The 57671-nt window shown below is 32.4% G+C and carries 53 protein-coding genes and 1 tRNA gene (1 of these 54 only partly in view); 17 read left to right on the top strand and 37 right to left on the bottom strand.

All coding sequences use genetic code 11. The features are described from left to right. The 6 genes in view from ABDH49_00325 to cdd are tightly spaced (at most 45 nt apart) and all read right to left on the bottom strand, a layout consistent with a single transcriptional unit that may run on beyond the window. Positions 1-310, bottom strand: the 5' portion of a protein-coding gene (locus ABDH49_00325) for an MgtC/SapB family protein (protein MEN3045423.1). It extends 113 nt beyond the left edge of the window; only the first 310 of its 423 coding nucleotides appear in the window; the start codon lies at positions 308-310; its stop codon lies beyond the left edge, outside the window. Positions 311-355: 45 nt separating this feature from the next. Next, positions 356-1345: a UDP-3-O-(3-hydroxymyristoyl)glucosamine N-acyltransferase gene (gene lpxD, locus ABDH49_00320; GenBank protein ID MEN3045422.1), complete on the bottom strand. Its 990-nt coding sequence runs from the start codon at positions 1343-1345 to the stop codon at positions 356-358. Between the two features lie 29 nt (positions 1346-1374). After that, positions 1375-3867, bottom strand: coding sequence for a DNA mismatch repair protein MutS (gene mutS, locus ABDH49_00315; protein ID MEN3045421.1), 2493 nt, complete (start codon positions 3865-3867; stop codon positions 1375-1377). 19 nt (positions 3868-3886) lie between these two features. Then, complete coding sequence (locus tag ABDH49_00310) at positions 3887-4891, bottom strand: hypothetical protein (protein MEN3045420.1); 1005 nt, start codon at positions 4889-4891, stop codon at positions 3887-3889. A 2-nt stretch (positions 4892-4893) separates the two neighbouring features. Continuing rightward, positions 4894-5250, bottom strand: coding sequence for a LapA family protein (locus tag ABDH49_00305; GenBank protein MEN3045419.1), 357 nt, complete (start codon positions 5248-5250; stop codon positions 4894-4896). Positions 5251-5256: 6 nt separating this feature from the next. Then, positions 5257-5655: a cytidine deaminase gene (cdd, locus tag ABDH49_00300; protein MEN3045418.1), complete on the bottom strand. Its 399-nt coding sequence runs from the start codon at positions 5653-5655 to the stop codon at positions 5257-5259. A 24-nt stretch (positions 5656-5679) separates the two neighbouring features. Between cdd and ABDH49_00295 the strand changes: the two genes are divergently transcribed. The 6 genes from ABDH49_00295 (at position 5680) to ABDH49_00270 (ending at position 9471) form a co-directional block, all read left to right on the top strand. Next, a tRNA-Lys gene (locus ABDH49_00295) sits at positions 5680-5755 on the top strand. A gap of 11 nt (positions 5756-5766) precedes the next feature. Further along, positions 5767-5982, top strand: coding sequence for a hypothetical protein (locus ABDH49_00290; GenBank protein ID MEN3045417.1), 216 nt, complete (start codon positions 5767-5769; stop codon positions 5980-5982). Then, complete coding sequence (gene coaBC, locus ABDH49_00285; GenBank protein ID MEN3045416.1) at positions 5979-7151, top strand: bifunctional phosphopantothenoylcysteine decarboxylase/phosphopantothenate--cysteine ligase CoaBC; 1173 nt, start codon at positions 5979-5981, stop codon at positions 7149-7151. Before ABDH49_00290 ends, coaBC begins: the two co-directional genes overlap by 4 nt. Next, positions 7148-7795, top strand: coding sequence for a uracil-DNA glycosylase (locus tag ABDH49_00280; protein MEN3045415.1), 648 nt, complete (start codon positions 7148-7150; stop codon positions 7793-7795). Before coaBC ends, ABDH49_00280 begins: the two co-directional genes overlap by 4 nt. Next, complete coding sequence (locus ABDH49_00275) at positions 7782-8648, top strand: TIGR00282 family metallophosphoesterase (GenBank protein ID MEN3045414.1); 867 nt, start codon at positions 7782-7784, stop codon at positions 8646-8648. The genes ABDH49_00280 and ABDH49_00275 overlap by 14 nt, the downstream gene beginning before the upstream one ends. Further along, a complete protein-coding gene (locus ABDH49_00270; GenBank protein MEN3045413.1) occupies positions 8629-9471 on the top strand; it encodes a fumarate hydratase in 843 nt (280 codons plus the stop codon). Before ABDH49_00275 ends, ABDH49_00270 begins: the two co-directional genes overlap by 20 nt. A 10-nt stretch (positions 9472-9481) precedes the next feature. Here the strand turns inward: ABDH49_00270 and nadA are convergent, their stop codons facing one another. The 3 genes from nadA to uvrA are packed head-to-tail and all read right to left on the bottom strand — an operon-like array spanning position 9482 to position 14063. Beyond that, positions 9482-10423 carry a quinolinate synthase NadA gene (gene nadA, locus ABDH49_00265; GenBank protein ID MEN3045412.1) on the bottom strand — a complete coding sequence of 314 codons (942 nt, stop codon included), beginning with the start codon at positions 10421-10423 and terminating at the stop codon, positions 9482-9484. Then, the gene (gene nadC / locus ABDH49_00260) at positions 10420-11271 is read right to left on the bottom strand and encodes a carboxylating nicotinate-nucleotide diphosphorylase (GenBank protein MEN3045411.1); all 852 of its coding nucleotides are present in this window, start codon (positions 11269-11271) and stop codon (positions 10420-10422) included. Before nadC ends, nadA begins: the two co-directional genes overlap by 4 nt. After that, positions 11268-14063 (bottom strand): excinuclease ABC subunit UvrA, encoded by a 2796-nt coding sequence (gene uvrA / locus ABDH49_00255; protein MEN3045410.1) that lies wholly within the window; start codon positions 14061-14063, stop codon positions 11268-11270. The genes nadC and uvrA overlap by 4 nt, the downstream gene beginning before the upstream one ends. 54 nt (positions 14064-14117) lie before the next feature. On the opposite strand from uvrA, the gene ABDH49_00250 reads away from it, so the two are divergent. Beyond that, positions 14118-14705: a YqaA family protein gene (locus ABDH49_00250; protein MEN3045409.1), complete on the top strand. Its 588-nt coding sequence runs from the start codon at positions 14118-14120 to the stop codon at positions 14703-14705. A gap of 18 nt (positions 14706-14723) precedes the next feature. Here ABDH49_00250 and ABDH49_00245 read toward each other — a convergent pair whose 3' ends face one another. The 10 genes from ABDH49_00245 to mtnA are packed head-to-tail and all read right to left on the bottom strand — an operon-like array spanning position 14724 to position 25251. Continuing rightward, positions 14724-15587 carry a hypothetical protein gene (locus ABDH49_00245; GenBank protein ID MEN3045408.1) on the bottom strand — a complete coding sequence of 288 codons (864 nt, stop codon included), beginning with the start codon at positions 15585-15587 and terminating at the stop codon, positions 14724-14726. A gap of 8 nt (positions 15588-15595) precedes the next feature. After that, complete coding sequence (locus ABDH49_00240) at positions 15596-16657, bottom strand: energy transducer TonB (GenBank protein MEN3045407.1); 1062 nt, start codon at positions 16655-16657, stop codon at positions 15596-15598. Continuing rightward, a complete protein-coding gene (locus tag ABDH49_00235; protein ID MEN3045406.1) occupies positions 16654-17088 on the bottom strand; it encodes a biopolymer transporter ExbD in 435 nt (144 codons plus the stop codon). Before ABDH49_00235 ends, ABDH49_00240 begins: the two co-directional genes overlap by 4 nt. Beyond that, positions 17089-17511, bottom strand: coding sequence for a biopolymer transporter ExbD (locus tag ABDH49_00230; protein ID MEN3045405.1), 423 nt, complete (start codon positions 17509-17511; stop codon positions 17089-17091). It lies immediately after the preceding gene. Continuing rightward, positions 17508-18152, bottom strand: coding sequence for a MotA/TolQ/ExbB proton channel family protein (locus tag ABDH49_00225; GenBank protein ID MEN3045404.1), 645 nt, complete (start codon positions 18150-18152; stop codon positions 17508-17510). The genes ABDH49_00230 and ABDH49_00225 overlap by 4 nt, the downstream gene beginning before the upstream one ends. Positions 18153-18183: 31 nt before the next feature. Then, positions 18184-20970: a tetratricopeptide repeat protein gene (locus ABDH49_00220; GenBank protein MEN3045403.1), complete on the bottom strand. Its 2787-nt coding sequence runs from the start codon at positions 20968-20970 to the stop codon at positions 18184-18186. Beyond that, positions 20967-22247 (bottom strand): PorV/PorQ family protein, encoded by a 1281-nt coding sequence (locus ABDH49_00215; GenBank protein MEN3045402.1) that lies wholly within the window; start codon positions 22245-22247, stop codon positions 20967-20969. Before ABDH49_00215 ends, ABDH49_00220 begins: the two co-directional genes overlap by 4 nt. Then, positions 22241-23971 carry a FlgD immunoglobulin-like domain containing protein gene (locus tag ABDH49_00210; GenBank protein MEN3045401.1) on the bottom strand — a complete coding sequence of 577 codons (1731 nt, stop codon included), beginning with the start codon at positions 23969-23971 and terminating at the stop codon, positions 22241-22243. Before ABDH49_00210 ends, ABDH49_00215 begins: the two co-directional genes overlap by 7 nt. Further along, positions 23968-24228 (bottom strand): Lrp/AsnC ligand binding domain-containing protein, encoded by a 261-nt coding sequence (locus ABDH49_00205; GenBank protein ID MEN3045400.1) that lies wholly within the window; start codon positions 24226-24228, stop codon positions 23968-23970. The genes ABDH49_00210 and ABDH49_00205 overlap by 4 nt, the downstream gene beginning before the upstream one ends. Next, the gene (gene mtnA / locus ABDH49_00200; GenBank protein MEN3045399.1) at positions 24229-25251 is read right to left on the bottom strand and encodes an S-methyl-5-thioribose-1-phosphate isomerase; all 1023 of its coding nucleotides are present in this window, start codon (positions 25249-25251) and stop codon (positions 24229-24231) included. A gap of 48 nt (positions 25252-25299) precedes the next feature. On the opposite strand from mtnA, the gene ABDH49_00195 reads away from it, so the two are divergent. Next, a complete protein-coding gene (locus ABDH49_00195; GenBank protein ID MEN3045398.1) occupies positions 25300-25944 on the top strand; it encodes a hypothetical protein in 645 nt (214 codons plus the stop codon). Further along, on the top strand, positions 25929-27110 hold the full coding sequence (locus ABDH49_00190) for a hypothetical protein (GenBank protein ID MEN3045397.1): 1182 nt from the start codon (positions 25929-25931) through the stop codon (positions 27108-27110). The genes ABDH49_00195 and ABDH49_00190 overlap by 16 nt, the downstream gene beginning before the upstream one ends. On the opposite strand, the gene ABDH49_00185 is transcribed toward ABDH49_00190, so the two are convergent. Further along, positions 27107-30121 (bottom strand): translocation/assembly module TamB domain-containing protein, encoded by a 3015-nt coding sequence (locus tag ABDH49_00185; protein MEN3045396.1) that lies wholly within the window; start codon positions 30119-30121, stop codon positions 27107-27109. The genes ABDH49_00190 and ABDH49_00185 overlap by 4 nt on opposite strands. A 24-nt stretch (positions 30122-30145) precedes the next feature. Between ABDH49_00185 and guaB the strand changes: the two genes are divergently transcribed. After that, positions 30146-31603 (top strand): IMP dehydrogenase, encoded by a 1458-nt coding sequence (gene guaB, locus ABDH49_00180; GenBank protein ID MEN3045395.1) that lies wholly within the window; start codon positions 30146-30148, stop codon positions 31601-31603. On the opposite strand, the gene ABDH49_00175 is transcribed toward guaB, so the two are convergent. The 5 genes from ABDH49_00175 to ABDH49_00155 all read right to left on the bottom strand — a co-directional run bounded on the left by ABDH49_00175 (position 31590) and on the right by ABDH49_00155 (position 36387). Further along, on the bottom strand, positions 31590-32900 hold the full coding sequence (locus ABDH49_00175) for a hypothetical protein (protein ID MEN3045394.1): 1311 nt from the start codon (positions 32898-32900) through the stop codon (positions 31590-31592). The genes guaB and ABDH49_00175 overlap by 14 nt on opposite strands. A gap of 95 nt (positions 32901-32995) precedes the next feature. Continuing rightward, positions 32996-33664 (bottom strand): hypothetical protein, encoded by a 669-nt coding sequence (locus ABDH49_00170; protein MEN3045393.1) that lies wholly within the window; start codon positions 33662-33664, stop codon positions 32996-32998. Next, a complete protein-coding gene (locus ABDH49_00165) occupies positions 33661-34482 on the bottom strand; it encodes a hypothetical protein (protein ID MEN3045392.1) in 822 nt (273 codons plus the stop codon). Before ABDH49_00165 ends, ABDH49_00170 begins: the two co-directional genes overlap by 4 nt. After that, a complete protein-coding gene (locus tag ABDH49_00160; protein MEN3045391.1) occupies positions 34479-35264 on the bottom strand; it encodes a hypothetical protein in 786 nt (261 codons plus the stop codon). Before ABDH49_00160 ends, ABDH49_00165 begins: the two co-directional genes overlap by 4 nt. Before the next feature lies 1 nt (position 35265). Next, positions 35266-36387, bottom strand: a complete 1122-nt coding sequence (locus ABDH49_00155) for a fibronectin type III domain-containing protein (protein MEN3045390.1) — start codon at positions 36385-36387, stop codon at positions 35266-35268. A gap of 59 nt (positions 36388-36446) precedes the next feature. Between ABDH49_00155 and lon the strand changes: the two genes are divergently transcribed. Genes lon through ABDH49_00140 form a run of 3 tightly spaced genes read left to right on the top strand, consistent with a single transcriptional unit; the run spans position 36447 to position 40532 of the window. Further along, the gene (lon, locus tag ABDH49_00150) at positions 36447-38753 is read left to right on the top strand and encodes an endopeptidase La (GenBank protein ID MEN3045389.1); all 2307 of its coding nucleotides are present in this window, start codon (positions 36447-36449) and stop codon (positions 38751-38753) included. After that, positions 38750-39853, top strand: coding sequence for a GTPase HflX (gene hflX, locus ABDH49_00145; protein ID MEN3045388.1), 1104 nt, complete (start codon positions 38750-38752; stop codon positions 39851-39853). The genes lon and hflX overlap by 4 nt, the downstream gene beginning before the upstream one ends. Further along, positions 39834-40532: a hypothetical protein gene (locus ABDH49_00140; protein ID MEN3045387.1), complete on the top strand. Its 699-nt coding sequence runs from the start codon at positions 39834-39836 to the stop codon at positions 40530-40532. Before hflX ends, ABDH49_00140 begins: the two co-directional genes overlap by 20 nt. A gap of 6 nt (positions 40533-40538) precedes the next feature. On the opposite strand, the gene ABDH49_00135 is transcribed toward ABDH49_00140, so the two are convergent. Genes ABDH49_00135 through hutI form a run of 10 tightly spaced genes read right to left on the bottom strand, consistent with a single transcriptional unit; the run spans position 40539 to position 52544 of the window. After that, positions 40539-41291 carry a diadenylate cyclase gene (locus ABDH49_00135; GenBank protein ID MEN3045386.1) on the bottom strand — a complete coding sequence of 251 codons (753 nt, stop codon included), beginning with the start codon at positions 41289-41291 and terminating at the stop codon, positions 40539-40541. A gap of 1 nt (position 41292) precedes the next feature. Continuing rightward, on the bottom strand, positions 41293-42201 hold the full coding sequence (locus ABDH49_00130) for a DUF6569 family protein (protein MEN3045385.1): 909 nt from the start codon (positions 42199-42201) through the stop codon (positions 41293-41295). A gap of 31 nt (positions 42202-42232) precedes the next feature. After that, positions 42233-43696 (bottom strand): biotin carboxylase N-terminal domain-containing protein, encoded by a 1464-nt coding sequence (locus ABDH49_00125; protein ID MEN3045384.1) that lies wholly within the window; start codon positions 43694-43696, stop codon positions 42233-42235. After that, entirely contained in the window at positions 43677-44504 is an 828-nt protein-coding gene (locus tag ABDH49_00120) for a PHP domain-containing protein (GenBank protein ID MEN3045383.1), read from the bottom strand. The genes ABDH49_00125 and ABDH49_00120 overlap by 20 nt, the downstream gene beginning before the upstream one ends. After that, positions 44501-45322, bottom strand: coding sequence for an AAA family ATPase (locus ABDH49_00115; GenBank protein ID MEN3045382.1), 822 nt, complete (start codon positions 45320-45322; stop codon positions 44501-44503). The genes ABDH49_00120 and ABDH49_00115 overlap by 4 nt, the downstream gene beginning before the upstream one ends. Before the next feature lie 12 nt (positions 45323-45334). Further along, positions 45335-47212 (bottom strand): tetratricopeptide repeat protein, encoded by a 1878-nt coding sequence (locus ABDH49_00110; protein ID MEN3045381.1) that lies wholly within the window; start codon positions 47210-47212, stop codon positions 45335-45337. Next, positions 47209-48018, bottom strand: a complete 810-nt coding sequence (locus ABDH49_00105; protein MEN3045380.1) for an AAA family ATPase — start codon at positions 48016-48018, stop codon at positions 47209-47211. Before ABDH49_00105 ends, ABDH49_00110 begins: the two co-directional genes overlap by 4 nt. Before the next feature lie 11 nt (positions 48019-48029). Further along, positions 48030-49535, bottom strand: coding sequence for a hypothetical protein (locus ABDH49_00100; GenBank protein MEN3045379.1), 1506 nt, complete (start codon positions 49533-49535; stop codon positions 48030-48032). Then, entirely contained in the window at positions 49532-51340 is a 1809-nt protein-coding gene (gene ftcD, locus ABDH49_00095) for a glutamate formimidoyltransferase (GenBank protein ID MEN3045378.1), read from the bottom strand. Before ftcD ends, ABDH49_00100 begins: the two co-directional genes overlap by 4 nt. Next, a complete protein-coding gene (gene hutI / locus ABDH49_00090; GenBank protein MEN3045377.1) occupies positions 51327-52544 on the bottom strand; it encodes an imidazolonepropionase in 1218 nt (405 codons plus the stop codon). The genes ftcD and hutI overlap by 14 nt, the downstream gene beginning before the upstream one ends. A 93-nt stretch (positions 52545-52637) precedes the next feature. Between hutI and ABDH49_00085 the strand changes: the two genes are divergently transcribed. The 4 genes from ABDH49_00085 to ABDH49_00070 are packed head-to-tail and all read left to right on the top strand — an operon-like array spanning position 52638 to position 56244. Continuing rightward, positions 52638-53948 carry a UDP-glucose/GDP-mannose dehydrogenase family protein gene (locus ABDH49_00085; GenBank protein ID MEN3045376.1) on the top strand — a complete coding sequence of 437 codons (1311 nt, stop codon included), beginning with the start codon at positions 52638-52640 and terminating at the stop codon, positions 53946-53948. Further along, a complete protein-coding gene (locus tag ABDH49_00080; protein ID MEN3045375.1) occupies positions 53933-54880 on the top strand; it encodes a UDP-glucuronic acid decarboxylase family protein in 948 nt (315 codons plus the stop codon). Before ABDH49_00085 ends, ABDH49_00080 begins: the two co-directional genes overlap by 16 nt. After that, positions 54867-55571 (top strand): glycosyltransferase family 2 protein, encoded by a 705-nt coding sequence (locus tag ABDH49_00075; GenBank protein ID MEN3045374.1) that lies wholly within the window; start codon positions 54867-54869, stop codon positions 55569-55571. The genes ABDH49_00080 and ABDH49_00075 overlap by 14 nt, the downstream gene beginning before the upstream one ends. Positions 55572-55584: 13 nt before the next feature. Next, the gene (locus ABDH49_00070) at positions 55585-56244 is read left to right on the top strand and encodes a hypothetical protein (GenBank protein MEN3045373.1); all 660 of its coding nucleotides are present in this window, start codon (positions 55585-55587) and stop codon (positions 56242-56244) included. A gap of 199 nt (positions 56245-56443) precedes the next feature. On the opposite strand, the gene ABDH49_00065 is transcribed toward ABDH49_00070, so the two are convergent. Further along, on the bottom strand, positions 56444-57079 hold the full coding sequence (locus ABDH49_00065) for a hypothetical protein (GenBank protein ID MEN3045372.1): 636 nt from the start codon (positions 57077-57079) through the stop codon (positions 56444-56446). A gap of 61 nt (positions 57080-57140) precedes the next feature. Continuing rightward, positions 57141-57671 (bottom strand): FlgD immunoglobulin-like domain containing protein (locus tag ABDH49_00060; protein MEN3045371.1); only part of this gene is annotated, 531 nt, incomplete at its 5' end.

Genomic DNA, 57671 nt, shown 5'->3' with positions numbered 1-57671 from the left:
CTATTGCTCCCATAACCCATATATCTGACGCGGTAGTTAACCCCCTTATTCTATCCTCATCTCTAAAAATTGCACCTGCTCCAATAAATCCTATCCCTGAGACAACCTGGGCTGCTACTCTCGAAGGATCAACCACACCTTTTTCAGAATGAACCATAATTGATACTATTGCATAAACCGTTGAACCTAAACCAACAAGCATATGTGTCCTTAAACCCGCAGCCTTACCAGAAAGCTCCCTTTCTATCCCTATTATCCCGGCCAAAATAAAAGACAAAAAAAGTCTTAACAAAATCTGTAATTCATCCATTAGTAAAATTATAAAATTTATAAATTTTTTCTTTCAAAAGTTAGATTATTTTTCAATAACCTTTTTTATTTTTTCCCAGTAAAAAGGAAGTTCGTATAAAATGTTTGTTGCTCTAAGAACTATACTGTGGTCTCTGGCAAAGTATCCCGAATAAATTTTCCCAGGAGGAACATCCTTTGAAACTCCTGCTTGAGCCGTTAAAATTACTCCATCTCCAACATTTACATGATCTTTAATACCTACTTGACCTGCAATTAAACAGTCTTTTCCTACTTTCGAACTCCCAGCGATACCTGTTTGAGAGGCAATAAGGGTTCTCTCCCCTATTTTAACGTTATGTGCAATCTGAACTAAATTATCAATCTTTACCTCTTTTTCAACTTTTGTCTCTCCTATTACCGCTCTATCAATACAAACATTTGCACCTATTTCTACATCATCCCCTATATTGACCCATCCAATTTGCGGAACCTTTACTACTTTACCCTCTCTTTTTTCATAACCAAATCCATCAGAACCTATCACAGTCCCTGAATGTATAACACATCTTTTTCCAATTTTTACATTCTTTTCAATAGAAACAAAGGGAAAAATTATAGTATCTTCATCTATAAAGGAGTTTTTACCTACATATACAAAGGCTAAAAGTTTGACTCCTTTTTTTATTTTAACATTTTTTTCTATAACACAGTATGGTCCAATATAAGCTCCATCTTCAATTTCTGCCTCTTTTGAAACTATAGCAGTCTCATGTATTTTCCTTTTTATCTCCTCCTTTTCCTCGAACAAACTTAAAAGTTCTATCATTTTTTCCTTAGGTTTTTCAACGACAATTGCACTTTTAAAACTCATGTGCTTTAAAAACTCTCTTGATGTTAAAACAGCAAAATAATTACCCCTTTCATATTTTTTTTCAAATATAACAGATATGTATCCTTCAGTATTTTCATCAGGTGGTAAAACTCCAACAATATCTAATTCTTCATTTCCTAAGATTTCACCACCTAAAATTTTAGCTATATCTTTTATTTTCATAGACTTTTAAAAATTTGAGGAATCGAACCCTACTTTAACTTCTTTAACTTGTATATCAACTCAAGAGCATCCTTAGGTGTTAACTCATCAGGATTTATCTTCTCTATAATCTCTCTTAAAGGATCGGGTTTTTCAAAAAGTTCAAGTTGTTTTTTGTTAAATTTTAGCACTTTTTTATTACTTTCAAAATTTATTAAAATTTCTTTTGCTCTCTCTATAACGTGTTTCGGAATACCAGCAAGCTTTGCAACGTGTATACCATAACTTCTATCCATAGATCCCTCAGCTATTTTTCTTAAAAAAATTACTTCTCCCTTCCATTCCTTAACTAAAGTGAATAAGTTCTTTACATCAGCATAATTTTCTTTTAGATTTGTAAGTTCATGATAATGTGTTGCAAATAGTGTCCTTGCCTTAATTCTTTTTATTATATCTTCAGAAACAGCCCAAGCTATAGATAGACCATCATAAGTTGAAGTTCCCCGTCCTATTTCATCAAGTAAAATTAGGCTCTTTTCTGTAGCGTTATTCAATATCTGAGACACTTCAAGCATTTCAGCATAAAAAGTAGATATACCCCTTGCTAAATCATCAGATGACCCTATTCTTGTAAATACTCTATCTACAATTCCTATTTTAGCCTCATCAGCTGGAACGAAAGATCCAATATGTGCAAGTATAGCACATAAGGCAACTTGTCTTATGTAAGTTGATTTTCCTCCCATATTAGGACCTGTTATAATTTGAAAGAAATTGTTTGGAGTTATAAAAACATCATTTGGCACAAACTCTTTAACTCTTTGCTCTACTACAGGATGTCTTGAATTTTTCATAATAATTTCTTTTTCTTCTGTCATCTGTGGCTTTACATACTTAAAATTTATAGCTGATTCAGAAAAACTTAAGAGAAGATCTAAAAGTGCCACATTTTCTGCTATATCTAAAATTTTTTCCCTTTCCTCCATTATCTTTTTAAGAAGCTCCTCATAAAGAAAAGTCTCTAACTCTTTTATTCTACTTTCTGCAGATAGAATTTTATTTTCTAAATTTTTAAGCTCCTCTGTAACATATCTTTCAGCGTTTATTAGAGTTTGTTTTCTTTTATAATATTCTGGCACACGATCAATAAAGGACTTAGTAACTTCAATAAAAAAGCCAAAAACTTGATTATACTTTATTCTTAAATTTGGAATTCCCGTCGCTTTTTTCTCTTTTTCCTCTAATTCTTTAAGTTTTTGAGACGAATTAATTTTTATCTCAACGTATTCATCAAGCTCCGGATTAACTCCCCTTTTTATACAGTTTCCCTCACCAGGACTAGATGGATTTTCCCTTAAATAACTAAAAATTAACTGTGCAAGACTTGTTAAGTCATGTAAATTTAAAGATATTTTTCTTAAAATCTTACTCTCTGCTGTAATTAGAGTATCTTTTAATTTAAAAAGATCCATAAAGTTTTGAGCCAACTTATAAACCTCAGATGGTGATGCCTTAAGTCTTGCAATTCTTGAGAGAACTCTTTCAAAATCTAAGAAATTTTCTAATATCTCTGAGATAGTTTTTCTAAGATAGGGTTTTTCAATTATTTCTTCTACCGCTTCATGTCTTTCTCTAATCTTATTTATATCCTTCAGAGGAAAAAGTAAACTTTTTTTAAACAGTCTAGCTCCAGGTGCTGTCTTTGTAAAGTTTAAGGTTTCATAGAGAGATTGACTTTCAGGATGAATCTTATCTACAAGTTCAAGATTCTTTACCGTTGTAGCGTCTAAAATTAAAAACTCACTCTCCTCAAGCGGTCTTAATCTTAAATTTTCAAGTCCTTCTTTCTTTTTTAAAGTAAGATAATCAAGCAGATGAGAAAGCGCGATAAGGTTAACATCTTTTTTAATTCCAAAACCATCTAGACTCTCTACACCAAAAAATTTCTTTATCCTTTCTTCAGCAGTTTCTATGCTATAAAGATTTTTATCGTAGCTACTTATAAAAAAGCCATCTAAATTAAACTCATAGGGAGCAAGAACTTCCTTAGGTTTTAAACTAAAAAGGAAATTATGTAAATTTTTTTCTTCTAAAACTCCTGATTTTAGTTCAAAAGTAGTTATATCAGCATAGGCAATACCAAAGTTTCCCTTTTCAGATGGATAAATAGATAAGATATAAATGTTTTGATCAGGTGATAAAAGGGATGGGAGTGTTACCGTACCAGGGGTTAAGACTTCAACAACTTCTCTTAACATTAAGTCCTTTCCTTCTTCTACTTGTTCACATATTGCTACCGAGTAGCCCTTTTTAAGTAACTCTTTTATATAGCCTTCAGCTGCTTTAACAGGGACTCCGGCAAGTGGTACTCTTAAGTTTTTACCAAATGGTTTAGAGGTAAGAGTTATTCCAAGCTCTTTTGCAGCAATTTTTGCATCTTCATAAAAAAGTTCATAAAAATCTCCCATTCTAAAGAAAAGTAAATCTTTAGAGTACTTCTTTTTGATTTCTTGATATTGTTTTAAAAGTGGAGTAAGCTCCATTAAAATTATTAAAGTAACATTAAATATTTATCTTCAAAACCAATTTTCTTGTTTTTCCACAATTTTCGCATCTAAATCTATACTCTTTATATTCTTTTTTACATGATGTGCATACAAAAGTTAACTCTTTAAGCTCTCTCTCTACTCTTCTTATTAATTTAAGAGTCTCCTCCTCTGAGTTTAACTCTACTGATTGAATTAGGAGAAATAGGTTCAGAAAAGTCTCATCATTTTCTGAAACTAAACTTTTTAAAATAGCTTTTGCCTTTTCATAATCTCCCTTTTGAATTAAAAGTGAAGTTAAAAAGGCTTTTAAATAGGTGCTCTCGGTTCTCTCTAAAAAATTAATAAGCTCTACCATCTTCCCTTGCTCAAAAAACTTTTCTTTTAACTTAATTAATTTTCTATAAACCAAATAAGGAAACTTATCAGCAATTTTTTCGTAATATTCAAGTTTTTTTATAAGATTTTCTTCAATCTCAGCTAAAAAGTAGTAAGTTTCACTTAAGTTTTCTGCTAATCTTAGCGCCTCCTTTAAAAATTTCTTCGCCTTTTTGTAATTTTCCCTTTTTATAAGGTCTTCAGCAGCATAAAGATAATACCTTGCCATTTTTTCATCAGAATAAATTTTGTTTGAAATTAAAATTTCTTTTTTCAGTTCACAGGCTGAGTCCCAATCACCTGAAAACTCATAAGCCCTAAGAAGCCCCTCTCTTGTTTCCTCATCCTCACCTTTAAAGTAACTATCAGCTTTTATAAAACGATCTATTGCCTCTTTATACTGATATAAGCATAAGTAATCAAGACCAAGTGATTTATTCAGTCTTGCTCTCTGTGAATCTGTAAGATCTTTTTTTATATCCAAACTAAGATGCACTCTCAAAGCTTTAGCATAAAAACCGTTTTCTCTATAGTAGTTACCTAATTTGAGATATTCTTCAAAGTCTAAATCTTTTCCCTTTGTAAATTTTTTTATAAGTCTCTCAATAGCATAATTTTTTTTTAAAAAATTAAAAAACTTCATAGTTATTCCTCTTCCTTTTCCTTTATTTCTTGCTTTTGAGTTTCCCTTTGACTCTGAACCTCAAAACTTGTTTCTTCAGCTAACATTCTTCTAAGCTCATTTATTTCTCTTCTTAGATTATTTATCTCTACATTTTTCTTCAAAATTTTATACCTAAGCCTTATTTCTTGATAGATTGCAAGAAGTATTACAAATAAAGATCCGGCAAGAAAGGAGAAAAAAATGACCCAAAAAAGTGGTAAATCAGTAAAAGAATAATTTAAGAAGTTAAAGTTAACTCGTTCTTCAGCATTTTGAAGAAAGACAAAAAGTAGAAAGAAAAATACGATAACACCAAATACAAGTCTTATGATTGTCATGCTTAATTATAAGAGAAAGTCCTTATTAAAACCAAAGGGTAAAAGTTCTTTTAAATTAAAAATCTTTAAATTTCTACCAATTTTAAGAAGAATTTTTAAATCAGGTGAAAATTCATTCATAACTTGTAAGCAAGCGCCACAGGGATAGACTTCTTTGTCAGCACATATAGCCATAATTTTAAAATCTCTATAACCATCGTTTACTGCCTTAAAAATAGCTATTCTTTCAGCACAAACTGTTAATCCAAAAGAGGAATTTTCTACATTAGAGGCAGTGTAAATCTTACCTGATTTTGTTTTCAATGCTGCTCCAACTTTAAAATTTGAGTAGGGAGCATAGGCTTTCTTTTTTGCCTTTTGGGCTAATTCATAAATTTCTATAAGTTCCTCTTGAATTTTCCTCATATTAAATATTATAATAAAAAGATTGGGCCGTTAGCTCAGGAGGAAGAGCACTGGATTTTTAATCCAGGGGTCCCGGGTTCGAATCCCGGACGGCCCACCATAAAAATCTAAATGGAAAAACTTAATCTCAGAGATTACGGAGTAGAAGAAATTCTAAAAGGTGAAAAAAATAAATTTAAATCTTTAGTAGTAATAATGAAAGAAACAAGAAGAATACTTAAAGAAATTTTTGAAACTGGAGCTGAGTCTCCTGGTAAAAAAGCAATCATTGAGGCCCTCTCAAATTTTGAAAAGAACGAGATTGAGACAAGGAAGGTCGGACTTTGAATATACTACTCGGAATAACAGGAAGTATAGCTGCCTTTAAATCTATTGAATTAGCTAGACTCTTACTAAAAAGGGGCCACAGAGTTATCCCAGTTCTAACCAAAAACGCCCTTAAATTTGTTACCCCCCTTTCTCTTACATCTCTTCTTAATGAAAAAGTCTACTATGATATGTTTGAAGAAAGCGAAAATAAAGCACCACTACATATTAGATTAGTAAGAGAAAGTGACTTAATCGCTGTAATTCCTGCTACCTTTAATTTTATTACAAAAGTTTCAATCGGAATTGCCGATGATCTTTTATCGCTTATATTTCACTCAGCTAATCTTCCAAAAATAATAGCACCCTGCATGCATCCTACTCTCTATCACAACGAATTGTTGCAAAATCATCTTCTCAATCTTGAAAAAATGGGGGTTTATATAATAGAACCTACAGAAGGAGAAATGTCTGACCTTACAGTAGGTAAAGGACGACTTAAAGAACCTATAGAGTTACTCAAAGAAATTGAGTTTTACATAGAAATTGTAAATAGTTTAAAAAATAAAAAGATTTTATTAACTTTTGGTAGAACTGAAGAGGAGATAGATGATGTAAGAGTAATTACAAATAGATCTTCGGGAAGAATGGGGCTAGCGCTTTATAAGGTTTTAAAAGCTGCTGGAGCTAAATTAAAGGTATTTGCTGGAAAAACAGACTTTGAAGTTCCTAAGGATGTAATTAGATTAAACTCTACTTCAGATTTTTTAGAAAAGTTAAAGGAGGAGTTAACTAAAGAGGAGTATGATGCTTTAATTATGTGTGCTGCCTTATCCGACTTTAGACCTAAGGAAAAAGTTGAGGGAAAAATTAAAAAAGATGGAAGATCTTTAAAGCTGGAACTCGAGGAAAATCCAGATGTTTTAAAAAGTCTAACAGACCTTAAAAAGAAAACAAAATTTATTGGATTTGCTCTTGAAGAAAAACCTGATATTGAAACTGCCTATAAAAAACTAAAAGAAAAAAATCTTGATTTAATAATATTAAACAGCATAAAAACTATTTCTTCGGACTACATAGATTTCAAAATTATAAATAAAAATAAAGAAGTTATAGATGAGGGGGAGCTGCCTAAGATCAAAGCAGCATATAGAATTATAAAGAAAATTTCAGAACTTTTATCTCAATGAGTTTAAGTGCCTATGATGTTATTTTTTATCTAAAAGAATTAACAGGAGAAAAAATCTTAATCTTAGAGAGAACAGGGTTAAAGGTCACTGAAGCACTGGAGAGATTAGAAAGATTTGTTTCTAAATGTAAAAAGTGTCCCCTTAGTAAAACAAGAACTAATGTCGTTTTTGGTAGTGGTAATCCTTTAACAGGTTTTTTGATTGTCGGAGAGGCACCAGGACAGGAAGAAGATAAAAGAGGGCTTCCCTTTGTTGGGAGAGCAGGAAAAAAACTTGATGAGATTATGCGAAGAGCAGGTATAAGAAGAGAGGGGGTGTATATTACAAATACTATAAAGTGTAGACCACCAATGAATAGAGATCCTGAAGAAAACGAATTGAAATCTTGTTTTCCCTACTTGGAAAAACAGATTGAAATCCTTAAACCAAGAGTAATTGTAGCTTTGGGAAGATATGCTTCCTATGTTTTAACTGGAAAGAAAATTTCTGTGAAAAGAGAAAGAGGTATAGTCTATGAATATGGAAATAGTAAAGTAGTTATAACGATACACCCATCAAGAGTATTAAAAAATCCTGAGGAGGAAGAAAATTTATATAATGATCTTGTTTTAGCAAAAAAAGTATATCTTAGTGGACACCCTTAATATACTTTTTATAGGTGATGTAGTCGGCAAACCGGGAAGAGTTGCTTTAAAAAAATTTATACCTCTCTTAAAGAGGTACTTTAAAATCAATTTTATTATTGCAAACATCGAGAATGCGGCTCATGGAAGTGGATTAACTGAAAAAATTTTTAATGAAATTATAGACTGTGGAGTGAATTGTCTTACAAGTGGAAACCATATTTGGAATAAAAAAGAGATTTTAAAATGGATAGACACAAAGGAAAACCTGTTAAGACCTTTAAATTATCCGGAGTCAGCACCCGGAAGGGGATATGCAAAATTTAATATACAAGGAATAGAACTTTATGTATTAAATTTAATGGGAAGAGTTTTTATGAACCAAGTAGATTGCCCCTTTAGAAAACTTGATGAAATTTTGAAAAAAATAAAACTCCCAATAATTGTTGATTTCCATGCTGAGGCTACATCAGAGAAAGTTGCCTTTGCCTTATATGCAGATGGAAGAGTTTCTGCAGTTATCGGAACACACACCCATATTCAAACTTCTGACAACATAATCCTCCCAAATGGCACTGGATACATAACCGATGTGGGAATGACAGGAGGCTTTGACTCAGTAATTGGAGGAGAAAAAGAACCTATTATAAAAAGATTCATAACAGGTATACCCTACCCATTTACCCCCTCTAACTCAAAAATAGGACTTGACGGCTGCTTAATAGAAATAAAAAAGGATAACTTTATGTGCGAAAGAATCACACGAATCCAGATAAGAAATCAAATTAATAACGAGTATTTAATAAGAATTGAAAGCTCTGACTATAATTATAAAATTATAAAGGAGGTCATAGATGAAAGTGATAAAATATGAAACGATTGTTGAGGAAGTAAAAAAAATGTGTATAAAGGCTGCACATGAATTAAAACCTGATGTAGTAGAGGCCCTCAAAAAGGCTTATGAAAAAGAAGAATCTGACTTTGGTAAAGCTATTCTGTCACAACTTTTAGAAAACATCGAAATAGCGAAAAGAGAATCAATTCCACTTTGCCAAGATACTGGATTTGCGGTGCTATTTGTTGAAGTGGGAGAAGATGTAAAAATTGAGGGTGGTTCACTAAAAGAGGCTCTGATCGAGGGAGTAAGGAGAGGTTACACCGAGGGTTACCTTAGAAAATCTGTAGTTGCTGACCCTATCAGGAGGAAAAACACCGGAGATAATACTCCACCTGTAATTTACTTTGATATAGTAAAAGGGGATAAATTAAGGATAATATTTGAGCCAAAGGGAGGTGGAAGTGAAAACATGAGTGCGTTCAAAATGCTTCTTCCTGGAGAGGGAAAAGAGGGGATAAAAAAGTTTGTAATAGAAACTGTAAAGAAAGCTGGAGCAAACCCATGTCCACCTATTGTAGTTGGTGTTGGTATAGGTGGAACCTTTGAATATTCTGCCTTTTTAGCAAAAAAGGCAACTGTAAGACCATTAGGACAAAGACACCCTGATCCCTTTTACGCAGAATTTGAAGAGGAACTCCTTGAAGAGATCAACAAATTAGGAATAGGACCTATGGGATTAGGCGGTAGAATAACGGCCCTTGATGTTCATATTGAAGTTTATCCTTGCCACATAACCTCTTTACCTGTATCAGTTAATATTCAGTGCCACTCCGACCGAAGAGAGGAAATAGTTCTGTAGAACTTTAACCCTAACTAATTGAAAGCATACGATCGAGGGCTACTCTTGCTTTTTTTATAATTTCTTCATCCAAGTTTATTTCATAAATTTCTTCTTCTATACTTTTTAGTAACTTATCAAGTGTTATTTTTTTCATATATTCACATACAGCATTTTCGTTAACAGGATAAAATTTTTTGTTAGGAACAGTTTTCCTTAGTGGATGTAAAATTCCTGTTTCTGTAGCAACAATGAACTCTTGAGAGTTAGATTTTTTAGCATAGGAAATCATACCGCTTGTAGAAAGTATCTCTCCTTTTAATATTCCATCTTGTACAAGGTACATACAAGAGGAGGAGCAACCACATTCTGGATGAATAAGTAGTTCAGCATCCTTATGTTCAAGATTTGCCCTTTTTATATCCTCGACTCTTATTGAGGCATGTACATGACACTCACCTGGCCATATGTACATATTTTTCCTGTCTGTTTTTGCTTTAACATATAGACCTAAAAACATGTCAGGTAAAAAAAGAATTTCTTTATCTTCCGGTATTGATTCAACTACCTTCACAGCATTACTTGAAGTACAGATATAGTCACATTCAGCTTTAATTTCAGCTGAAGTATTTATATAGCCTACAACTATGGCTTTTGGGTGTTTTTCTTTCCATTTTAGTAAATCTTGTAATGTTATGCTGTTAACCAGGGAACAGCCTGCATCAAGGTCAGGAATAAGAACCTTTTTTTCAGGATTTAAAATTTTTGCTGTCTCAGCCATAAATAGAACTCCACAAAAAACTATTATTGACCTGTTTGCTTCTTTCGCTTTCTGAGATAAGGCAAGAGAGTCACCAACAAAATCAGCTAAATCTTGAATCTCTGGAATCTGATAGTTATGAGCTAAAATTAAAACATCCTTTTTTTCCTTTAAATATAAAATTTTCTCTATTATTTTTTCTTTTTCACTCATAACACAACCTCCTCGGCTTCAAGGGAAAAATCAAAACTTTTAACAGAATGAGTTAAAAAGCCACATGAAACTGCGTTTATTCCCGTATCTTTATACTTTTCAATATTTTCAAAATTTATGTTGCCACTTGCCTCAGTAAAAACTTTATCTTTTCCCATCTCTACTGCTTTTTTTATGTCTTCAATACTCATATTATCTAACATTACGTACTTTATGTTGTACTTAAGCGCCAATTTAAATTCCTCCAAATTTTCCACTTCTAAAATAACCTTTTCTTCTAACTTTTTCTTTTTTATTATGTTTAATATTTCCTCTAAACCTCTTAATTTTTTGTGGTTATCTTTTATCATAATACCATCTGAAAGAGTCATCCTATGGTTTACTCCACCACCTACAAAATGAGCATATTTTTGTAATTTTCTTATCAAGGGTATTGTTTTCCTTGTGTCTTTTATTATTAAATTTCCTGCCTTACTTTTTAGCTTATAAACTTGGGTAGAAATACCTGAAAGATGCGAAAGAAAATTCAGGGCCACTCTCTCACCCATTAAAATTTTCCTAATTTTTCCCTCTAACACAGCAACTTTTTCATTTCTATAAATAATATCTCCCTCATTTTTAAACCATTTTATAGAAGTATTTTTATCTAAAACTTTAAAAACTAAATTAAAAACTTCTGTACCACAAAGAATTCCTTCATTTTTTGAAATCAATGAAAATCTTGCCTTCTCGTGATCCTTAAAAATTAACTCACTAGTTAAATCTTTTTTTCCAATATCCTCTTTTAAGGCCATTTTTATAGTTTTTATAAGTTCTCCTTTTTTTATGAAATCATAAATAGTTTTCATACTTTTATTTTTTCTCCAAGCCTTAAAACCCTTCTTAAAAATTTACCTGTATATGATCTTGAGCAATTTGCAATTTTCTCTGGAGGCCCCTCTTCAACAATATAACCTCCTTTATCTCCTCCCTCAGGTCCTAAATCTATAACCCAATCAGCAGATTTTATAACATCAAGTTGATGTTCAATAACTATGACTGTATTTCCCTTATCAACAAGAAGCTGCAGAACATTTAAAAGTTTTTTTATATCATCTAAATGAAGTCCTGTTGTCGGTTCATCAAGAATATAAAGAGTCTTACCTGTAGCTACCTTAGAAAGTTCTTTTGAAAGTTTTATACGCTGCGCTTCACCACCAGAAAGCGTTGTTGCCGGTTGTCCAAGTTTTATATAGGAAAGTCCCACATTCATTAAAAGTTCCAACTTCCTTTTAATTACTGGAATATCCTCAAAAAACTCATAAGCCTCCTTTACAGACATATCTAAAACATCAGCAATATTTTTACCCTTATATCTTATTTCCAAAGTTTCTCTATTATACCTTTTTCCCTTACAAACTTCACAGGGAATATGAACACTTGGTAAAAAGAGCATGTCAATTACGTTATAGCCCTGTCCTTCACAGGCTTCGCATCTACCACCTTTAACATTAAAGGAAAACCTCCCTGGTTTATATCCTCTCATTTTACTTTCAGGAAGTGAGGCAAAAAGATCCCTAATTGGTGAAAATACCCCAGTATAGGTAGCTGGATTTGACCTGGGAGTCCTTCCTATAGGTGATTGGTCAATGTTAATAACTTTATCTATATTTTCTATTCCTATAATCTCATCGTAAGGTGCGGGAAGTTCAGAGGAGTTATAGAGAATTCTCTTTAAGGCCTTATATAAAGTTTCTATAATTAAGGTACTTTTTCCAGAACCGGATACTCCGGTAACGCAAACAAAAAGTCCAAGGGGAATCTTAAGAGTAACGTTTTTTAAGTTATTTCCCCTTGCATTTTTGAGGATAAGCCATTTATCCTTTGGTTTCCTTCTTTTCTCCGGAATTTCTATTTTTAGCTCTCCCTTTAGATATTTACCGGTAATTGATTCAGGAGAGTTCATAACATCTTGAATTGTACCTTGAGCCACCACATAGCCGCCCTCTTGGCCTGCTCCTGGTCCAAGATCTATTATGTAGTCGGCACTTCTTATGGTAGACTCATCGTGCTCTACTACAATTACTGTGTTACCCAAATCTCTTAGTTTAAGTAGGGTTTTAATGAGCTTTTCGTTGTCTCTAGCATGAAGTCCAATTGAGGGTTCATCTAAAACATAAAGAACACCAGTTAAACCGCTTCCAATTTGTGTCGCAAGTCTTACCCTCTGTTCTTCACCACTTGACAGAGTTTCCATTGTCCTATCGAGTGTTAAATAATAAAGACCTACATTATCAAGAAAATTAAGCCTGTCGTATATTTCTTTTATTATTCTTTCAGCAATAGCTTTTTCTCTTTCTCCTAGCTCTAAATTCTCAAAAAATTTCTTTGCAGAGGAGACATCTAATTTAGTTAAATCGTAAATATTTTTATCTTTTATTTTTACAGAAAGGGCACTCCTGTTTAGTCTTGCACCTTTGCATTCAGGACAGTTTTTCCTTACAACATATTTTTCGATTTCTTGAACAACATAGCCAGATTCGGTTTCTTCATACTTTTTTAACAAAAAAGGTATGATTCCTTCAAAATAAAAATCATCGTAATATTCATCATTTTTATCACCAAAAAGGACAATCTCTTTAAATTCTGCTGGTAGGTCCTTCCATGGTTTATCAGGGGATACATTAAATTTTCTTGCCAATCTTGAAATCTTGTAATAAAGGGAACCATATAATTTTCCAATTGGTTTTATTGCTCCTTCAAGAACAGAAAGGTGTGGGTTTATTAAAAGCTCAGGATCAATTTCATTTTTAAAACCTAGACCATGACATACTTTGCAAGCACCATAAGGAGAGTTGAAAGAAAAAAGACGTGGCTCAAGCTCAGGGAGTGAAAAATCGCATTTAGGGCACTTCAAAGATTCTGAAAATATCTCTTCTCTTTCATCTTTTAAATATAAAACTATAACATTTCCTTCTCCATACTTTAAAGCAGTTTCTACAGATTCAGCTATTCGAGATCTGGACTCTTTTTTAATTACAACTCTGTCAACAACAAGATCTATGTTGTGTTTTTTATTTTTATCTAAATTTGGTAAATCGTCAATTTCATAGACTAATCCATTAATCCTTAATCTTGACCAACCTTGTTTTTTTATTCTTTCAAACAAACTCTTATATTCTCCTTTTCTTCCCTTAACTAAGGGAGCCAGAATCATTGCTCTTTCATTTTCCCTTTTAAGTAATATATCTACAATTTCGTCAACCGTGCTTTTTGTAAGTTTAATTTCACAATTAGGGCAAAAAGGTGTACCTATTCTTGCAAAGAGAAGTCTCAAATAATCATAAATTTCTGTAACTGTTGCTACAGTTGATCGTGGATTTTTTTGAATTTTTCTCTGTTCGATTGCTATTGCTGGAGAAAGCCCCTCTATAAGTTCTACATCTGGTTTTTCTATTTTTCCTATGAATTGTCTTGCGTAAGATGAAAGTGATTCTAAGTATCTTCTCTGTCCCTCGGCGTATAAGGTATCAAAGGCAAGAGATGATTTTCCTGATCCTGAAATGCCTGTTATTACTACAAGCTTATTTTTAGGTATTAATACGTTAATATTTTTTAAGTTATGTTCCCTGGCACCGTAAACCTTTATGTATTGATCCATTAAAATTTTGTCTTTATTTTAAAAAATTCATTATATAAGTTATAATACTTTCTAATGTTTAGATTATCAAAGAGGTTATATGATTGGGTTTTAAGTTGGGCATACAAAAAGGAGGGAGCCTTTGCGCTTTGCTTTTTTTCATCTATTGAATCCATCTTTTTTCCAGTTCCACCTGATCCCCTACTTATGGCTTTAAGCCTTGGTAATAGGGAGAAAGCCCTATATTTTGCCTTTCTATGTTCTATATGTTCAGTTCTTGGGGGATTAATCGGTTATATAATTGGTTTTTACTTTTGGGAATTGACAAAAGAATTCTTCTTTAATTATGTTTTTTCTGTTAGTGCTTTTGAGAGGGTCTCGGATCTTTACCATAGAAATTCTTTTTTTGCGATTTTTACAGCAGGTTTTACACCTATTCCGTACAAGGTTTTTACAATTTCTGCCGGTGTCTTCAAAATTAACATATTTATATTTCTTATAGCCTCTTTAATTTCAAGGAGCTCCAGATTCTTCATTATAGCGTTGCTCATTAAAATTTTCGGAGAAAAAATTAAAAATTTCATAGATAAATACTTCAACCTTTTAACTATCTTATTTATTATTCTTCTTGTAGGAGGCTTTATTATTTTAAAAAGGGTTTAGCAGCAGAAGCCCTTAATTTTACAAGATTTTGAAATCTACTCTTGAGGTTTCGTAACCAGTTCTCTTAAAAAAGCCCTCCACGTATATTACTTTTCCTTTCGGTATCTTTAAATTTTCTCTTAGGTATTTTACAAGATTCTCATATCTTTTCTTCGTAAGTTCTGGATTTTGACCGTAAACAATTACTTCCACCTTAACTTTTGCCTTCTCTTTTATTATACTTAGCGACTCTTCAAGTAGCTCAGCCTTTTTTATTTTATCTGATTTTTCTTCAAAAATTTCGTTTCCATCAACAGATATTATGAAGTTAACACCATCTTGCCAAAGTATACCTGATAGCTTTATCGGCTTTTCTGGTGTCCTTGAAATATTCCCGGCTTCATCCTCTGCTTCTGCTGTATAAAAATATGGCAGACTCACATCAAGAACTTCGCCCTTTTCATTCCTTCCATCCCATACTATCTTTGAGGGCGGTTCATCTTCCCCAGAAAAAACTCTAAAAATTTTGCCTTTTCCATCTAATATTGTTAGCTTCCATTTCTTTAAATCTCGACCATAAAAGGGATAAAATATGCCAACTTCACCCAATACAATACTTCTAAGCCAGGGTTTCCTAAGCTCTTCAGATGATAGTGAAGGTAAGGGTGGTTTTATTTTCCCTTTTCCAAATCTTTGATCAAAAATATAACCCTTACTTTTAAATTGCTCGTAAGCAGCATCTAAAAGATCAAAGTTAAGCTTCCATATCGGTTTTCTTTCTTCGATTTTTCCTTTATACTTAGCCTTAATTTCAACTTCCTGCTGAGGTGGTTGGGACTCCTGTGCCGACAAATATAAATTTAAAAGAAATAAAAGAAAACTAAAACTTATTAAATTCTTCATATTCTCAATCATTCAAGAATAAATCTAAAAGTTATGTAACCTGATTGTATCGTCTTGTTATCACCAGGTAATGCCTCAAATTTCCAAGCAAGGACAGAATTTTTTACAATATTGTCCCAGTTTGGATAACCACTTGTTCCCACAACAAGTACATTTTTTCTCACAGTTCCATCCGGTTCTACTTCTATTTTTACTGTAATAACAGCCTCAACTCCTCTTTCTGCTGCCCAAGATGGATAAAAAGGCAAAACTTTTGTAATTATTTTCCTCCCAGCTATGGAACCTGAAATTTCAACCTCTATTTTTTTCTCTCTTTTTTTAGTTTCAGGCCTAACTGTAACAGAAGGAGAAGATAAGGTAGTTGGAGGCGGGGGCGGTGGTTCCTCCATTTTAACTTTTAATTCTACTCTTTGGCTACCAGAGGCACCACTACCACCTCCAGGACCCCATGGAGCAAGACCACCTTGCCCAAGGCCACTTTCTGCAACCTGTCTAGAAATATCGACAGTTGGTTTATAAGCTGGTCTTTTAAGAATTTCTGATGTAGGAACTCCTTGTCCGACAACTATATCTACTCCTATTCCCGTTTCTTCAAAGCTTAGAGATTTTATATCAATCCTTGCTTGAGGACCTATATCTTCAGTAACAGATTTAATTTCGATGTTTTTCAGAGGAACAATTGGTGCAGGTTCGATAGGTAAATTCTTTGATATTTCTATTTTCGGTATGTCAATTTTTTGTTTTATATTTATATTTGTTATAGGTGGCGGTTTTTCTATTGTTCTCTGAATTGCTGCAAAGAGATTAGGCTTATGCCTAACTTCCGGACCTGGTCTTTTTTCCTCCTCTTTTTTTACGGTTTCTCTTTTTTCTTCTAACTTTTTCCTTCTAACTTCTTCTTCTAATAGTGTTACTGAAAGTGATGAAGTTTCTGTGTAGATACCTTGTCTCAAAAGTAGAAGTAATAAAATTAGTGCATGAACTACCAAAGAAGTAATAAGTCCTGTATGATTCGAATATTTAGGAGTTTTATATACATACTTATAAGCTTTTGATGTCGAAAATTTCATCTTTTTTTTCTTGTCCCAAATGCAATTTTTGAGAAACCTTCTTTATCTTCTAAAATTAACTCTGAATTCATTTTTTTTATATCAGAAAGAACTCTCATCACAATACCATGTGGTGTTTCTTTGTCTGCCCTTATAAGAAGCATCCTGTATGGGTCTTTTATTGCTTCCTCCTTTAAAGCCTTTATATATTGATCCCATTTTATAATATACCCGTTTATTGCAAGATTTTCACCTTTTTCATCTATGTCAAGAGTAACAACATCTGCTCCCCTTGGCTCAACTGTTTCTACGTCTGGCAAAATTACCCTGAAAGGCGGCTGTTTTATTGCAAGATACGATGTAACAAGCATAAGTGTAATGAGTAAAGTAAAAGCAACGTCTGTCAAGGGCGTTACGTTAACCTTTGCGAATTCACCTCTATCATCGCTCATTTACTTTACCCTCCTTAATAAAGCAACCTCTCTTGCCCCTTTTTGTTTTGCGAGATCTATTATTTCAACAACCTTCCCATGCTCCACTTCAGAATCTGCACTGACTAAAACAAGTCCTGTAGCACTTCTTAACATTAGCTCAGGTAGTAGTGAATCAAGTTTTTTTTGATCAACTAACTCTTCATTTAATAGGATTTGTCCGTTTGATAAAAGATGAATGTTAACTTTAAATTCTGTCTTTTGTTCCTCGCCAACTACTTGAGGTGCCTTTTTAACTCTTGGGGAAGTAACAGTTAACCAGGTCTGAAAAATTTGTGTTGCTCCAGTTACAAATATTAAAACAAGAATAAGAGCAACACTTATAGCTGGAGTTAAATCAACTTCAAACCCTGTATCCCTTAATATTCTTCTTTTTTTCCTCATGGAACCTTTTCTTTTTGTTCTTTAACATATACCATAAAATTCATGATTTCCTCAGCTGAAACTTCTATTCTAGCCATAAGATGGTCTATCTTGTTTCTAAAATAGTTATACATTATTGCGCAGGGAACTGCAATCATAATTCCAAGAGCCGTTGTTAAAAGGGCAATTGCCACACCTTCCATCATTGCCTCAGGGCCAACTGCAGCTCCCTTTTGTGCAACTGCATAAAAAGCCTGAATTATACCCACAACTGTTCCTAAAAGTCCAAGTAAAGGAGCAATATAACTTATTGTTCCAAGAACATTCAATTTTTTTCCAAGTTCAAGCCTCGTCAGCATTAAAGCACTCTCAAGAATAGATTCTAAAACCTCTTTTGGATAGTGAATATTCTCTGCAAGTAAATTTACGATTTTGGCAAAAGGTCTATTTAAAGCAGAAGAAAAGGCCTTTAATTCTTCGAACCTTCCCTTTTCTATAAGAATCTTCGTTCTCTCAATTATCTTTCGCTCTTCTTTTTCAGATATTTTCATATAGGCAATGAGTCTATCGATAATTGCCCATAACGCAAAAATCGAGGAAATCTCAAGCACAAGCATGAAAGGATTTAAAGCTAATTTTAAAATTGGTTGTCCCAATATCATATTTAAACGTCAGATTTTTAGAGATTAGAACTCATTTACCCTTCAAAATACTTGCCCTTGAAAGGGCATCATTTTTTATATTTTGATCAGTTGTTATCTGAGCAATAGCTTCATAAATAGCCGCAGCACTTTTATTATCACCCTTTAACTGATAAAGATTTGCAAGAGTATATAGTCCCCTTATTCTATAAGGATCATCTATATCTCCAAATTTTAAAAGGGATAAATAATAGTTTATTGCCCTATCTGGTTGACCTAACTTATTATACGCTTCACCTAAAAGATAATAATATCTTGTGGCATACTCTTCTGTTGGTGAAGTCTCCTCTAAAATCTTAATGCTTTCTCTTAGTTTCCCTAAATTTAACAAAACCTCAGCCTTAAGAATTATTCCTTCTTTAGCTTGTGGACTTGAAGAATAATTTGAGATTAGTCTATCTAGTACTTCGTTTGCTTTAGCGTATTCCTCTATTTGTATTAAACCTTGTGCTTCAGCTTTTAACATAACAGGTACTTCCTCATGTTTAGGAAAGTATTGAACAAACTTTTCTGCCTCTTCAGCCATTGCCTTAAAGTTGTTTAACGCACCATATGAAGCGACAACAACCTTTTGTGCCTCTGGTGCATTTATAGAAGAGGGAAAAAGAAGTATTACCTTTTTCGCCTTTTCAATTGCTTCATCGTATTTTTTTTCGTTATAAAGTTTTACTGCTTCTCTATAGAGCTGCTGTGCAAGAAGTTCACTTTCTGGAAACTCCTTTGCAAACTCCTCTAGCCTTTCCGGCTCCTTTTCAAGTTTAAAATAGTAAACCTGCTCTAAGAGAGATTTCGCATCTTTTACAAGGGTGTCTTCAGGAAATAAATACAAAAACTTCTTTATAATATCCCTCGCATTATCATAGTCTTTCATAGTGTAATAGGTTGACGCTAACCTTAGATACCCTTCTTTTACAAACTTATTTTCTGGATACTGTTCAAGCAAAATTTTAAAATAAGATACGGCTTTATCTAGTTCTCCTGCCCTAAAGTAAGTATCACCTAGCCAGTAAGCTGCGTAACCTGCATAATCTGTGGCAGGGTATTCTGATAAAACAGCTTCCCATTCTTGGACTGCGTTACCATAAAGATTTGCCTTTGCAAAAGCATCTCCAGCATAAAACAAAGCAGCAGGTGCAAGTTCACTATAAGGATAAAGCCTCACTACTTCTTTGAAAGTAAAGGCAGCATTTTTGAATCTTTCCTCTTTTTGAGATTGATCTGCTATAAAAGCACAAGAGTTGTATATTGCAACTGCTTTACCAAAGATCGAAGATATAAGAGCAAATGTATCCCTTTGATAGGAACTAATTACTACATCAAATTTCTGAATGGCACTCTCAAATCTTTCGCTTTCAAGATAGCTCCATCCAAGACCGTTGAAGACCTCCGGCATAATATCAGAGTCTCCACTCTCGATCAACTCTTCGTAATATTTTATAGCATTTTGCAAGTCTCCCTCTTGATAATAAGCCTCTGCTAACATTAATTTTATTCTGTTTATCCACTTTTCTCTGTAACTTTGAGACAGGTCATTCTCGGTTGCCCTATAGGAGCTATTAATTTCTCTTTTGAGAAATTCTTCACCCCTTAGTATTGCCTCTTTTGTTTGTCTTGTATCAATCATACATTTTAAAAGTAAAACGTATGCTGCAAAGATTATATGAGATTTAGGATAATATTTTATGAGGTTCTCCAGTTGAAACTGTGCCTCTAATGTTCTCTTATTTTTATAGAGAATACTTGCGGCAAGATAATCACCTATCCCTGCAAATTCACCAGTTACATAGGTATTTGAAAGTTGCTTAAAAACTATTAAAGCTCCTTCCTGATCTCCAGTTAAAATGTATGTTTTTCCAAGTTCTATATGAGCCAAAGGAGCAGAACCTACGTGAGGAAAATCAAAAGCTGATTTTAAAAGAAATTTAATTGATTTTTCATAGTCCCCCATTTCTCTTAATGCTATCCCACCCATCAAATATGAATGAGAAACTAAGATTTCATCGGGATGTCCAAGTAGAGCGTTAAAATATGTTAGTGCCTGAGATGGTAAGCCAAGGTGAAGATAGCAAACTCCTATTTTGTATTTCGCATAATCAACAAGGGAGGAAGTACCAAATTGTTCTATGAATTTCTGGTATAAACTTAAAGCTCCAGTAAAGTCGTTATTAATAAAAAGAGCTTCTGCTGATTCATAAGCTGCATACTCTGCAAGGGGTGTAAGAGGATAAAGCATCTGAACTCTTTTAAATTCTCTTAAAGCCTCAACTGGTCTTTTAAGCCTTGCAAGAGCCAAAGCCTTATAAAAAATACCAACCCCTGAAATTGCATTTTTTAATTTTTCATAACTACTCTCATATATTGTCTGAGTAAAATAATAAATCCCCTGACCCTCATTTATCCTTATATCATTTGCATAAGAGGGAAACTCTTTTATTTTTTCAACTAAATAGAATTTAGCTTTATCATGGTGATTAAGGGCTAAGTGAACCACACCTAATGCATAAAGAACTTCTGGATAAAGGTAAGTTTTATGAGTCTTAGACTCTAAATCCTCAAAAACTTTTAAAGCCTTTTCATACTCTCCCATGTTAAAGTAACACTCCCCTATCCTATAGAGAATTTCGTTTTTCATCTCTTTGCTTAAATTTGTTTTAAGCGCCCTATTGTAAAGACTAATAGCCTCTTCGTAAAGTCCCTCACGGAATACAAGTTCTGCATCCTCGATCAATTTAATTTCTTGCGGTGAAAATAAAATACCTATAAAAAAGAGATAAATCATTTTACTTCTTCCTCCTTTTTTTCTTCCTCAACTTCTTCTTTTTCCACCTTTTCTCTATAGAAAATCTCGCCTTTTGGTCCTATGGTCCTTACTTCAGCAAGAAAACCCGTATCTATTAGTACACTACCATCTTTTTGAACAACTCGAAATTCATAATAATAAAGGCCATCTTGAACTAGTATACCAAGGTCGTCTCTTCCGTCCCATAAAATTTCTCTAGGTGTCTCCCCAAAATCCTTATAAACCTTTTTAACTTCACCTTTATAGTCCTTTATTAAAAATTGCCATCTTTCAACTTCTTTTTTTGCCTGAGTAAAAAGATCAATCCTTAGTATGTTATTCTCTGGGGATCTTGGAGAAAAAACTCTTGTGTGGGGGGTCACTTCTACTCTAAATCCGGCAAATTGGAAATATAAAGTAATAAAACCAGTAAAGGGAAATAAATTATTGCTCTCATAGTGATAAGAACCTCCCACATCAATTCCTATTTTTTTACCCGGAAGTTTAAGGTAAACTCCGGATCCAGCTGTGAAACTGTATTTAGTTATCCCTATTCTTACAGAGAAAACATCAATTGGAGTATACTCAACTCCTAAAGAGTAATGGTTTTCATTCCATTCGTTTACACTGTAAAAATCTAAGAGTAAATTGAATTTTCCCTCAAAAAAGCTTGATAGTGCTCCTGCTCTTATTGTCAATGGAATTTTTTCTGATTCTTCTATTAATTTATAAGGGACATTAAGTAAATTTAAGAAGGATACCCCTATTTTTAATACATTTTGTGGAAGGAAAATAAAACCTAGATCAAATGCATGACCCACTGAAGAAAATCTTGATATTGATTTATAAAGTAACTTGTAAGAAAATCCAAAATCAAAATAATTTGAAAATTCTCTCGCATAAGTTAAAAAAAGTGCTGATTCAAAATGCACAAAATTTCCTCCAAACTTATTCTCAGGATCAGTGATTTTTGTTTTACCTGAATTCATGAATAAAAAACCACAACCAAAGTTACCTATTTTTTTCGTTGGTCTTACATATCCTATCCATCCGTAATTACCTCCTAAGGGTAAAAAACTTTGAGAAAATTGAATTTCCTGTGGATTTGATTCAGCAATTCCTGAGGGATTGAAGTATATAGAGGCAGGGTCGCCAACAAAGGCTGTATATGCTGAACCTAAGGCAAAGGATTTAGCAGAGGGCGAATATAACATAAAAGAGCCTGGCATACCCCAGGCTCCTAATATTAAAAATTTTAATAAAGTTAAAATTACCATATTACTGAAATATTTTTTGTTTTCTTATAAATTGTTCTTGCACCCTTTACAGCATTAAAAATCAAAATGTAAGAACCGCTTGAAACCTTCTTTCCTGAATCATTTCTTCCATCCCACGCTATTTTATGTTTTCCGGTAGATAGTAAGGGAAACTTAAATTTCCTGACAGGGTGTCCAAAAGGATCGTAAATAAAGATCTCTACATCAGATGGCTCAGGTAGATAAAATTCAATGTAAAGCATATCATACTTTACACCAGTATATTTTACGTTTCCAAAGGGATTCGGATAGACTAAAAGAGTTTCGCCAGCTGAAAAACTATTTACAAATATCGGTTCCGAAAAGAAAGGAGCCGTTCCTATTTCATCGATAACTTTGATTGAAATTTCCTCTACAGGAATAGTTGTACAGTACCTTAAATAGACATCTAAAATTCCTTGAGTTAAATTAAAAACTGTATCAGATAGAAAACCCTTAGATCTCTGATTTCTATTGGATGCTAAAACTGGAATTAAAAAAACCCTGTGATTTGAATTAGCTTGTAATCCTGAAGCATCGTAGTACCTTAAAATAAATCTAAAAAGTTGAGTACAAGAAAGAATTGTATCTGGATCTATTGTAATATTATAGAAGTTACCCCTTATATCCACAAGTTCTCTGCTACTTTCGATATAAAAGTCTTTATCACTTAGGTAACACGAATAAAGTCCAGAAGAGGTTATATTAACGATAATAGTATCTCTTCCGTCTTTTAAGCTTACGGTTTCAGGTATAACACTACTTCCTTGAGGAAGAGGGGTTTCAAAATTTAGAGATACTCTTAGGTTATTTCCGGCTACCCTATTATAGTATCTATCGCAAGCAAGAGCTTCAAGCCAAAAACTTAATCCCGAAGGATGCGGTTTAAATTTTGAAATTTTTCCGACTATTTCATTTCCAGGATCAAAAATCTCTCCTTGTATTATACCTAAAGAATCCCAATACTCAAGAATTAAGAGCTTGGAATAGTCACCAGCCCTTACATGAAAAAAGGGGGAATTTACGTTATATCTTGCAGTATCTCCCTTAAAATTTGAATTAGAGGGGATACCATACAAAACTCTTTTGTCATTTGGTGATAATTGGTAAGGAATTGTTGCTCTTTTGAAGATAACCTCTATGTCTTTTGAAGTTTCACCTGGAAGAAAATAAATTGGATTTTGAACTATAGCATAAGGATCATCTGTTTTCACGTTTACGCTTAAAGTATCTGAATAGGGACTTTCGTTATAAAAGATATCAGTTAATTTAATGTTAAATTTTATACGCTCTCCTACAGGAAAAATTGGAAGTGAAATAGAACTTCTTCCCCTATTTATGCTATCACCAGCTAAATGAATCTGAGTATTAAATAGGATAAGAATTCTACTTGGCGATTTTGGATTAGCAGTAAAAGCATTACTATAGGCATTTCCAGGAGTTCCTGCAACGTAAATTGAATCTCTACCAGCTTTCAAAATTCTATGTAAACCTTGATAAACGCCTCCTATTATATTACCAGTGTTAGGATGAACCAGATTTGCACTGTTAGCTAAAAAGAAAGATATGGGCCCGTCCCTATCAGCTGTAATTGAAATAGTCACATAGTCACCAACTGTAAAAGTAGAGGGAGTAACCTTAAAACTTGTAATTGCTGCTAAAAGATAAATATTAAAAGACGCTAAAATTAAAAGAAATTTTTTCATTTTTCTAAATATTTATAGGTTCTAAAGGCCATTAGTGTTTGAGTTTCAACTATTCCAGGTATCTTTTGAATTTCTTCTGCAATTATATCTCCCAATCTTTCATAACTTTCTGTTTCGATAATGGCAAGTACATCGAAAGGCCCCGTTATCATGAATATTTCTCTTACCTCATTTATATTATAAAGTTTTTGAGCAACTGCAGGAACCTTTCCAATTTGGACTTTTATTAGAACAAAAGCATAATGTCTATTTGGCATTTAAAAAAGCTCCCTTTTTTCATCACGGAATTGAACCGTTTCTAGTTCTTGGGGGCTAAAATTGCCCATGTCCGTAATTATCATTTTTATAAGAAATGGAGGAGTTAAGTCAAATGAATAGTACATGACATCAAAATTTTGTGGAATCCATTTTGTTTTACCCCAACCTCTTACTTCATCACCACTTCTTTCCTCTAGTTTTATACCCTCTTCTCCTTTTGCGCTTAAATCAATAGTTGATATTGGTGATGCTACGTAAAATGGGATACCAAACTCCTTTGCTGAAATTGCTATAGATAGTGTTCCTATTTTATTTGCCAAATAACCATCCATAGTTATTCTATCAGCACCTACTATTACAGCATCGACCATGCCTTTTTTCATTAATAAAGCTGCTTCTGCATCAAGAATAATTTTAAAGGGTATGTTTAACTTAGAGAGTTCATAGGAGGTTAACCTTGCACCCTGAAAGTAGGGTCTTGTTTCTGTTACATAAACCATTTCGACTATTTCTCTTGATTTATAGATAACTCCCAAAGCAGTACCAATTCCTCCTGTTGCTAATTTTCCTGTATTACAATGAGTTAAAATTCTTTTATGATTTTTTTCTTTGAAAACTTTAAAACCGTTCTCACCAACTCTTTCACACCTCAACTTTTCTCTCTCAAAAATATTTTCTACTTCTTTTTCAAGATCACTATATCCTGCTCCCTTTTTTATTAATCCTTCTAAAATTGAAAGTGTATAGTTGAGATTATAGGGGGTCTTTCTCAGCAAAAGCAGCTCTTCTTTCATTTTATAAAAATTCTCTAATTTAAATTTTTTTCTTATGCCTAGCAAAATCCCGTAGGCTCCTGCTATTCCAATTAAGGGAGCTCCTCTTAGTATCATATTCTTAATTGCAATTTTTACATCATTAAAGTTTCTTGCAATAAAGTATTTTTCTTTAAATGGGATCTTTCTCTGATCTAAAATAAAAAGTCTATCTTTATTAAAAATTAAGGGCTCTGGTATAATTTCCATAGAGATACTAATTTGATTATAAAGTTCTTTTGAGCTTAAAATCAATTAATGCTCTATCTGACTTTTGTAATACAAATGCTATCAAGCGCCGAGAAAATCATATATTATGAAGTCCCGTCAAAATTTATTCCTTATATTTCGAACTCAAAAGCTTATCTTATAAATGAGGATTATAAAATAAAAAGAGGAGATATTTTAACTATTGTTTTTTTTGGGACCTATAATCAAGTTTACATGCAACAGGTAACGCACACTGGTGAAATATGGATAATAACAACACCTACCTCTTTGAAATTTTCAAATGTACCAATTTCAGAGATAAGTGGACCGAATCTTGGATTTTTTAAAGTGAGTGGTAAAAAAATAAAAGAGGTAGAAAAAGAAATAAATGAGGTAATTAAGAAAAAATTTGAGGGCACGGAAATTAGAGTGTTTGTAACAGAAACAGCCCCCATTGAAGTTCATGTTGTAGGAAATTTGGAAAAGCCTGGTGTCTATTACACTGATGGGATGAAAAGATTATCCGAATTTTTGAAAGAAGTAATTTCAAAAAAAGTTGAAAAAATTATTTTAAAAAGAGAAAATCAGGTTGACACTTTAGAATTACAAAAATATTTCGAAAATGGGGACCTTACACAAAATCCCTTTCTCCTTGATGGAGACGTTATAATAATACCATGGAATTCAAAATAATCTTTGAAATTTTCTTAAAATGGAGAAAACTCTTTTATAAATTTTTTATAATTTCAACCCTTTTTGTTATAGTTTTAACATTTTTAATACCACAGAAATACATTATATCCACAATAATAATGCCTTACAAAGCTGAACCAATACATAGTGAAACCCTACCCTCGGAGTATTTGACTTTGCTCCAACTTATGCCGGTAAGTTATGGTGTTTATATAACTCCCTCCGATATACTAGCTTCACTTTCAGAGGAAAGCGGAATTCTCTCTCCAGTGATAGAAAAATTTGGCCTAATTGAAACTTTAAAGGCAGAGGATATGGATGAGGCTTTAAAGAAGTTCAGAGAATTTTATAAAGTAAGTATTCAAAAAAGTGGAATGATTAACATAAGCCTAATCTATAAAAATCCCTTAACTGGAGTAAAGATTTTAAATGAAATTTTAAATAATCTTGAAAATTTTATAAAGAAAATCCATAACCAATTCTATGAAAAGAGAGAAAACTTACTGAAAGAAAGATTTTTTCTTGTTGAAAAACAGCTAAAAGCTGTAGAAGACACTTATAAAACGCTAAAATTAAAATACGGTGTTCACAACGTAGAAGAAGAATTTAACAATATTTTTCCCAAATATGCAGAATTAAAGAAAGAGGAGATTGAAGCTGAGATAGACTATAAAACTATGCTCGCAGTAATAAAAGACACAAACGATATTGAGTTAAAAAGACTAAAAAAAAGATATTTAGAGCTAAAAAAAGAAATTGAAGCTATAGAAAACAGGAACATAAAAGGAGGATTTGGAGCAGGATTTGGTTCATCTTTGTCGATGGTTCCTGAAATTAGCGTAGAACTTGCTCGTCTTTGGAGAAAAATTGAGTCTCTCTCTGAAATTTACAAAAACCTTCTTAGTGAGCTTGAAAATACAAAAATTGAGGCTTCGCGAGATATACCCTTTTTTAGTATTGTTTCAAAACCAGGCTACTCAAAATATAAAAAAACACCCAAAAGGAGTCACATTCTCTTAGGTGGAATCTTTATTTCCTTCTTTTTCTCTATCTCACTAATTTATATTCTTGAGTTCTTTGAAAGAGTTAGAAAAGATCAAAATCTTTCGTACCTAAGGGTATTTTTTGAAACCCTATGGAAGGATCTAAGATTCAAAAAAGATTAAAACCTTATTTCAAATTCAATACCACTTTGTAAACTTCCTTTTTCATCCTTTTCTGTATATATTGATAAACTAGGTAATAAAAAATATTTCAAAAGATACAAATTCCTTGAACGATCTACAAGAGCTTGTGAATATTTTAGGTATATGTTTTGAGTAATATATGTTCCAACAGTAAAAGTAGGATCACCTTTTAAAAGACCAGTGATCATAAGCTCTTCTACCTTTAATCTCTTTCGGATTTCTTGGGATACAGCACCCTCAATAATAGTAGATCCAAGTACTTCTTCACCTAATGTTAAAAGTCTAAGTAAATCACTCTCGCTATAAATAGGGGGATCAGAACTTAATAAAAATTGAGGACCTGAGAGTTTCCCTTTTACCTTCACAAAAATTTTTATCTTTTCTTTTTTAATAGGGTCAAAGTGTTGAGTCTCGGCTTCTACAAAAAGTTCAGGATCAAATTTTTCTTCTCCCTTTAACTCTATGTAAGAGCTTCCCTTTATGTCAAAAATTTTCCCTAAATAAAAAATATTTCCCCTTTTGACATCAAATCTACCCTTAAAAACTTTTCTTTTTAAATCTGGAGTAAAAATAGTCAAATTTCCTTTTAGTTCTGCATTTAAATATTCACTAGCTATGTAGATATTTTCACCCTTTAAGTTTAAATTTATATAAGTTTTTGAAAAATTAGTTAGGTCTTCTTTTTCAAAGTAGGGGTATATAAAGCACTTATTTACAAACAGATCCCCCTCAATATAAAGACCTCTTTGATCTTTAACGTAAATTACCTCACCATTTACATTAGCATCTATGTTCTGAACAGGATAAATTCTTACATTTATAAGTTTTATTTTTCCAGTTAAATTAAATCCTTTTTCTAGGTAGCCAAGTTTACCTACACCACTTCCCTTTATCTCTCCCTCTTCACTTAAACCTTGAAAATCATAACTAAAAGTATCATTTATAAACAAAATATAAATGTTAGTCTTTTCAAAATTCGTAACAACAGGGTAAAAAATTCCTTTTGCATTATTACAATTTAATTTAGCCGTGTATCTAAATTTTTTATCTTTACCTAAAGTTCCTATAAATCTGAAGTTATAATTTCCGTCTTCCAACTTGAAAAGTTCACGGAAAAAGATTTCGAAATCAGTTATACTAAAATTAGTGCCTGAAATTTCAAATTTTGTTTCCTCGTCTTTATGAATAAATTTTATCTCTCCTATTTTACCACTCCTTATAAAGAAACCACTTCCAATAATTGTATCTTCTTTACTTTTAAATGAAAAATCTAACGAATCAGCACCTAGGGATTTATAAAAAAAGTCCTTTAACTTTACAAAACCTCCAGAAAGCTTAAACTTCAAATCTTTATAAATTAAGTTAATTTGTGAATTTAATGTACCGACTAAATTAAATATTGGCAAATATGATAGATCTAGATTATAAATGTTTACTTTTAAAAACCCATCTTCTTTTTTTGCTTTTATATAACCGTTTAAAAATCTAAGCGAATCTAAATTTACATCAAAATAGGGATGTAAATAAATTAGACCACCTTTAATTTTTAGAATTTTTCTATTTTCTTTATTGATAAAGTAACCTTCTTCCTCAAAGTTTCCGAAAACAGGTAAATTACCATTTAAAACAAAATTTAAACTATCGAGATTTAAAAAATTTAACTTCAATATATCTAAAGAGCCTTCTAGATTTTTAAAATAGATTTTTTTAGAATGAAAATTTATGCTATTAAAACCTGCTTCTCTTTTAAAAGTGAAATTTATTGTATCTGATTTAATGTCTTTTATAAAGAGATTTTCAACTATACCTTGAGCTATTATGTCAAAATTTTTCTTTTTAATCTTTAGAATTCCTGCTCCCCTTAGATTGAAATTTCCTTCAAAATCGGGAAATCCGAATTTTTCTAAAAATTCTTTTGATAAATATACAACTTTGAAATTTACTTCCTTAAATCTACCTTTGCCATGAACTTTTAAAAAATCTGAAAAAATATGAAAAGAATCTGGCTCAAACTCTAAATCTTTACTTATCTTTCCTCTATAAAAAATTGTGTCAAATTCAAACTTTTCATATTTTAAATTTTTAAATAAAATCTCTCCAGAAAATCTCTCATTTTTTAAATCAATGTTAAATTTACTTGAAACATCTGACCTTACTTTCTCTAAATTTAACTCTCCAACTAAAAAACCTATAAATTCCTGATTTTCAAAAATAAAATTCAAATGTAAATTAACAAAATTTGAAATTATATCCATTCTATCAATTTTTAGACCGTAATCTTTAATTTTTCCTTTTATATCAATTTTGTCAAAATTATAATTTTTAAAATGAAGGTTTTTTAAAGAAAGAGCAAAACGCTCACCTTCCAAATTTCCTGAAAGACTAAAACTAAAAACCCCTGAACTCAAATTTTTCGTGAAAATTTTTAAACTCCTATCTCTTCCTAAGATAACTACTTCAGCTTTAAGATCAAAAAAAGTCGGGGAATAAAAATTAAAAGCACCCTGATAATCTTTACCCTGTAACCTAAATGAAAGTTTTAAATTCTTTATTTCATGTAAAATTCCTCTGTATTTTAATTTAATATTTTTTACATGAGCATTCTCTATGAGAAAATATACAAAATCTCTTTTTGTTCCTTTTGTATCTAAATTTACTTTCTTTTTTAAGAAATAAACTAGTGAGTCAACATCCAAACTTAGCGATTCAGCCTCAAAGTTACCCAAGTTTCTGAAAAAAAACAGTGCAAAAATATTAAAATTTGCAGAAAAATTTTTTAAGGAAAACCAATCAGTTTTTAAAGTTTTAAATTTAAATTCTGAAAAATTCAAAGTTAAATCTTTTATGTCAACTTTTTCACCAAAAAAGGACTTTGTTTTTACTATTAAATCTTTTTTTGTTTTCCAAAGAGCATAAAGATATGAGATATATATTATGGTGCTTAAAAGAAAAAAGATAGAAAATCTACCTAAAATTCTTTTGACTTTCATATTCAACTTATATTATAAATTACAATGAAAAATTTTGAAAAGGGTCTTACCTTTGATGATGTTTTAATTAAACCTGCAAAAAGTAACGTTTTACCCTATGAAACAGACTTAAAAACAAAATTTTCAAGAAATATATCCTTAAATATCCCCTTTGTTTCTGCAGCGATGGATACCGTAACAGAGTCTGAAATGGCAATTGCAATTGCCCAAGAAGGTGGAATCGGAGTTATCCATAGAAATATGTCTCCAGATGAACAAAAAGAAGAAGTCATAAAAGTAAAAAGATACGAAAGCTGGATAATAAAGGAACCAATTACACTCTCGCCAGAAGACAGAGTTGAAAAAGCAAGAGAAGTAATGGAAAAGTATAAAATCTCAGGAATTCCTATAGTCTTAGAAGACAAAACTCTTGTTGGAATTGCTACAAAAAGGGATCTCAGGTACGTAGAAAACTCACAGTTAAAATTAAAAGATGTGATGAAAAAAAACGTTATAACTGGTAGAGAAAATATTACAATTGAAGAAGCTCATAAAATTCTTATTGAAAATAGGATTGAAAAATTACCAGTTGTCGATGAGAGGGGAAAGCTCAAGGGTCTTATTACATTGAAAGATCTCTCTAAGAAAATTGAACATCCTAACGCGAATATAGACTCAAAAGGTAGACTGAGAGTTGCTGCAGCAATTGGAACCGGAGATGACTGGGAAGAAAGACTTTATAAGCTAATTGAGGCTGAAGTAGATGTAATAGTCATAGATACTGCTCACGCTCACTCAAAAAGAGTCTTAGAGATAACAAAAAAAATAAAAAGAAAAAATCTCCCCGTAGACTTGGTTGTAGGAAATATTGCCACTTCTGAAGCAGCACATGATCTTATTAAACTAGATGTAGACGGAATAAAAGTGGGGATAGGCCCTGGATCAATATGTACAACAAGAGTTGTTGCTGGTGTTGGAGTTCCACAACTTTCTGCAATTATGGAATGTTATAAAGTTTCAAGGAAATATAAAGTTCCTCTAATTGCTGATGGAGGAATCAGATACTCTGGTGACATCGTAAAAGCTCTTGCCGGTGGAGCTGATTGTGTTATGATAGGTAACCTTTTTGCTGGAACAGATGAAAGTCCTGGAGAAATAGTTATTCATGAGGGTAAAAGGTTCAAAACATATAGAGCTATGGGTTCGCTTTCCGCTATGAAAAAGGGATCACGCGATAGATACTTCCAAGATAAAGCGATAAAGTTTGTTCCAGAGGGAGTTGAAGGAATAGTTCCCTATAGGGGATCTATCAGAGATGTAATATATCAACTTGCTGGAGGAATAAGAGCTGGAATGGGCTATGTAGGTGCCAAAAACATAAAGGAGCTTAGAAAAAGGGCAAAGTTTGTTGTAATAAGTTCCTTTGGTCTCAGGGAGAGTCATCCTCACGATATAACAATTACAAAGGAGGCTCCAAACTACGAACCACCTAAATATCTCTAATTTTCCGCTGTGCTACAATAAAAAGAGCTGAGTCCTTTAAATTTTCAATAATATACTTTAAAAATTTTTTTGCCATCTCTTTATTTCCATTTTTTATTGATACATGATAACCTTCAAAATAAAGTATTGATAAAAAATTACTGTTAAAGAGCGTATCCTTTACTTCAATAAAATTTCCCTTTCTTATTTCTTTTTTTAGCAGAAAATAGTTTTTCCACTTTTCATCAATTTTCCCATTCATTTCAAAATCCTCATCTTTTTCAATTTTTTCATCATATTCTACTATAAACTTTATCTTTTCTTTTTCTTCAAATTTGATAAGATAGGATAAAAAAAGTGCCTTATAAATTTTTTCATCCTCAGGAAATCTTAAAATTGCCTGTGACAATATAGAATCTGCTCTTTCAATTTTCTCTAAAAAAATATTAATTTTTGCCCTTAATAGAAGAATTTCAAAATTGTTGAATTTTCTTAAAAGTGAATCAGCCACCCTATAATCTTCAAGAAAATAAAAGATTTTACCTAATTCAATATTTTCATTTTCCAAAATCTTAATGTTATTAACAACAATTGACTCCGCCTTAGTTTTTTTATTTGAGAAAATCAAATTATAAATTTCAGTTAATAATCTAAGCTTTTCATCCTCACACTTTTCTCTATGCCTTAGCGCCTCTTTATAATCTTCAACTTTAAGAAAAAAAGATACTTTTACACAATTATCAAAAAATTTATCTATAATTTTCTTTGAGAAAACAGGATCATTTTTATATAAAGAATAAACCAATGAATCAACTTGTCTTTTTTCTCCAAGTAGATTGTAAATCTCAACTACATACTCAAACTCCCCCCTTTTGAGAAATTCCCTTAAAAACACTGGAAAAAGCTCTTTTAAGTCTTTCTGTTTAGAATCCTCATAAATTTTTACAATATAACTTTTATCTAGCTCTGAAAGATAATCTGAAAAAATACCTAAAAAATTAGAAACATCTTTATAACTTAGAAACTCCTCCCAAAATTTACTATATTCTTTCAATTTTAAAATCGAAAATAGGTATTCTCTTGAATAAAGAGTTTTTATACCTAGCTTTTCTCTAGCTCTTTCTATCAAATATTTCACATAATAAGGAGAACTAAACTTTTCAATAGTCTTAACGATTGGAAAGGTAACAGCAGGATTTTTAAAGTATTTAAAAAGTGAATCACAAAAAGATATAAACTTTTCCTCTTTTTTTTGAACCGACAAAGCCAAAAGTAAATCAGATATATATAAAGCATTATATTTATCTTGCAGAAACATTTTATGAGAAATTTCCTCTAACTTTGAAAAATTATTTGATCTTAAATAGCTATCTCTTAGATTTATATACTCAAAGTAAGAAATTTGTGAAAAGATTAAGAGAATAAAAATGATAACCACTCAAACAAAAGAAAGTGAATCCTACCTATTAAAAGTGATACACGAGCCATAACCGTATATCCAAAGGATGCCCCAAATGCAATCATTATGAACGTAATACCAATTTTTGCAAATATTCCAATAACTCCCTTTTGTTCTCTTGAGAAAAAGAAATAAATTATAGTTGAAACTGTAGCAATTATTATTATTAAGTTATTAAAACTTGTAAATAAGTCACCTGTATAAATTGGAAGCAAAGTAGCCTCTGTTTGAGGTATTATGTAACCTTGGAGAGAACCAGTTATTCCAAGACCTGCAGCCATGCCAACAAGAAAAGCAATTGACCACCTTGAGATCCAAGCTGTTGGTGGTATAAATCTAAGCAACATAAAGATAGAAAGTGTTATAGGAATTAAGAGTATCCAGTGTTCCAAAGTTAAATGGGAAAACATTCCTGTAAATCCATATTGTTTATATAAAGCCCTAAAGGGTGCGATAATCTTCGGATCAATATCAAAAAACCAAAGATATAAAAACCAGAATGCAGCAGCAGACCCTACATATATATGTTCAGCTACCTTATAAAAAGGATTATCTTTATATAAGAACGAAAAAATAGCTAAAGTTAAACCCGCTGCTATAAAAGTAAAAATTACATCTATCATTTTAATCTTCTTAATGCAAAGTATCCTATATTACCAAGTAATATGAGTATCAGGATAATTATGTGAATTACAGACTGGGCTGTCATACCGGAATAGGCAAATCCCTTTCTTTTTACAAGTATTTCATAGTCAGCTGCGCCCCTTAAACCACCTATTAACCCAACAATTTGACCTGCTTGGTAATAGGGATATAAATCAGGTGTAATAACTGCTGTTGAAGTTAAAATTATCTTTAACCCAAACCTTGCCTGACCAAACTGAACCCAAAAGTCTCCTGTAGCACCTGCTTCAAACCCTATAAGAAGAGCAATATCAGAATAATTATGAATATCCCTCATCATTTCAAGGGAATCAATAGGTGTACCCTTATAATCTGTGTTAAAAACTGTTCTTATTTCTTTTCCCATATTAAGGATTACCGCAGCCACGCCAGGTCTATATCCAAGAAAAACATAATCGTGTCCATATTTTTTATTCATCTCCTTAGCAATCTTTTCTAATGCTATCTGCCCAAGTGGTAACCCCAAAGGCCAATGTCCCATCATTAAAACCTTCAAATTATTTGAAAAGATATGTCTTAATACAACCTCAAGAAGCGGCTGAAGCTCAGGCATACTAGCCGCATCATAATCAATCGATATTAGAACAACTGAACCCTCGGGTAAACTCTCTATAAAATCATAAGCCCTTTTAACCTCTTCCGATGGCTCAAACGTAAACCCCCTTTTAGTTACTAAAGGCACCGCCACCCCTACAAAAACCAATAAATATATAATTCTCCTATCAATTCTAGCTATTTTCTCAAAAAAGTTTTTCATTTTAAATAGGTCCTTTCGATTCCAAGTATTATTCTAACTGACATTGCTATAGCTCCAAGAGAAATGCCGATAAAAAGACCCCTTTTTGCTCCAAGTTGTGGAGTATTCATTATCCAATTTGTAATTTCTACAAGATATTTTTTAAGAAGTATTGAAAGTGGATAAATAAGCAAAATAGACAAAATAGCCATACCTAAAAACAAGGTTTTTTCTAACGGATTTGCTCTTTTAAGTCCCTCTAATGCAAATGTTATTGATATTAAAATTAACGTTACTGCTGTAAAATAGGGAACAATTTCTTCTCCTTTTGGAACTCTTCCAAGCATAACAATTCCAGCAGAAAGAAGTAAGAGTGTCGCATTTAAGGTTCTTGCTCTAAAGGCTCTATAAGCTGCAGAAGATATGAAAAAGGCAAGAAGTGCAAACATTGTAGCCTGCAGGGGAACAAAAACATAAGAGTAAAAGTATCTCAAGAAAGTAGAAGCCGGACTAAAGGGGTTCCCATGTTTTATTCCAGAATAAATTCCCCATAAAAGGACAATTAAAAAACTTGCTATGAGAATTAAAGAATAAGGGGCATCCTTATCCTTTCTTTTTATTTTTTTGTAATGATAAAGTAGAAGCGAATCTACACCTAGTATTAAAGTAAAACCTGATACAATTATGAACCAATCGTTAAAGCGTTGCTCTAAGCTTCCAAAGGGTTCACGAGGTATAAAAAAGGCAACTATAAGTAAAAAACCAGAAATAAAAGTTATTATTAGAGGAATTTCTTTCTTCATTTTACAAAATTGTAAAGAAATTCTTTAAAAAGTGCAACCATGGCACCTTAACAAAGAAAGCAATTGACTCTAAGATTACCCCTATAGAAATTAAAATTATGAGGAGCATTTTAACCCAGTCTTCACCTTTAATTGTAGCAAGGGAAAGCGGATCCCTTTCAAGATAGGCACTGGCAGCATACATCTCTTCTCCTATTAAGGTGTAATCTGTAGCAGCCACAAAAAAGGGAAGCTGCGTAACTGCCGTTGTTCCCGAAATCTGTATTGCTCCAATTGAATTACCTGTTTCTGCAATTATAAGAGACTCTGCATAAAAGTAACCTTGAAGAAATATGGCACCAGGTTTTTCTCTTAATATTAACCCATCAACACCAGCAGCATAACCAAACTGTTCATAAGATAAGAAAAAGACATTCCCTTCCTTATATAAATCAGGTCTTCCCGCTTCAAGATAACCCTCTTTTACAGTTTCTTGTGCTGCAACAAAAACAACTGGTTCAAAACAGGGAACCATCAGATCTGTTTCATATTCTGCGGCTTTTTTAGCAACTCTTTTTAAAATAGAAAGTCCTGCAATTGTTGGAATGTCCGCAATTGTCCCAAGACCAAGAGAAAATAAAAGCGGTTTTCCAAGCTCAGTTGACCTTCCTACCGCCTCATCAATAGCATCAAGCCCCGGTATCTTTCTAATAAAAAGAGGTATCCCCCTTTTTGCCCTTTCTATATAAAATAGCAACAAACTAACTATAACAATAAGGAGGATCAACGCACTTATTCTTTTTTTATGAAACCATTGGGCTGAGGAATAAACTACGTTTGATTTTTCACTGTCAGAGTACTCTTCTCCTTTTATTGCTCTTATGAAATATCTATAGTTTACTTTATCCTTAACACCGCTATCTATATAACTACTTTCACCCCTTTTTAAAACTGCAACCGTCTCTGGTTCACTCCACTTATGAGCTACTTCCTGCTCTCTGAAGAGAATATAGTAATCAATTATAGAATCATCCGAGGAAAGGCTCCATTCTATCTTTATCTTACCACCCGCATCGTTTGGAAAATCTACTGCCTTTACATTAAACGGAGGCAGAATAGCTAAAATAAAAACTGAAAAAAGCATAAATTTATTATAAAAATATTTAACTTGAAAAAATCAAGCACTAAAAGTAAATTTATAAAATGAGAAAGCTGCCCCTTATCCCCTTAAGGGAGGTAGTTCTCTTTCCTAATTCTATATATCCGCTTGTCTTAGGGAGAGATTTCTCGAAAAACGCACTTGAAGAAGCATTAAAGACTAGTGAAAGAGAAATTATTTTTGTTACCCAAAGGGATCCTTCAGTAAGTGATCCCACTCAAAAAGATCTCTATGAAGTTGGTACACTCGGTATAGTAATAACTGAATTTAGACCACCAGAGGGAAACTACCGAATTCTCGTTGAGGGTATAGAAAGAGTTAAAATTTTAAACGTCTTTTATAATGGAAAATATTATGAGGCTGAGTTTGAGATATATAAAAGAAATCTAATTGAAAACGAAGAAGTCTATAACTTAGCAAGAATAGCGATCGAAAATTTCAGAGAGTTAACGAACTATTTCTCTGGTTTTCCCGATGACCTTTTGGCAAATTTATATTCAAGAAAGAATCCAATAGAAATAGCTGACTTCATATCAACTCATCTTCCAGTTAAATCAGAGATCAAACAACCACTTCTTGAGATTGATAATGCGTTAGATTACCTGAAAGAACTTAATAAAAGACTAATAGAAGAAATTGAGTTTAGAAAGTTAAAAATTAAAATTGAAGAAAGAACAAGAGAAGAGTTACAAAAAAGCCAGAAACAGATCTTTTTGCATGAACAGTTAAAACAAATTCAAAAAGAATTAGGATATAAAGAATTTGACGAATTTCAATCACTTAGAGAAAAAATTGAAAATTCAGGTATGCCAGAAGATGTGAAAGAGCATGCCCTTAGAGAGCTTAAAAAACTTGAAATGACTCCCTCTATTTCACCCGAGGCTTCTGTCATAAGAACGTATCTTGATTTCTTAATTTCTATGCCATGGAATAAGAGAACAGAAGATAATTTTGATTTAGAGAAGGCAAAAAAAATTTTAGATGAGGAACATTACGGCCTTTTTGAAGCAAAGGAGAGAATACTCGAATATCTTTCAATTTTAAAACTGAAAGGGAAAATTTTAGGGCAGATTCTTTGCTTTGTAGGTCCACCTGGTTCAGGAAAAACATCCCTTGCTAAATCAATTGCCAAGGCATTAGGAAGAAAATTCGTAAGAATGTCACTCGGTGGAATAAGAGATGAAGCAGAAATAAGGGGACACAGAAGAACCTATGTTGGTGCTCTTCCTGGTAGAATTATTCAAGGTATAAGAAGAGCTGGATCAAAAAATCCAGTTTTTCTTCTCGATGAAATAGATAAAGTAGGCATAGATTATAGAGGTGATCCCTACGCAGCCTTAATGGAAGTCCTTGATCCTGATGTAAATAAACACTTTGTTGATCATTACCTTGAGGTTGAATTTGATCTATCCGAGGTTTTATTTATAACAACAGCAAACTCCCTTTTTAAAATACCGCTTGTTCTTAGAGATAGAATGGAAGTGATAAATTTACCTGGTTACTCAGAATATGAAAAACTTATGATTTCAAAAAAACACCTTATAAGAAGAATAATTGATGAAATTAATTTAGATCCCAAATATTTTAAGATTGAGGATGAAGCCATACTTGAAATAATAAGAAAGTATACAAGAGAGGCAGGGGTAAGAGATTTAGAGAGAAAGCTTTCAAGAGTAATAAGATATGCAGCAAAAAATTATGTTGAAAGAGGGGAAAAAACAATTGTAGACAAAAATATTTTAAGAAAAATATTGGGGCCTGCGCCCTTTACAACGATTGAAAGCGAAAAAAAGTTAAAACCGGGTGTTGCCTATGGACTTGCCTGGACTGAATATGGTGGAGAAATAATGAAAATTGAAGTTCTTCTAATGGAAGGTAAAGGAGAACAGATACTAACAGGACACTTAGGTGAGGTTTTAAAGGAATCAGTATACGCAGCAATAAGCTATTTAAGATCAAAGAGTAAAGAGTATGGAATACAAAGTAATTTTCATAAAAAATATGATATTCATCTACATATCCCAGAGGGGGCTATTCCAAAAGATGGACCTTCTGCTGGTCTTGCAATTGTTCTTGCAATACTTTCTGCACTTACCAAAAAAGAACTGCCTTCAGATACTGCATTTACAGGCGAAATAACTCTAACCGGAGATGTTTTGAGAATAGGTGGACTTGAGGAAAAAATAAATGCAGCAAAAAGAGGAGGTATTAAAAAGATTGTTCTTCCAGAAGAGTCAAAACAAGATATTAAAAAAATAAGAAAAGAAGTCAAAGGAGATATTGACTTTCATTTTGTCAAGTCTATTGACGAAGCAGTTTATCTTGTTTTCACCGATAAAGTTAAAGTTTGAGCGAGAAAGTAATATTAGCAGCAGTTTTCAAACCTAAAGAGAAAGAAGTTTCTAGTTATAAACTAAGTGAACTAGAAAGCCTTGTAAAAACTGCAGGTGCAACTATAACTTCAGAAGTGATTCAATTTAGAGAGAAAATTGATCCTGACTATTGTTTAGGAAAGGGCAAACTCGCAGAGCTAAAAGAAAAAATTGTGCAAAATTCGGTAAATACTGTAATCTTTGGGGTAGATCTTTCACCAAAGCAGACAAGAAATTTAGAGGAATTTCTTAAAGTAAAAGTAATTGATAGAACGGAATTAATAATGGACATTTTTGCAAAACATGCTAAGACAAAGGAGTCAAAGTTACAAGTGGAGTTAGCTCAACTACTCTACAGGTTAACAAAGCTTAAGGGAATGGGAAAATGGCTTTCTAGATTAGGTGGTGGTATTGGAACAAGAGGCCCTGGTGAAAAAATGCTTGAGATTAAAAAGAGAAATATTCTTCTAAGAATTAAACATCTAAAAGAAAAACTAAAAGAAATTGAAAAACAGAGAGATGTGCAGAGTAAGAAAAGAAAAAATTTCTTTAAGGTCTGTTTGATAGGTTATACAAACGTAGGTAAAACGTCTTTACTAAACTTGATAACAAGGGAAAAAGCTGAAACTAAAGATGCACTTTTTGTTACTCTTGATGCTTTAACAAGGAAATTCTACATAGATGGAATTCCAATAATTTTAAGTGATACAGTTGGGTTTATAGAGGATATTCCAGTTAGTTTAATTCACTCTTTTAAATCTACTTTAAAGGTTATTTTAGATGCGGATTTATTGCTACATGTAGTAGATGTTTCAAACCCTATGAAGGAAAAACAGATAGAGTCTGTAAATAAGGTTCTTTCAGAAATTGGGGTTCACGATAAAGATATAATTTATGTTTTTAACAAGTATGATTTATTTTTTGAGGAAGAGGAAAAGTTATACTTAAAAAATAAATATAAACCTGCTGTTTTTGTTTCAGCAAAATTTGGTGATAACATAGACTTACTTATTGAAAACATAAAATTATACGCGCTAAAATATATTAGCGAAAAACAGTATGGAGGAACCATTAATTAGGCCATATATACCAATAGAGAAAATAGAAGAAATATTTAAAAGTAGTAATAGAACTAAGCTTTTTTATGAGTATATAAGGCCTAAGTTACAGGATCTTGTTATCCCAATTCTAAACACACTGGAAAAAGTTGTTGGAGTGGACATTTTCTGGCATTCAAAGCTTTCAGTAGTACCTTCTATACATGATGAGAATGTTAATTTTGTAGGATATGGCATTGAACCAAGAAAAAACGAAAGTTACCAAAGAGATTCAGATCTTCTAAGAATTTTTTTAAGATTTGAAATACATTCTCTTGAAGAATCTGGAGTTTTTTTTGGAATAAAGGGTAAATATGAAAAATCAAGATTTGCCCTCCTTTTTCATAAATATCCAGAGGATGTGGTAAATTTAATTCAAAACGCTTTTGTATACGCAAAGTTTCAAAAAAAACAAATAGATTTAACTACGACAGAAAAAGTGATAAATTTTCTAGACAAATATTTTACTGAAGTTGATGAGATAATACTTTTTGGCCCTGTTGAGGTCACAAGAGCAAAAGAAGAAATTAGTGCAGGTAGTATTCTGAGATTTTTAACTCTTTTCCCGATATATCAAGCTATGATTGAGTACTCATTATCTAATGAATCAAATTTTAAAAATTACATCAAAAGAGTATTCAGTTTTCTCCAGGCTCCATAAATAATTTTAAATTCTTCCCTTATAAAAAAGCTCAAGATTTCTCCATAAGGTATCCTTTGTAACTTTTCTTATAAGTCTACCTTGATAAGCAAAGGAAACTTCTCTTTTTTCTTCCGAAACTACTATTACAAAACTATCACTTACTTCGGTAATTCCTATAGATGCCCTATGTCGTGTTCCAAGTGAAGCATCTATTTGTTGTGAATCAGATAAAGGTAAAATACATCTTACATATTTTACTCTATCTCCCTTTACTACACAGGCACCATCATGAATGGGTGAAGCTGGATTAAATATAGCAATAAAAAGAGGCTCAGATAGTTTAGCATCTAAAAATAAAGCCTTATCTGTAACTTCATCTAACTCCATCCTTCCTTGAATCACTATAATAGCCCCATATCCCCTATCTCTTAAAGAAAAAGCTGATTTTACTAAAATATTTATAATATTTTCTATTTTCTCTTCTTCGATAATTCTCACAAGGGGCAAACGTCCAAAATTCGCTAAAAATCTTCTAATTTCCGGCTGAAATATAATCACTAAAGTAATAAATCCAATTTTTCTTAAACCACTAAAAAACATCTTTGTTCCTGTAAGATCAAACAAATAGGAAAGTGCTACTAAGAAAAGAAATATAAAAACACCAAATAACATAAAACCTGCTCTTGTTCCTCTTAGAAGTCTTATCACTAAATATGAAAGTAAAATAAAAAATAAGATATCAAATAAATCGATAACTCTTAAATTTAAAAAGTCCAACTTATAATCTAAGATCTGGAAAAATAGCTAAATGAAATATTTTGTCTTTTTCCTTTTTAAAACCTCTCAGAATTAAACCCTCCCCCTCACCCCTCAATTCAATACCCTTTCCTAAACCTTTATACTCTCTTAACTTTATTCTTTTAACTTTATCAATAATTTCCTTCACCTTACTTTTTTCCATATAATCCGTCTTATATTCTCTTAATAATATGGCATCAAGTGCATAACCCCTTAGAATCTTTTCCCTGAATTTCGCAAACAAACTTTTAGAAACAAAAAGATCCATACAAAGAAAATTTGACCCAGCAAAAGAAGCTACCCCGCAACAATCGTCAAAGTTTATCCCCTCTAAGTACCAATTAATTTGAGACTCATAAAAATTAAAAGCATCCTGTATAGAAAGCGTTCTTGACTGAACATTAAGTTGCGTCAACGTTTTTCTTATATTCTCCCATACAAGCTTCTGATCGGATACAAAAGAATTGTTAAGAAGTAAGCTCCTATTAGTTGTTTTTAAAAGAATAGCTCTCAAACTAGGATAAAGGGAAACTCCTGAAGAATAAAAACTCCTTTTTCCTCCCCATCTTCTCTCCTCTACGCATGTTACAGGAACCTCAATAACGGTGTTAGGTTCAGAAAAAAAAGCCGTATTTATAACACGATTTTGAAAAGCACCCAAAACTTCTTCTCCGTCAATAGCAAAAACAGGATAATTTCCCCTATTTTCAAAAATCACTCTTTCAATCTTTGGTTTTTCTAACTCTCTAAATTCCCCAAAACCTTCCCTATACGCTTCTTCAATTGTCTTAATTGTGTCTCCCTCCCCATCTTCACCCCCATATAGGGGAAAAAGAAGCAGATTTCTTTGAAATATAGGTTCCCCAATTTCTATCTTATTGATTAGCATAATAAATTATAACATCAAAAGCTATCACAACTCAAAACTCAAAATTATTCAAAAAGAATGAAAAGTTTTTCCAACGGGATCTAAGGGGTTCCCTTTTTTCTTCAATACTTTCAATTTTCTCGATATAATTCAGTAAGTCTTCCTCAAATGAAAACTCAGGAATTTCCGGTTTCCATCTTTCAAGTAAAAAAGTATCGTACTCCCCCTTTTCAAAAAAATCACTAGATATTAAATTTAAAGAAAAATCCTTTGTTGTCTTTATACCAGCTATAAAAAGCTCTCCCAGTGCTCTTATCATCCTTAAAGTTCCCTCTTTTTTATCTTTTCCCCATGTAATTACTTTCATTAACAGAGGATCATATTCTTCAGGAACATAATAGCCTTGAAAAACACCTGAGTCTACTCGCACAAAAGGACCTTGAGGATAGTGTAGCCATTTTATCTCTCCAGGCGAAGGCATAAAGTTTTCATATGGATCCTCTGCATAGATGCGGACTTCTATAGAGTAACCCCTTAGGGGATACGGTTTTTCCAACTTTAATTTTTCACCCATAGCAACCTTAAGCTGTAACATCACAAGATCCAGTGAGCTTCTCATTTCTGTAACGGGATGCTCCACTTGAAGTCTTGTATTCATCTCAATAAAGTAAAAATTCCTATTTTCATCAAATATAAACTCAACAGTGCCTGCATTATAGTATTTTACATATTTTGCAATTTCTATTGCAGCTTCCTGAATATCCTTTCTTATTTTATCGTCAATGAAATAAGATGGGCTTTCTTCAATCAACTTCTGGTGTCTCCTTTGAATAGAACACTCTCTTTCACCTAAGGCATAATAATTTCCGTACTTATCACCTATTATTTGAACTTCAATATGCTTCGGTTTTTCAATAAACTTTTCTATATAAAGTGAACCATCGGCAAAGGCACTTTCAGCCTCTTTGTAAGCTAAGTTAAAAAGTGAGATAAATTCTTCCTTGTTTCTTACAATTCTCATTCCTTTTCCACCACCTCCCATGCTAGCTTTTAACATAATGGGAAATCCCAATTTTTCGGATATCTTTATAGCTTCGTGGGGATTAGTAATTTTCTCTGAATAACCTGGTACAACTGGAACATAACACTTTTCGGCAATTTTTCTTGCAATTACCTTATCACCCATAAGTTCCATTGCCTCAGGAGAAGGACCTACAAAGATAACGCCTCTTTTTGTAACTTCCTCTGCAAACTTTGCATTTTCTGAGAGAAATCCATAACCTGGGTGTAAAAAATCTACCTTTTCCTTCTCTAAAACCCATAGAATTTTGTCAATATTTAGATAAGTATCATAGCTTGATCTCCCACTTAGAGGGTAAGAGGCATCCATAAAGAAATTATGTAAAGAGAATCTGTCTGGGTCTGAATAGATGCCTATGGGAGAAATTCCCATATCTCTTAATGTTCTTGCGATTCTAACCGCTATTTCACCTCTATTAGCTATTAGACATTTCATTTTTAAACTCCTTTAGCTTTAAAAAATAATTATAAGGTAAAGTTTTAAGGCCAATTATATTTTTCCCAGGATGATTTAAACCATGGAAATCAGAGCCGCCAGTTATAAGTAAATTATTTCTTATTGCGTATTCAAGATAATACTCTTCTTTTGTAGAATCGTGGTCGGGATAAAAAATTTCAACTCCCTTTAGTCCAATTTTTTTAAGATAATCAAGATAGTCAAAGTCAATCTCTTCTACACCTGGATGGGCTAATACTGGTATACCTCCTGATATAAGACTAAGTCTTATACCCTCTTCTGGAGTTAGCTTGAATTTTGGCACATAAGCTGGCCTATCTTTTCCAAGATAAAGTTCAAAAGCCTCGTCAATTGAAGAGATGTATCCTTTTTCCAAGAGAACCCTTGCAATATGAGGCCTACCAAAAGATTTTACTTCATTATTATTTATAACTTCATCTAATTCAATTTTAACCCCAATCTTTTTTAACTTATCTATAATTTTTTTTACCCTATCAAATCTTATTTCTCTTATTTTAATTAAGGTTCTTTCTAGTTCCGAATTTTCCTCTGGAAAATATACAAGTAAATGAATGTCCCTTTTACCATCTCCTAAGGAAAGCTCTGTTCCAAATACTACTTCGATAACAGTGTTTTTTATATGATATCTTGCTTCAAGTGTATCATGATCGCATATGCCAATTACATCTATTCCCTCTTTTTTAGCCATAAAGAGAAGCTCTTGAGGATGTAACTCACCATCTGAGAATATTGTATGGGTATGAAGATCAATTTTTAAATCTTTCATATTCCGAGTTCTTTTATTACTTTATTTAATATCTCACAGTTAATTAATTTCTTTTTTTGAAGGAATCCCTCTAAAAGTGCATTATCGCATATAGTATTTATAAGTCTTGGTTTCCCTTTTGAATATTTATAAATAATTTCATAAGCATCCTCTGAAAAAATATCCTTTAAAGCTCCAGCAACTTTTAACCTGTGAAGGATATACTCTTTTGTTGACTCAAAATTAAAGGGTTTTAATTTAATTTTTAATGATATCCTCTCATATAAAGGCATATCAATTTTTAGATTCTCTTCAAGTTCAGGTAGTCCAAAAAGAATAAAACTTAAAAGTCTTTTTCCTGGAATTTCAATATTTAAAAGTCCTCTAATTTCTTCCATTATTTCTTTATCCCTCAACATATTTGCTTCATCTATAAGTATTACTGGTATTTTTGAATTTTTATACATTTCAATTAACCTTTTAACAACTTTTGATAGTATGGAAACTGGATCATTCTCATCAGTAATTATTTTTAAATTACTAGCAATTTTCTTTAAAAACCACACTTTACCTATATCAGAGTGAATAATAACAATCAAAGATGGTTCAAAATTTTCATATTTCATTAACTCACTAAGAAGCTTTCTAGCCAAAGTGGTTTTACCAAGTCCTATATCTCCCGTAACGGTTATTAGTCCCCTATAATTCTTTATTCCATAAATGATTTTTAAAAGGGCTTCTCTATGTTGAGGTGAATTAAACCAAAAGCTTTCATCTGGAGCAGCTGAGAAAGGTTCTCTTTTAAGTCCGTAAAATTCTATATATGAAAGTGTATACATTTTTAAGACCTATCATAAAAATGAGATTCTCTCATCATCTATAATTTCTTTTTTCTTCGTTTCAAGTTCCCTAATTTTTTCTTTTAAACCAAGAATTTCTGGGTCTTTTTCATAGACTCTTTTATAATAAACAAGTGCGTTTATGGTATCTCCAAGTTTTTCATAACATTCCCCTATATGGTACTCAATAGAAATCTCTCTTCTTTTTTCTAAATTTTTCTCACTTAAAGCCCTTTCAAAGTACTCTAAGGCAATGCTATAGCGGTTTAATTCCATAAAAATTTCACCTAAAAGCTCAAGTGATAAAGCTCTTGTCTCATCGGATTTTGTTGCCTCCTTTAAATTCTCTATCGCCTCTTCATAAAGTCCCATCTCTCTCATTGCAATACCTAATTCTAATTTACCCTTATAATCAACTTCTTTTGAAAATTTGTGTAGAGTTTCTCTTACTTCACTAAAGATGTCTCTTTTTTCTTCAGCTTCTAACTCCTCTATAATTTCTTTCCTTAAATCTATTACTCCTACTTTATCCCCTTCCAAACTGACTTTCTCTCTTTCCGGTTTATGCGTTTCAAAGACTTGGGGTTTTTTAACTTCTTTTTTTTCTATTTTTCTCCTCTTTTCTAACTTTTCAGGATTTATAATTGTCACAAATTCAATAGCCTTTTTATTTTCTGGTTCAATTTCAAGAACTTTTAAGAACCACTTTAACGCATCATCCCTTGCTCCCCTTTTATAAAGACATTCACCTAAAGATAAAATACTATCCACTAATAGTTCCTTATTCTTTAACATATGAGAAATTTTTACCATTTCTTTTCTTGCCTTTACTTCTTCTGGCCATTTTTCTGCTATCTCCCTTAGGATATTAAAGGCCTCTATCATTAAGTTTTCACTATAATATAGCTCATAAGCTTTATAGTAAGTATCAAGTGCGCCACTATAATCACCCATTATAAAAAGGGTTTCAGCAAGAGTCTTCACTTTATCGGGTGTTCTTATTCTGGTTTCCGTAATTTTCTCTTCACTTACAACTTCTTCTTTTTGTTGCTCTATAGTAGCAAAATCTTCACTAAATTCTCTTATAACTTCTCTTTGTATCTCCTCCTCTGTCTCAACTAGACTTCCTTCATCTTTTGTCACCTTCTCTTGGTACAATCCTGTTTTATCTTTTAGTTGCCTTGTGGCTTTTGTGAATCTCTTTATTTCGCCACTTAATAGCTCATCAAGCGTTACAAAAACGCTTTCTTTTTCCTCAGAATCACTATCTGATTTTAAATATTCTTCTATTTGCTTTTCGGACACACCCAGGGAAAAAAGTTTATTTTTAATTTCAGTTTCTTTTTGCTTATTTTTATGATGAAAGTAAGATAAAAGTTCTAAGTAAAGTTCGATTGATCTTTTATTTTTTCTAAAATCAAGGTAAAGTTCAGCGACTCTTTCTTTAAGAGAGAAATTTTCTGGCTGCCACTTTAAAAGAAGTTCATAGTTTTCAAATCCCTTATCGTATTCTCCGATTTTAAAAAGGTATTCAATATAGTATTCCAGGTTCTTTCCTGCTTCACCTGGCATTCCAATTTGATAGTAAGCCTCAGCAATTTTTTTATATAGCTCTTTTTTTTCAGGATAAAGTTGAATGAGTTTTTTCAAAAGAGCTATTGTTCTATTATCAAAAATCTTTTTCTTTTCAAAATTTTCATAGGCCTTTAATAAAAATTCCCCTGCTTTTTTTTCTTGACTAAATTTAATTAAAATTTGTCCTATTCTAAAAAGAACCTCTGGATCCTCCGGCTCCTGTTTTAATATTGTTTCATAGGTTTCTAAAGCTTTCTTATATTCTCCCTTTATCTCATACTCTCTTGCTCTTTTCTTTAACTCTGAAATGTTCATAACCCCATAGTAGCTACAACTTTCTCTACCTCTTTTAAATCAACTCTTTTTTTTCCTTTAAAATAGCTTTCAAGTAACGAAGCATCACAAATGGCGTTTATAAGTCGAGGTATTCCATTTGAAGCATTTTTTATTTTATTTTTAGCCTCCTGAGTAAATATATCCTCACTTCCTCCAGCTCTTTTTAGCCTAAAATTTATATAGTCTATAACTTCAGACTCTTCGAGTTTTTCAAGGGATATCCATATAGGTAATCTCTGACTAAAATTGGGATCTTCTCTAAAATTTTTTATTATCTCAGGAAGACCAACAAATACAAAAGAAATAGGTTTTTCATCCATCGTCTCTATTGATAGTATGTCTCTAAAAAAGGAGAGAAGTTCTTGAGATTTTATTTTATGTGCTTCATCTAGCAGAAAAATGTACTTTTTACCCCTCTCAAAGGACTCAAGGATCTTACTTATAAAGTCCCCTTTTAAACTTCTTATATCATGGCTTTCGTTTAAGCCAAAGAATCTAGCAATTTTCGTTAAAAACCATTTTACATTAACTTCATGATGAGCAAAAAGAACAAAAAGAGGTACAAAGTTTTCATGCTGATAGAAATCTAAAAGCAATTTTCTTAAAATCATGCTTTTACCAGTTCCAATTTCTCCGGTTAGAACACATCCTCCACGGTTTTTAGTAATACAAAACTTTATTTTCTCTAATGCCTCTTTATGGACTCTCGAGGGATAAAAAAGTTCTGGATCAGGAACCATAGCAAACGGATCTTTCTTAAGTCCAAAAAATTCATAGACTTCCATTTTTAACCTCCTTAAATTATTATAAAATTATCTTTAACATCTTTTATTGTTGCCCTAACTTCCTCATATAATGGTTCTTTAATATGAACATCTGTGCCCTTCTCTACCTTTAACTCAGCTTCTTCTTTTTCACTAATAGCAATTGGTTCATATTCAGATATCGACTCTTCTACTTCCTCTACTTCCTCAACTTCCTCAACTATTTCTTCCTTAATTAGAACCTCTTCTGGTCTTTTTGTCTCAATATACTCTTTAACATCTAAAAAACCTGGATCCTTTTCATATAGTAAACCCAAGACCTCAAGAGCCTCTTTTTTATTATTAAGGCTATATAGAGATAAACCCTTAAAGTATCTTACAAAATTCATTACTTCTTCATTTTCAGTTGATCCAATGAACTTGTCAGACTTTGCTATAACCTCTTCATATTCTCCCATTTGGTAGAGTGTGTATAAGTAGTATGGGGCAAAAAGATCAACAGGAGTACTTTTTTCTAAGTTCCTATAGTCATTAATTACATCTTCGTGCATATTCCATACCGCCATTAAATTTAAAAAATTTAAGTAATTTTCAAAATTTTCCTCAGGTAATAAAAAATCACTAAAAATTTTAACTAACAGGTCATAATTTATCTCTACTTGTGGCTTTTCTTCCGTAAGACTGCTTTCAAATCTCTTTAGAAACTCTTCAACTTTTTCTATTCTCTTTTCTTCAGGAGATAGTTCTCTGATTTTGTCAAGAACTTCCCTCGCTTTCCCTACATTAGACTCTGATTTTAAGTATCCATAAATGGCACTATAGTACTCAAGAATAGCCTCTTCAACTGAACCTATGCTTTTTAAAAGATCCGCTAATTCTACTGTTCCTGAAGGTTCAAGTTTCTTTTCTGAAAGTCCCTCTATATTTAAAATTTCTTCAAGCTCATTTAATTCAACTCTTTTTTTTACTTTCAATAATTCTTCTATGAATTCCTTATAATTTTTTAATTTATCATCGGATTCAACATTTTCTAGAGCGTTTTTAATTAACTTTAAACTCTCTTCATTTTTTAAATATAAGTTCAAAATTCCAATAAGAAATTGTTGAACCCAGTAGTTACTAAAAATTTCTCTTACTATCCTTTCAAGATATCTCTTTGATTCTCCTAATATTTCTTCTCTGAGAAGTTTATTCAGAGCATCTTTACATAATTTTAAAATCCCGAGATTGTATGCTGAAATAAAAATTCTTGAATTAAGTTCATTTGTCTCTCCCTGCAATTTCCTTAACTTCATAAGCGCAAGTAAACGTTTCATATGGTTCTTTTCCTTATTCGCTTTCTCAAGAGCAGAAATGTAATAACTCTGAGCAGCTTCAATTTCCTCTTTTTCAAATAGTATATCACCTTTAAAAAGAAGAAGATCATAGTTATCTTTATCTTCTTCTAAATATCTATCAACAAGTCTAAGAGCATTATCAAACTCTCTTTTACTAAAGTATTTAAATGCAAAATTCTTGAAACGTTCCTTTAAAATCATAAATCCCCTCCTTCTAATTTTTCCAAAATTATATTTTCAAGTTTTTTAGTCAAATTTTCAAATTTTAATTTCATATTTTTAATCTCCTCCCTGTATTTTAATTTAATTTCTTCATCCAAATTCTTCAAGTTTATAAGCATATTAAAGATTCCACATCTAAAAGAAGAGTTAAGCATGTTAATTCCGCATCCTAAATCTGAAATGACATTTTCGTCTATTAATTCAACAACATCTTCAACAAGTTTCAGAGCAAGGATAGAGTTCTTAGAAACATCAAAGGGAATCTCTATAGCCTTATATAAGGCTTTGTTTACACTCTCTTTATCTTTTTTTGTTTTAAGAACCTCCATATATTCTTTAAAACTTTCACTATCTTTATCCATTAGTACTAAAAAGTAATCTTTTAGTTCTTGGAGTTTGAGGGAAGTTTCGGAGAGAAGATTATAATTTTTATCGTCTTTTAATTTGCTTATAGTTATGTTTATTGCCATACAGCAAAGTGAGGCACCAATAGCCCCAGAGAGAGCTCCTGCAGAGCCACCACCTGGAACTGGACTGGGTCTAGATAGTTCATCCGAAAAATCCCATATTTTCATTTTAGGCAAATTTGATTCAAAAATGTCCGGTAAACCAAGAACCTTTTTTTCAATTTCGAATTCTGAAACATCTCTTAAACCTAGTGATTGAATTGCAGTTTCAAGCACGTCTTTAACTGGTAAGCCTTTTGAAGCTTTCTGCCTTTCAAGATAGAATTTTCCTACTTCATAAATAGCTTTAAAGGGAACAAGTCCAACAATTTCACTTCCTGTAACCTTTAAACCCCTCTCTTCTGCGAGTTTTTCTACTGCTTCAAAAACATGATGCATATTAGTAACATTATAGTCAGTTAAGTTAATGCTAACCTGTGCCCTCTTATACTCTTCTATGTACCAACCGATTGCCCTGACGTTTTTAAAGAGCCCCCTTTTTTTAACTGGTTTAGAAATTACATCATTTATGTCTATATTGTTTAGTTTTAAAAGTTCATAGAGATCATAGTTATGATTTTCTCTTACATGAATATAGGTTTCTTCTAAGGTTTTTCCTACAAAATCACACTCACCACAGGGGTATTCATTGTCCTTATATCTTACAATTTCGCCTTTAAAGTAGAATGGATATATATTACCAGTCCTTTTTGATCTTCCCTTTTCTCTTATTTCAAAGGCTATATCATCGGCATATCTCTTATCTTTTGTGTTTAGATTTATGTTATAGGCAATTAAAAATTCTCTGACACCGATTACAGTGGCTCCTGATTTAGCGTTAAACTCCTGTGGTCCAAAATCAGGCTTCCATTCAGGTTTAAGGATCTTATAAGGAAGACCCTCATATTCACCCTCTCTAATATAAGAAAGACTTCTCCTTTCCGGAATTCTTGCCGATTTTTCATAAAGATATACTGGAATAGAAAGTTCCTCCCCTACTCTTTTAGCAAGTTCATATACTATTTCGTTACACTCTTCAAAAGTAATGTTTTTTAGAGGTATTATAGGGCAGACATCCGTAGCACCAATTCTTGGATGAGCACCTTTATGCTTTCTCATATCAATAAGCTCTGACGCCCTTTTTATCCCTCTAAATGCTGCCTCCTTTACCGCTTCAGGCTCACCGATAAAAGTAACTACAGTTCTATTTGCGTCATAGCTAATATCTACGTTAAGAACTTTTATTCCTTCAACTTCTTTTATAGAATTTACTATTTCTTCTATTATTCTTTTGTCCCTACCCTCTGAAAAGTTCGGTACACATTCAACTAATTTCATCTATAACCTCCTTTCCCTTCTTTATAATAAGAATAGGTTTTCTTACCTCAAAGAAGTTATAAAAAAGGTAAGAAAGTCTACTAACATCAAAGACAATAAGATCAGCATCTTTTCCGACTTCGATAGAGCCTTTTTTTTCTTCTAAAAGCAAGGATCTTGAGGGATTTATTGTTATTGCTTTAATTGCCTCTTCAATTTTGAAGCCCATCAAAAAAATTGCAAGACCAGCTGAGAAGACCTGGGAAAAAAGATAAGAGGTTCCTGGATTATGGTCGGTTGCCAGAGATACTTTTAAGCCAAGATCAAGCATTTTTCTACCGTTTGCAAAGGGTAATCTCATAAAAAAGGAGGTACCAGGAAGAAGAATAGGAAAAACGTTTTTATCTCTCATTTTTTCAAGTATGTGTATAGGTGTAAATTCCAAATGGTCAGCCGAAACAGCATCAACTTCTAAGGCAAGCTCACCTCCTCCAGATTCAGATAGTTCATCTGCATGAATCTTAGGTAAAAGACCTAATTTTTTGGCCTCTGTAAGTATGAGTTTCCCCTCTTCTTTTGTATAAACACCCTTTTCAACAAAAACATCACAGAAGTCTGCATATTTCTTCGCTTCTTTGAGTCCATATTTTACTATTTCTTCAATGTATTCGTCTTTACTCTTATCCGGGGGTATAGCGTGAGCAAAGAGTGCACTAATTTTAATATCTAAGGGTAATTCTTCTTTTAATTCATTTAGGATTTCCATATGCTTTAGTTCTTCTTCAACAGAGAGCCCATAACCTGTTTTAGCCTCAATTGTTAAAGTTCCGTACTCTATAAACTTCCACAGTCTATTTTTAACAATTTCTTTGAGCTTGATTTTATTTAACTCTCTTGTTTTTTTCACTGTAGATATTATCCCTCTTTCTTCTTTCAAAAGTTCAAGATATTCTTTTCCTCCTAGTCTTTCTTCGAATTCAAGTATCCTGTCACCGGCGTATACAGGATGGGTGTGGGGATCAACAAATCCCGGGAGTACGATTTTACCCTCTAAATTATAAAACTTTGTTGAGTCCCCTATTTTTTCTTTAGCTTCCTCATAATCCCCTATGAAGCAAATTTTTCCATTTTTTATTCCAATATCTTTTTTATGATAAACGTCAAAACTATCGTTACAAACATAAATAAATTCAGGAGAATGAAGATAAATATCAAATTTCTCCATTAGAGTTATAGTTTAAGAATTTTATAGAATTCTTTGCAAGTAGAAAAAATTTATCGTAAACTAAATTTATTTAAATTTTAATTGTAAAACATAATGAAACTTGGGGTAGTGGGCCTTGGTCGTGTTGGGCTTGTAACAGCAGTGTGTTTTGCTGAGAAGGGCTTTATTGTTTTTGGGATGGATAAAGACAGAGAAAAAATAGAAAAATTGAAAGACAAGGAAGTCCCCTTTTTTGAACCTAATTTAGCTGAATTATTGAGAAAAAATTATGATAGATTAGTATTTACTGATAGTATCAAGGAAATAACTGAAAATTGTGAAGTTATCTTTTTATGTGTTGGAACTCCGTCTCTTCCTGATGGTAGAGCAGATCTCTCACAGGTTGAGGATGTCTCAAGAGAAATAGCTAAGAATCTAAATAAGTTTACTTTAATAGTAGAAAAAAGTACAGTTCCTGTAAAAACTGCAGAATGGATAAAAAGAATTATGAGTTTATATGCAAAAAAGGACGTAACCTATGAAGTTGCCTCAAATCCTGAATTTCTCAGAGAGGGATCAGCAGTTAAAGATTTTTTAGAGCCAGATAGAATTGTAGTTGGTGTAGAATCAGAAAAAAGTAAAAAAATTTTTGAGAAAATTTATGAAGGTTTTAATGCTCCAATAATTTTCACGGATATAGAAACATCTGAAATAATAAAGCACGCTTCAAATGCTTTTCTTGCTATGAAAATTTCTTTTATTAATATGATTTCGGACCTATGTGAAAAGACCGGTGCCGATATTTTGAAAGTTTCAGAAGCAATGGGGCTTGATAAAAGGATAGGAAGAGAGTTTTTAAATGCTGGGGTAGGTTATGGAGGTTCCTGTTTTCCTAAAGATGTTAAAGCTTTTTATAAAATTGGAGAAGAACTTGGTTTAGATTTTAGTCTCTTAAAGTGTGTAGATAAGATAAATGAATCAAGAATCGATAGGTTTATTGAGAAGATAAAAAGGGTTTTATGGATTATAAAGGATAAAACTTTTGCGGTTTGGGGATTATCATTTAAGCCGGGAACTGATGATGTTCGTGAGGCTCCAAGTATAAAAATTGTAAGGAGGATCATAGAAGAGAAAGGCTTTTGTAGAGTTTACGATCCGTATGCAATGGAAAATTTCAAAAGGGAGTTTTTAGGTTGTGATAGGATATATTATGCGAAGGATCCATACGATGCAGTAAAGGGAGCAAACGCCATATTAGTCATAACCGAGTGGGATGAGTTTAGAAACTTAGATTTTAAAAAAATAAAAGAGTTAATGGAAACACCAATAATAATTGATGGTAGAAATTGCTTAGATGTGAATAAAATATGTGAGCTTAATTTTATATATATACCAACGGGAAGAAAAGTATGCGGATACTTGTAACAGGCTGCGCTGGCTTTATAGGATCCCATCTGTGTGAACACTTTCTTAACCTGGGAGAAGAAGTAACAGGTATTGATAACTTCATTACAGGAAATAAAAAAAATGTGGAACTTTTAAAAAAATACAGGAATTTCAAATTTTTTGAACTTGACGTTTGTGATGTGGTTGAGCTGCCTGAGAGATATGACATAATATATCATCTTGCTTCACCTGCTTCTCCAAAGCAATACTATAATTATCAGCTTGAGACTATGCTTGCTAATTCTTACGGCACAAAAAATTTACTTGAAAAGGCAAAGAAAGATGGTTCTGTATTTGTCTTTGCTTCTACTTCAGAGGTTTATGGAGATCCTCTTATTCATCCTCAAAGAGAAGACTATAACGGAAACGTTAATCCAATCGGAGAAAGAAGTGTCTATGATGAGTCAAAGAGGTTTGGAGAGGCCCTCTGTATGGTTTTTTTTAGAAAGTTTGATCTTGATGTAAGGATAGCAAGGATTTTTAACACTTATGGTCCACGGATGGATATCGATGATGGAAGAGTTATTCCTAATTTTATGGTTCAAGCTTTGAAGAATTTACCTTTAACGATTTATGGAGATGGTAATCAAACAAGAAGTTTTTGTTATATTGATGATATGGTAGAGGCCTTAAAAAGGATGGGGGTTAAAAGTAATTTAAAGGGTGAGGTGATAAATTTAGGTAATCCTAAGGAAATAAGAATAATTGAGCTTGCCGAAATAATTGAAAAGTTAGTGAATAGAAAACTTGAGAAAAAGTTTCTTCCGTTACCAAAGGATGATCCCCAAAGGAGGTGTCCAAATATAGAAAAGGCGAAAAAAGTTTTAGATTGGGAACCTAAAGTTGAATTTGAGGAGGGTCTACAAAAAACACTTGATTATTTTAGGATGGTTTTAGATGAAAAAATTTAAAAAACTCTCTATTGTTATTCCCTGTTATAACGAAAGGGACTATATAGAGGGCGTCTTAAAAAAAGTTAAGGAAGTTAAACTTTATGGGGATTTAGAAAAAGAGATAATTGTAGTTGATGATGGTTCGACTGATGGTACAAGGGAAATACTAAAGAAAATTAATGATTCGGAGGTAAAGGTTATCTTTCAGGAAAGGAATATGGGAAAGGGGGCGGCTTTAAGAAGGGGGTTTAAGGAGGCAACAGGAGACATAATAGTAATTCATGATGCAGATTATGAGTATGAGCCAGAGGAGTGGAATAAGATGTTGCCGTTAATTTTAGAGGACAAGGCAGATGTTGTTTATGGTTCGAGATTTTATGGCGAGCCCCATAGAGTTTTGTACTTTCACCACTATTTAGGAAACAAGATAATATGTTTTTTAATTAACTTACTTTGCGATATGACTTTTTCAGACGTTGAAGTCTGTACAAAGATGTTTAAAAGAGAAGTATTAGAACATATAAATTTAACTGCTAATGATTTTGGTTTTGAGGTTGAGTTTACAATTAAAATTTCGAAGTCAAAAAAATGGAGAATATATGAAACTGGGATAAAATACTTTGGAAGGACTTATAAAGAGGGCAAAAAGATTAACTGGAAAGATGGAATAAAGGCTTTGTATTATATTTTTAAATATAGATTTTTTTAAGGGGGGACTTAATATGTGGGCATTAATCTTAGTGGTACAAATAAGTTTAAACATAAAAAATGCAGATTTTGAAAATTGGGTAGATACAACAACTCCAGTTGATTGGGTTGTAAGTCATCCAGCTGCTTTACCTGTTTATAAGGAAAAGAGTTTAGTTAGAACAGGTGGACATTCAGTAAAGGTGGAAAGAGCGAGTAAAACAACAAATTATACTGAGGCTCTTGTACAATTTGTGCCTATTGCAGATTTAGGACTGAATCACAAAATAATTTTTTATATTTATGACAATGATCCTGATGTAAGAGGAAGGGTACATTGTACTTGGTGTAAGAGTGATTCAACTTCACTTAGTGATTATTTTTTTTCTTCCTATTCAAGTGATCTAGCTTCTTGGCAGGAACTTTTAGCTGAAGAGGTTCCTCCTACTGGTGCGCGTTTTATCAAGTTAACATTAAGAATATACTTACAAACTGGTTCAACTGATTCACTTGGTTATGTTTTTTTCGATTCGGGTTTTGGTCTTAAAGTTGAGGAGAGGGAAAAGACCCAATTTTTGAACTTTGAAAAAAATAATAAAGAGGCTTTCTTTGATATAACAGGTAGAAAAAATAGGCAAGGAAAAATTGTTTTTAAAAGGGGAGTAAGAAGTCAAAAGATTTTAAAAATCAGATAGTTGATTCCTTTCCTCTTTACCTCTCCTTATATCCAAGTCTTTAGATTTTAAGTTACCTAAATTAGTAGAAGCTACACTATACCATAAGTAAAAGGAAGGAGTCATAACAAAAGTAAAAAAAGCGATAAACTCCTATTTCTCTTCTTTCCGTTTCAAGCGCGTGTGCCTACCCTACTCTAATTTAAGCCTTAAATTAAATTTATTCTTTGTACTCTACAAGTTTAAGTTCGTAAAAATTTTCTTTTTCTTGTCCCATTCTTATATAAAGTGGCAAAGCTACATCTTTTGACCACACAATAACCCAAATTTCTTTTCCATCCTCTTTTATAATTAGTTTTTTACCCTTTTTTCCAGCATAGGTTTGTGTTCCTTTTACTACCTCCATTTCAATCACTTTACCACTTTCATCTTTTTGTTTCCATTTTGATCCTTCCTCGAATTTAAATCCTGCAATAGTAAAATAGTAAGTCCAGGCAGGTGTAAAGAGTGCTACAGCTAAAGGAGCAATATAGGGATTAAAAGCGGCTTGTGATAAAATTACTCCAGGGATATCACCTTTGCTTTCTACTGTAACTGTAGAACTCCCTTCACTTTTACCGAATTTGCCCTCTATATAAACTTTATATTTATCATCCTCTTTTGAGATTTTAATAATCTCAAATCCTTTTTTTGTTTCTTTTTCTTCCTTTCCTATTACTTCATACTTAAAGTACTCAGTCCCCTTGAAATCATAGGGGATCCACACAGCAGACTTAAATTCCTTTTCCTCCTGTGGGAACGGTAAAGAGGGAAACAATTGTAAAATTAAAAAAAACTGAAATAAAAAGTTAAACATTTTAACTTAGAATCCAATCAAAGGAAAGTGGGGATTTGAACCCCTTTAAAACTTTCCACCATTATCTGAGGAGGATGAATTTCTTAATTTCCTCTTTATCTTTTGTTTTAACCTTCAAGAGATATGTTCCGGCTCCTACTTTTTTGCCACTTTCATCAACTCTATTCCACAACAAGTAGTATACTCCAGGCTTTCTAACACCGCTTGCAAGAGTCTTTATTTTTCTACCTGTGACGCTATATATTGTTATATCAACCTCAGTTTCAGATGGTATACCATAGGCGAATTTCACAAATTCATCATCAGAAACTGTATTAAGAACATTAAAGAAGAACTTAGATGGAATATCTCTAGTGAGCTCTGAAACACCAGTAAATTGATAGTAACCAGTAGCAGGGTCTCTTGTATAGTTTCTCCACCAGGAGTTATCCCTGCAGAAGAGATAAAACTCAATCAAACTGACTCCAGAAGTTACAGGAATGACGTAGTAGTATCTTGAACCAACTACAAAGCTATGTGTTCTAAACTCGAAGCTTCCGCCATCAAATCTATAACCAATAGTATCGTAATAGAGACCTGACCAATCTGTTAT

It is taken from the genome of Candidatus Hydrothermales bacterium (assembly GCA_039630235.1).
Lineage (GTDB): Bacteria > Hydrothermota > Hydrothermia > Hydrothermales > JAJRUZ01 > JBCNVI01.
The sequence above is the reverse complement of the archived record's forward strand: the minus strand, read 5'-3'. Positions and strand labels throughout refer to the sequence as shown.

What these genes read in the sequence shown, in the direction of transcription:
- lpxD (MEN3045422.1), bottom strand. Translation starts at nt 1,345, where the DNA reads ATGAAAATAAAAGATATAGCTAAAATTTTAGGTGGTGAAATCTTAGGA.
- mutS (MEN3045421.1), bottom strand. Translation starts at nt 3,867, where the DNA reads ATGGAGCTTACTCCACTTTTAAAACAATATCAAGAAATCAAAAAGAAG.
- ABDH49_00310 (MEN3045420.1), bottom strand. Translation starts at nt 4,891, where the DNA reads ATGAAGTTTTTTAATTTTTTAAAAAAAAATTATGCTATTGAGAGACTT.
- ABDH49_00305 (MEN3045419.1), bottom strand. Translation starts at nt 5,250, where the DNA reads ATGACAATCATAAGACTTGTATTTGGTGTTATCGTATTTTTCTTTCTA.
- cdd (MEN3045418.1), bottom strand. Translation starts at nt 5,655, where the DNA reads ATGAGGAAAATTCAAGAGGAACTTATAGAAATTTATGAATTAGCCCAA.
- ABDH49_00290 (MEN3045417.1), top strand. Translation starts at nt 5,767, where the DNA reads ATGGAAAAACTTAATCTCAGAGATTACGGAGTAGAAGAAATTCTAAAA.
- ABDH49_00280 (MEN3045415.1), top strand. Translation starts at nt 7,148, where the DNA reads ATGAGTTTAAGTGCCTATGATGTTATTTTTTATCTAAAAGAATTAACA.
- ABDH49_00270 (MEN3045413.1), top strand. Translation starts at nt 8,629, where the DNA reads ATGAAAGTGATAAAATATGAAACGATTGTTGAGGAAGTAAAAAAAATG.
- nadA (MEN3045412.1), bottom strand. Translation starts at nt 10,423, where the DNA reads ATGAGTGAAAAAGAAAAAATAATAGAGAAAATTTTATATTTAAAGGAA.
- nadC (MEN3045411.1), bottom strand. Translation starts at nt 11,271, where the DNA reads ATGAAAACTATTTATGATTTCATAAAAAAAGGAGAACTTATAAAAACT.
- uvrA (MEN3045410.1), bottom strand. Translation starts at nt 14,063, where the DNA reads ATGGATCAATACATAAAGGTTTACGGTGCCAGGGAACATAACTTAAAA.
- ABDH49_00250 (MEN3045409.1), top strand. Translation starts at nt 14,118, where the DNA reads ATGTTTAGATTATCAAAGAGGTTATATGATTGGGTTTTAAGTTGGGCA.
- ABDH49_00245 (MEN3045408.1), bottom strand. Translation starts at nt 15,587, where the DNA reads ATGAAGAATTTAATAAGTTTTAGTTTTCTTTTATTTCTTTTAAATTTA.
- ABDH49_00240 (MEN3045407.1), bottom strand. Translation starts at nt 16,657, where the DNA reads ATGAAATTTTCGACATCAAAAGCTTATAAGTATGTATATAAAACTCCT.
- ABDH49_00235 (MEN3045406.1), bottom strand. Translation starts at nt 17,088, where the DNA reads ATGAGCGATGATAGAGGTGAATTCGCAAAGGTTAACGTAACGCCCTTG.
- ABDH49_00230 (MEN3045405.1), bottom strand. Translation starts at nt 17,511, where the DNA reads ATGAGGAAAAAAAGAAGAATATTAAGGGATACAGGGTTTGAAGTTGAT.
- ABDH49_00225 (MEN3045404.1), bottom strand. Translation starts at nt 18,152, where the DNA reads ATGATATTGGGACAACCAATTTTAAAATTAGCTTTAAATCCTTTCATG.
- ABDH49_00220 (MEN3045403.1), bottom strand. Translation starts at nt 20,970, where the DNA reads ATGATTTATCTCTTTTTTATAGGTATTTTATTTTCACCGCAAGAAATT.
- ABDH49_00215 (MEN3045402.1), bottom strand. Translation starts at nt 22,247, where the DNA reads ATGGTAATTTTAACTTTATTAAAATTTTTAATATTAGGAGCCTGGGGT.
- ABDH49_00210 (MEN3045401.1), bottom strand. Translation starts at nt 23,971, where the DNA reads ATGAAAAAATTTCTTTTAATTTTAGCGTCTTTTAATATTTATCTTTTA.
- ABDH49_00205 (MEN3045400.1), bottom strand. Translation starts at nt 24,228, where the DNA reads ATGCCAAATAGACATTATGCTTTTGTTCTAATAAAAGTCCAAATTGGA.
- mtnA (MEN3045399.1), bottom strand. Translation starts at nt 25,251, where the DNA reads ATGGAAATTATACCAGAGCCCTTAATTTTTAATAAAGATAGACTTTTT.
- ABDH49_00195 (MEN3045398.1), top strand. Translation starts at nt 25,300, where the DNA reads ATGCTCTATCTGACTTTTGTAATACAAATGCTATCAAGCGCCGAGAAA.
- ABDH49_00190 (MEN3045397.1), top strand. Translation starts at nt 25,929, where the DNA reads ATGGAATTCAAAATAATCTTTGAAATTTTCTTAAAATGGAGAAAACTC.
- ABDH49_00185 (MEN3045396.1), bottom strand. Translation starts at nt 30,121, where the DNA reads ATGAAAGTCAAAAGAATTTTAGGTAGATTTTCTATCTTTTTTCTTTTA.
- guaB (MEN3045395.1), top strand. Translation starts at nt 30,146, where the DNA reads ATGAAAAATTTTGAAAAGGGTCTTACCTTTGATGATGTTTTAATTAAA.
- ABDH49_00175 (MEN3045394.1), bottom strand. Translation starts at nt 32,900, where the DNA reads ATGTTTCTGCAAGATAAATATAATGCTTTATATATATCTGATTTACTT.
- ABDH49_00170 (MEN3045393.1), bottom strand. Translation starts at nt 33,664, where the DNA reads ATGATAGATGTAATTTTTACTTTTATAGCAGCGGGTTTAACTTTAGCT.
- ABDH49_00165 (MEN3045392.1), bottom strand. Translation starts at nt 34,482, where the DNA reads ATGAAAAACTTTTTTGAGAAAATAGCTAGAATTGATAGGAGAATTATA.
- ABDH49_00160 (MEN3045391.1), bottom strand. Translation starts at nt 35,264, where the DNA reads ATGAAGAAAGAAATTCCTCTAATAATAACTTTTATTTCTGGTTTTTTA.
- ABDH49_00155 (MEN3045390.1), bottom strand. Translation starts at nt 36,387, where the DNA reads ATGCTTTTTTCAGTTTTTATTTTAGCTATTCTGCCTCCGTTTAATGTA.
- lon (MEN3045389.1), top strand. Translation starts at nt 36,447, where the DNA reads ATGAGAAAGCTGCCCCTTATCCCCTTAAGGGAGGTAGTTCTCTTTCCT.
- ABDH49_00140 (MEN3045387.1), top strand. Translation starts at nt 39,834, where the DNA reads ATGGAGGAACCATTAATTAGGCCATATATACCAATAGAGAAAATAGAA.
- ABDH49_00130 (MEN3045385.1), bottom strand. Translation starts at nt 42,201, where the DNA reads ATGCTAATCAATAAGATAGAAATTGGGGAACCTATATTTCAAAGAAAT.
- ABDH49_00125 (MEN3045384.1), bottom strand. Translation starts at nt 43,696, where the DNA reads ATGAAATGTCTAATAGCTAATAGAGGTGAAATAGCGGTTAGAATCGCA.
- ABDH49_00120 (MEN3045383.1), bottom strand. Translation starts at nt 44,504, where the DNA reads ATGAAAGATTTAAAAATTGATCTTCATACCCATACAATATTCTCAGAT.
- ABDH49_00115 (MEN3045382.1), bottom strand. Translation starts at nt 45,322, where the DNA reads ATGTATACACTTTCATATATAGAATTTTACGGACTTAAAAGAGAACCT.
- ABDH49_00110 (MEN3045381.1), bottom strand. Translation starts at nt 47,212, where the DNA reads ATGAACATTTCAGAGTTAAAGAAAAGAGCAAGAGAGTATGAGATAAAG.
- ABDH49_00105 (MEN3045380.1), bottom strand. Translation starts at nt 48,018, where the DNA reads ATGGAAGTCTATGAATTTTTTGGACTTAAGAAAGATCCGTTTGCTATG.
- ABDH49_00100 (MEN3045379.1), bottom strand. Translation starts at nt 49,535, where the DNA reads ATGATTTTAAAGGAACGTTTCAAGAATTTTGCATTTAAATACTTTAGT.
- ftcD (MEN3045378.1), bottom strand. Translation starts at nt 51,340, where the DNA reads ATGAAATTAGTTGAATGTGTACCGAACTTTTCAGAGGGTAGGGACAAA.
- hutI (MEN3045377.1), bottom strand. Translation starts at nt 52,544, where the DNA reads ATGGAGAAATTTGATATTTATCTTCATTCTCCTGAATTTATTTATGTT.
- ABDH49_00085 (MEN3045376.1), top strand. Translation starts at nt 52,638, where the DNA reads ATGAAACTTGGGGTAGTGGGCCTTGGTCGTGTTGGGCTTGTAACAGCA.
- ABDH49_00080 (MEN3045375.1), top strand. Translation starts at nt 53,933, where the DNA reads ATGCGGATACTTGTAACAGGCTGCGCTGGCTTTATAGGATCCCATCTG.
- ABDH49_00075 (MEN3045374.1), top strand. Translation starts at nt 54,867, where the DNA reads ATGAAAAAATTTAAAAAACTCTCTATTGTTATTCCCTGTTATAACGAA.
- ABDH49_00070 (MEN3045373.1), top strand. Translation starts at nt 55,585, where the DNA reads ATGTGGGCATTAATCTTAGTGGTACAAATAAGTTTAAACATAAAAAAT.
- ABDH49_00065 (MEN3045372.1), bottom strand. Translation starts at nt 57,079, where the DNA reads ATGTTTAACTTTTTATTTCAGTTTTTTTTAATTTTACAATTGTTTCCC.